At 71.1% G+C, this 56,506-nt stretch carries 51 protein-coding genes and 3 pseudogenes (1 of these 54 cut by a window edge); 32 read left to right on the top strand and 22 right to left on the bottom strand.

All coding sequences use genetic code 11. The annotated features are described in order from the left end of the window. Positions 1-2,263, bottom strand: partial view of a penicillin acylase family protein gene (locus ABTX18_RS22545; RefSeq protein WP_352124520.1) — the 5' portion only. It extends 149 nt beyond the left edge of the window; only the first 2,263 of its 2,412 coding nucleotides appear in the window; its start codon is at positions 2,261-2,263; its stop codon lies beyond the left edge, outside the window. Between the two features lie 150 nt (positions 2,264-2,413). Here ABTX18_RS22545 and ABTX18_RS22540 point away from each other — a divergent pair, with 150 nt between their 5' ends. Beyond that, a complete protein-coding gene (locus tag ABTX18_RS22540; protein WP_352124519.1) occupies positions 2,414-3,913 on the top strand; it encodes an acyl-CoA synthetase in 1,500 nt (499 codons plus the stop codon). Between the two features lie 39 nt (positions 3,914-3,952). On the opposite strand, the gene paaK is transcribed toward ABTX18_RS22540, so the two are convergent. Further along, positions 3,953-5,239 carry a phenylacetate--CoA ligase PaaK gene (gene paaK, locus ABTX18_RS22535; RefSeq protein ID WP_352124518.1) on the bottom strand — a complete coding sequence of 429 codons (1,287 nt, stop codon included), beginning with the start codon at positions 5,237-5,239 and terminating at the stop codon, positions 3,953-3,955. Between the two features lie 178 nt (positions 5,240-5,417). Here paaK and ABTX18_RS22530 point away from each other — a divergent pair, with 178 nt between their 5' ends. Continuing rightward, complete coding sequence (locus ABTX18_RS22530; protein ID WP_352124517.1) at positions 5,418-6,941, top strand: alpha/beta fold hydrolase; 1,524 nt, start codon at positions 5,418-5,420, stop codon at positions 6,939-6,941. 61 nt (positions 6,942-7,002) lie between these two features. On the opposite strand, the gene ABTX18_RS22525 is transcribed toward ABTX18_RS22530, so the two are convergent. Next, positions 7,003-8,637 carry an FAD-dependent oxidoreductase gene (locus ABTX18_RS22525; RefSeq protein WP_352124516.1) on the bottom strand — a complete coding sequence of 545 codons (1,635 nt, stop codon included), beginning with the start codon at positions 8,635-8,637 and terminating at the stop codon, positions 7,003-7,005. 252 nt (positions 8,638-8,889) lie between these two features. Between ABTX18_RS22525 and ABTX18_RS22520 the strand changes: the two genes are divergently transcribed. From ABTX18_RS22520 to ABTX18_RS22490, 7 genes are all read left to right on the top strand, one after another. Beyond that, on the top strand, positions 8,890-10,011 hold the full coding sequence (locus tag ABTX18_RS22520; protein WP_351391398.1) for a SchA/CurD-like domain-containing protein: 1,122 nt from the start codon (positions 8,890-8,892) through the stop codon (positions 10,009-10,011). Between the two features lie 75 nt (positions 10,012-10,086). Then, positions 10,087-10,521 carry a cupin domain-containing protein gene (locus ABTX18_RS22515; protein ID WP_352124515.1) on the top strand — a complete coding sequence of 145 codons (435 nt, stop codon included), beginning with the start codon at positions 10,087-10,089 and terminating at the stop codon, positions 10,519-10,521. After that, positions 10,518-11,786 (top strand): beta-ketoacyl-[acyl-carrier-protein] synthase family protein, encoded by a 1,269-nt coding sequence (locus ABTX18_RS22510; protein WP_352124514.1) that lies wholly within the window; start codon positions 10,518-10,520, stop codon positions 11,784-11,786. The genes ABTX18_RS22515 and ABTX18_RS22510 overlap by 4 nt, the downstream gene beginning before the upstream one ends. Next, the gene (locus ABTX18_RS22505; RefSeq protein WP_352124513.1) at positions 11,783-13,021 is read left to right on the top strand and encodes a beta-ketoacyl synthase N-terminal-like domain-containing protein; all 1,239 of its coding nucleotides are present in this window, start codon (positions 11,783-11,785) and stop codon (positions 13,019-13,021) included. The genes ABTX18_RS22510 and ABTX18_RS22505 overlap by 4 nt, the downstream gene beginning before the upstream one ends. Before the next feature lie 38 nt (positions 13,022-13,059). Next, complete coding sequence (locus ABTX18_RS22500) at positions 13,060-13,317, top strand: phosphopantetheine-binding protein (protein ID WP_352124512.1); 258 nt, start codon at positions 13,060-13,062, stop codon at positions 13,315-13,317. Between the two features lies 1 nt (position 13,318). Beyond that, the gene (locus ABTX18_RS22495) at positions 13,319-13,798 is read left to right on the top strand and encodes an SRPBCC family protein (RefSeq protein WP_352124511.1); all 480 of its coding nucleotides are present in this window, start codon (positions 13,319-13,321) and stop codon (positions 13,796-13,798) included. An 80-nt stretch (positions 13,799-13,878) separates the two neighbouring features. After that, the gene (locus ABTX18_RS22490; RefSeq protein ID WP_351391408.1) at positions 13,879-14,211 is read left to right on the top strand and encodes a TcmI family type II polyketide cyclase; all 333 of its coding nucleotides are present in this window, start codon (positions 13,879-13,881) and stop codon (positions 14,209-14,211) included. A 75-nt stretch (positions 14,212-14,286) separates the two neighbouring features. Here ABTX18_RS22490 and ABTX18_RS22485 read toward each other — a convergent pair whose 3' ends face one another. The 3 genes from ABTX18_RS22485 to ABTX18_RS22475 all read right to left on the bottom strand — a co-directional run bounded on the left by ABTX18_RS22485 (position 14,287) and on the right by ABTX18_RS22475 (position 18,187). After that, positions 14,287-15,348, bottom strand: coding sequence for a methyltransferase (locus tag ABTX18_RS22485; RefSeq protein ID WP_352124510.1), 1,062 nt, complete (start codon positions 15,346-15,348; stop codon positions 14,287-14,289). A 35-nt stretch (positions 15,349-15,383) separates the two neighbouring features. Further along, entirely contained in the window at positions 15,384-16,457 is a 1,074-nt protein-coding gene (locus ABTX18_RS22480) for a right-handed parallel beta-helix repeat-containing protein (RefSeq protein WP_352124509.1), read from the bottom strand. A gap of 104 nt (positions 16,458-16,561) precedes the next feature. Next, positions 16,562-18,187, bottom strand: a complete 1,626-nt coding sequence (locus ABTX18_RS22475; protein WP_352124508.1) for an acyl-CoA synthetase — start codon at positions 18,185-18,187, stop codon at positions 16,562-16,564. A gap of 165 nt (positions 18,188-18,352) precedes the next feature. Between ABTX18_RS22475 and ABTX18_RS22470 the strand changes: the two genes are divergently transcribed. The 7 genes from ABTX18_RS22470 (at position 18,353) to ABTX18_RS22440 (ending at position 23,770) form a co-directional block, all read left to right on the top strand. After that, positions 18,353-19,153 (top strand): crotonase/enoyl-CoA hydratase family protein, encoded by an 801-nt coding sequence (locus ABTX18_RS22470; protein ID WP_352124507.1) that lies wholly within the window; start codon positions 18,353-18,355, stop codon positions 19,151-19,153. Between the two features lie 14 nt (positions 19,154-19,167). Beyond that, the gene (locus tag ABTX18_RS22465; protein ID WP_352124506.1) at positions 19,168-20,115 is read left to right on the top strand and encodes a Zn-ribbon domain-containing OB-fold protein; all 948 of its coding nucleotides are present in this window, start codon (positions 19,168-19,170) and stop codon (positions 20,113-20,115) included. Next, complete coding sequence (locus ABTX18_RS22460; RefSeq protein ID WP_352124505.1) at positions 20,116-21,168, top strand: thiolase family protein; 1,053 nt, start codon at positions 20,116-20,118, stop codon at positions 21,166-21,168. Continuing rightward, entirely contained in the window at positions 21,161-22,327 is a 1,167-nt protein-coding gene (locus ABTX18_RS22455; RefSeq protein ID WP_352124504.1) for a thiolase family protein, read from the top strand. Before ABTX18_RS22460 ends, ABTX18_RS22455 begins: the two co-directional genes overlap by 8 nt. 111 nt (positions 22,328-22,438) lie before the next feature. Further along, the gene (locus ABTX18_RS22450; RefSeq protein WP_352124503.1) at positions 22,439-22,681 is read left to right on the top strand and encodes a DUF397 domain-containing protein; all 243 of its coding nucleotides are present in this window, start codon (positions 22,439-22,441) and stop codon (positions 22,679-22,681) included. Between the two features lie 60 nt (positions 22,682-22,741). Beyond that, the gene (locus ABTX18_RS22445; RefSeq protein WP_352124502.1) at positions 22,742-23,149 is read left to right on the top strand and encodes an ACT domain-containing protein; all 408 of its coding nucleotides are present in this window, start codon (positions 22,742-22,744) and stop codon (positions 23,147-23,149) included. Positions 23,150-23,269: 120 nt separating this feature from the next. Next, positions 23,270-23,770 carry a hypothetical protein gene (locus ABTX18_RS22440; protein ID WP_136326885.1) on the top strand — a complete coding sequence of 167 codons (501 nt, stop codon included), beginning with the start codon at positions 23,270-23,272 and terminating at the stop codon, positions 23,768-23,770. A gap of 52 nt (positions 23,771-23,822) precedes the next feature. Here ABTX18_RS22440 and ABTX18_RS22435 read toward each other — a convergent pair whose 3' ends face one another. Beyond that, positions 23,823-26,036, bottom strand: coding sequence for a terpene synthase family protein (locus tag ABTX18_RS22435; RefSeq protein ID WP_352124501.1), 2,214 nt, complete (start codon positions 26,034-26,036; stop codon positions 23,823-23,825). Between the two features lie 392 nt (positions 26,037-26,428). Here ABTX18_RS22435 and ABTX18_RS22430 point away from each other — a divergent pair, with 392 nt between their 5' ends. Continuing rightward, entirely contained in the window at positions 26,429-27,760 is a 1,332-nt protein-coding gene (locus tag ABTX18_RS22430; RefSeq protein ID WP_352124500.1) for an N-acetylmuramoyl-L-alanine amidase, read from the top strand. Positions 27,761-27,862: 102 nt separating this feature from the next. On the opposite strand, the gene ABTX18_RS22425 is transcribed toward ABTX18_RS22430, so the two are convergent. Next, positions 27,863-29,002: an aminoglycoside phosphotransferase family protein gene (locus ABTX18_RS22425; RefSeq protein ID WP_352124499.1), complete on the bottom strand. Its 1,140-nt coding sequence runs from the start codon at positions 29,000-29,002 to the stop codon at positions 27,863-27,865. A 231-nt stretch (positions 29,003-29,233) separates the two neighbouring features. On the opposite strand from ABTX18_RS22425, the gene ABTX18_RS22420 reads away from it, so the two are divergent. Then, on the top strand, positions 29,234-30,730 hold the full coding sequence (locus tag ABTX18_RS22420; RefSeq protein ID WP_352124498.1) for a DNA-binding protein NsdB: 1,497 nt from the start codon (positions 29,234-29,236) through the stop codon (positions 30,728-30,730). Positions 30,731-30,904: 174 nt separating this feature from the next. Here the strand turns inward: ABTX18_RS22420 and ABTX18_RS22415 are convergent, their stop codons facing one another. After that, positions 30,905-32,365: a PP2C family protein-serine/threonine phosphatase gene (locus tag ABTX18_RS22415; RefSeq protein ID WP_352124497.1), complete on the bottom strand. Its 1,461-nt coding sequence runs from the start codon at positions 32,363-32,365 to the stop codon at positions 30,905-30,907. A gap of 323 nt (positions 32,366-32,688) precedes the next feature. After that, on the bottom strand, positions 32,689-32,982 hold the full coding sequence (locus ABTX18_RS22410; RefSeq protein WP_352124496.1) for an alpha-amylase inhibitor: 294 nt from the start codon (positions 32,980-32,982) through the stop codon (positions 32,689-32,691). A gap of 218 nt (positions 32,983-33,200) precedes the next feature. On the opposite strand from ABTX18_RS22410, the gene rpmG reads away from it, so the two are divergent. Next, positions 33,201-33,365 carry a 50S ribosomal protein L33 gene (gene rpmG, locus ABTX18_RS22405; protein ID WP_311314148.1) on the top strand — a complete coding sequence of 55 codons (165 nt, stop codon included), beginning with the start codon at positions 33,201-33,203 and terminating at the stop codon, positions 33,363-33,365. A gap of 186 nt (positions 33,366-33,551) precedes the next feature. Here the strand turns inward: rpmG and ABTX18_RS22400 are convergent. Beyond that, a pseudogene (locus tag ABTX18_RS22400) lies at positions 33,552-33,767 on the bottom strand (FAD-binding domain-containing protein); the annotation flags it as partial. 192 nt (positions 33,768-33,959) lie between these two features. On the opposite strand from ABTX18_RS22400, the pseudogene ABTX18_RS35855 reads away from it, so the two are divergent. Further along, positions 33,960-34,358: pseudogene (locus ABTX18_RS35855) on the top strand (VanZ family protein); the annotation flags it as partial. Positions 34,359-34,438: 80 nt separating this feature from the next. Here ABTX18_RS35855 and ABTX18_RS35850 read toward each other — a convergent pair. Beyond that, the gene (locus ABTX18_RS35850) at positions 34,439-34,612 is read right to left on the bottom strand and encodes a hypothetical protein (protein ID WP_503061197.1); all 174 of its coding nucleotides are present in this window, start codon (positions 34,610-34,612) and stop codon (positions 34,439-34,441) included. 178 nt (positions 34,613-34,790) lie between these two features. Here ABTX18_RS35850 and ABTX18_RS22390 point away from each other — a divergent pair, with 178 nt between their 5' ends. From ABTX18_RS22390 to ABTX18_RS22375, 4 genes are all read left to right on the top strand, one after another. After that, on the top strand, positions 34,791-35,573 hold the full coding sequence (locus tag ABTX18_RS22390) for a DUF4389 domain-containing protein (RefSeq protein ID WP_352124494.1): 783 nt from the start codon (positions 34,791-34,793) through the stop codon (positions 35,571-35,573). Between the two features lie 41 nt (positions 35,574-35,614). Further along, a complete protein-coding gene (locus ABTX18_RS22385) occupies positions 35,615-36,130 on the top strand; it encodes a DinB family protein (protein ID WP_352124493.1) in 516 nt (171 codons plus the stop codon). 165 nt (positions 36,131-36,295) lie between these two features. After that, positions 36,296-36,742 (top strand): nitroreductase family deazaflavin-dependent oxidoreductase, encoded by a 447-nt coding sequence (locus tag ABTX18_RS22380; protein ID WP_352124492.1) that lies wholly within the window; start codon positions 36,296-36,298, stop codon positions 36,740-36,742. Positions 36,743-36,866: 124 nt separating this feature from the next. Beyond that, the gene (locus ABTX18_RS22375) at positions 36,867-37,265 is read left to right on the top strand and encodes a DUF6221 family protein (RefSeq protein ID WP_352124491.1); all 399 of its coding nucleotides are present in this window, start codon (positions 36,867-36,869) and stop codon (positions 37,263-37,265) included. Between the two features lie 117 nt (positions 37,266-37,382). On the opposite strand, the gene ABTX18_RS22370 is transcribed toward ABTX18_RS22375, so the two are convergent. Then, a complete protein-coding gene (locus ABTX18_RS22370) occupies positions 37,383-37,571 on the bottom strand; it encodes a DUF6381 family protein (RefSeq protein WP_352124490.1) in 189 nt (62 codons plus the stop codon). A 147-nt stretch (positions 37,572-37,718) separates the two neighbouring features. Here ABTX18_RS22370 and ABTX18_RS22365 point away from each other — a divergent pair, with 147 nt between their 5' ends. Next, entirely contained in the window at positions 37,719-38,060 is a 342-nt protein-coding gene (locus ABTX18_RS22365) for an NIPSNAP family protein (RefSeq protein WP_352124489.1), read from the top strand. 66 nt (positions 38,061-38,126) lie between these two features. Here ABTX18_RS22365 and ABTX18_RS22360 read toward each other — a convergent pair whose 3' ends face one another. Continuing rightward, positions 38,127-38,504: a MerR family transcriptional regulator gene (locus tag ABTX18_RS22360; RefSeq protein ID WP_352124488.1), complete on the bottom strand. Its 378-nt coding sequence runs from the start codon at positions 38,502-38,504 to the stop codon at positions 38,127-38,129. 52 nt (positions 38,505-38,556) lie between these two features. On the opposite strand from ABTX18_RS22360, the gene ABTX18_RS22355 reads away from it, so the two are divergent. Further along, on the top strand, positions 38,557-39,672 hold the full coding sequence (locus ABTX18_RS22355) for an alkene reductase (RefSeq protein ID WP_352124487.1): 1,116 nt from the start codon (positions 38,557-38,559) through the stop codon (positions 39,670-39,672). A 67-nt stretch (positions 39,673-39,739) separates the two neighbouring features. Here the strand turns inward: ABTX18_RS22355 and ABTX18_RS22350 are convergent, their stop codons facing one another. Further along, on the bottom strand, positions 39,740-40,642 hold the full coding sequence (locus ABTX18_RS22350; protein WP_352124486.1) for a LysR family transcriptional regulator: 903 nt from the start codon (positions 40,640-40,642) through the stop codon (positions 39,740-39,742). Between the two features lie 251 nt (positions 40,643-40,893). Here ABTX18_RS22350 and ABTX18_RS22345 point away from each other — a divergent pair, with 251 nt between their 5' ends. Beyond that, positions 40,894-41,994: a M20 family metallopeptidase gene (locus ABTX18_RS22345; protein ID WP_352124843.1), complete on the top strand. Its 1,101-nt coding sequence runs from the start codon at positions 40,894-40,896 to the stop codon at positions 41,992-41,994. Positions 41,995-42,066: 72 nt separating this feature from the next. Then, a complete protein-coding gene (locus ABTX18_RS22340) occupies positions 42,067-42,567 on the top strand; it encodes a hypothetical protein (RefSeq protein WP_352124485.1) in 501 nt (166 codons plus the stop codon). A 7-nt stretch (positions 42,568-42,574) separates the two neighbouring features. Here the strand turns inward: ABTX18_RS22340 and ABTX18_RS22335 are convergent, their stop codons facing one another. Next, positions 42,575-43,282, bottom strand: coding sequence for a DUF2470 domain-containing protein (locus tag ABTX18_RS22335; RefSeq protein ID WP_352124484.1), 708 nt, complete (start codon positions 43,280-43,282; stop codon positions 42,575-42,577). Between the two features lie 214 nt (positions 43,283-43,496). On the opposite strand from ABTX18_RS22335, the gene ABTX18_RS22330 reads away from it, so the two are divergent. Both ABTX18_RS22330 and ABTX18_RS22325 read left to right on the top strand, forming a co-directional pair. Beyond that, positions 43,497-43,907 carry an SRPBCC family protein gene (locus tag ABTX18_RS22330; protein WP_352124483.1) on the top strand — a complete coding sequence of 137 codons (411 nt, stop codon included), beginning with the start codon at positions 43,497-43,499 and terminating at the stop codon, positions 43,905-43,907. Positions 43,908-44,499: 592 nt separating this feature from the next. Continuing rightward, entirely contained in the window at positions 44,500-46,047 is a 1,548-nt protein-coding gene (locus tag ABTX18_RS22325; RefSeq protein ID WP_352124482.1) for a pectate lyase family protein, read from the top strand. A 136-nt stretch (positions 46,048-46,183) separates the two neighbouring features. Here the strand turns inward: ABTX18_RS22325 and ABTX18_RS22320 are convergent. From ABTX18_RS22320 to ligD, 5 genes and pseudogenes are all read right to left on the bottom strand, one after another. Then, positions 46,184-47,257 (bottom strand): annotated as a pseudogene (locus ABTX18_RS22320) (MFS transporter); the annotation flags it as partial. Between the two features lie 12 nt (positions 47,258-47,269). Beyond that, complete coding sequence (locus ABTX18_RS22315) at positions 47,270-47,434, bottom strand: hypothetical protein (RefSeq protein WP_352124481.1); 165 nt, start codon at positions 47,432-47,434, stop codon at positions 47,270-47,272. 228 nt (positions 47,435-47,662) lie between these two features. Further along, entirely contained in the window at positions 47,663-48,157 is a 495-nt protein-coding gene (locus ABTX18_RS22310) for a helix-turn-helix transcriptional regulator (RefSeq protein WP_352124480.1), read from the bottom strand. 111 nt (positions 48,158-48,268) lie between these two features. Next, positions 48,269-48,679: a VOC family protein gene (locus tag ABTX18_RS22305; protein ID WP_352124479.1), complete on the bottom strand. Its 411-nt coding sequence runs from the start codon at positions 48,677-48,679 to the stop codon at positions 48,269-48,271. Positions 48,680-48,805: 126 nt separating this feature from the next. Next, a complete protein-coding gene (gene ligD, locus ABTX18_RS22300; RefSeq protein WP_352124478.1) occupies positions 48,806-49,774 on the bottom strand; it encodes a non-homologous end-joining DNA ligase in 969 nt (322 codons plus the stop codon). A gap of 370 nt (positions 49,775-50,144) precedes the next feature. Here ligD and ABTX18_RS22295 point away from each other — a divergent pair, with 370 nt between their 5' ends. After that, complete coding sequence (locus ABTX18_RS22295) at positions 50,145-53,543, top strand: CARDB domain-containing protein (protein WP_352124477.1); 3,399 nt, start codon at positions 50,145-50,147, stop codon at positions 53,541-53,543. Between the two features lie 148 nt (positions 53,544-53,691). Continuing rightward, a complete protein-coding gene (locus tag ABTX18_RS22290) occupies positions 53,692-55,713 on the top strand; it encodes a prolyl oligopeptidase family serine peptidase (RefSeq protein WP_352124476.1) in 2,022 nt (673 codons plus the stop codon). Between the two features lie 30 nt (positions 55,714-55,743). On the opposite strand, the gene ABTX18_RS22285 is transcribed toward ABTX18_RS22290, so the two are convergent. After that, a complete protein-coding gene (locus ABTX18_RS22285; RefSeq protein ID WP_352124475.1) occupies positions 55,744-56,421 on the bottom strand; it encodes an ArsR/SmtB family transcription factor in 678 nt (225 codons plus the stop codon). Positions 56,422-56,506 lie beyond the last annotated feature (85 nt).

Raw genomic sequence — 56,506 nt, 5'->3', positions numbered from 1 at the left:
ACGTGAGCAGCGTGCGCGCCACCGGACAGGGACCGCCGTCCCAGCCGACCGCCTGGATGTAACTGGAGCCGGTCGAGACGTCCGTGTACCCGCCCGCGGCCGCGTCCCACACGCCCTCGGTCTTGTTCCAGATGCCCAGCGACTCGGTACCGCCGCCGACCGGGATGCGCCGCTCACCGCGCGGCACCGACTGGTGCTCGCCCAGCGGCGCGTCCAGGGCGATGCCCAGGCCCCTCAGCTCGGCCACCGCGTCGGCGAGAGCCGTGAGGACCCGCGGGGCCGAGGTGTTGAGCGTGTTCGGCGTGCCGACCGGGTCGGCGGGAGAGAACGGCACCTTCCACAGTTCGGCCGCAGGAACCGCCACGGCCCTGCGCCAGAACCGGTCGAAGAGCAGCGCGCCCCGGCTCCCCGTGTCGACCGTCCGGTCCCAGTCGCGCAGCACCGGGCAGGCCGCCGAGACATCGACCGGCGCGCCCGTGCTCCCGGAGGTCGTTCCGCCGGGCAGCGCCGCGCAGGCGCGGGCCAGTCCGGCCGCGGCCAGATCGCCGGCCGGCGCCCGGTTCGCGAACTGCTGGCTCTGGAGATCCGCGACGGTCAGCCGGCCCTCGGCCGCCATCGCGGACACGTCCTCGACGGCGCCCCGGGTCCGCAGGGAGCGCGGTGTGCCGACGGTCCCGAAGACGCGCTCGTAGCCCGACACCGGGGCGTCGGCGTTGGCCAGCCAGGCGCTGTCGTTGGAGTTCTCGACGTACGGCGCGTTCTCCACGGTCGGCATCCGGCCCGGGCCGAAGATCCCGGGCTGCACGGCGTCCGGGTCGGACCCCGGCGCGCAGTCGCTCCGTGAGCCGTCGAGCACCGCGAGCCCCGACGTCGGGTACGTGGCCCGGCCCAGCGGGGTCGAGCAGCGCTCGGCGAGCTCGTCCGTGATCCTCGGCAGCACCTGCGACTGCGAGAAGAGGGTGTGCCCCGAGGAGTCGGCCGCGATCGTGTTGACCCACGGCAGCCCCTGCGTACGGCTCAGCGCCTCCTTGATCCCGGCCGTGCTGCGGGCCTTGCTGAACCCGAGCGCGGTGTCTCCCGAGCGCAGGTTCACCGCGTTCGGGTCGCCCAGCGCGTACGCGGCCGTCCGCGTCCACGGCAGCGGCAGGCCCGCGCCGAGCGAGGTGACGACGGGCCCGTAGCGGGTCCACCACTGCGTACGTGTCACCTCCCGGCCGTCCTCGACCGCCACGGTGACCGTGCGCCGCGTCATCCGCTGCGGCGCCCCGTCCACCAGGTAGACGGTCGGATCGGCCGGATCGAGGGTCAGCTGGTGCAGATTGAGGGTGACCCCCGTGGCCACCGTGTGGCTCCAGGCGACGTACGCGTTGTGCCCGATCGACATGGTCGCCGAGCCCAGCAGCGAACCGCCCGCCACATTCAGCTCACCGGGGATCGTCTGCTGGGACTGCCAGAACCGCCGGCCGCCCTGCCACGGATAGTGCGGGTTGCCGAGCAGCAGCCCCCGCCCGTTCGCCGTCGTACTGCCGCGGAACGCCACGGCGTTGGACCCCATGTCCGCGTTCTGCGTCGACAACAGCCGCGCCGCCGCGTCCGCCGCGTCATCCGGGGACGGCGAAGCGGGCGCCGGCGTGGCGGCCGGCGGCTGTGCGGCCGTGATGCCGTCGATGCCGCGTCCCTGACCGCCGAGCACCGAGAGCGCGAAGGCGCGCTCCGCGACATCGAGCGCGGTCACCGGGCGTACCCAGCGGGCACCCCGGCAGGCCGGGTCGGTGATCCGGTTCTGCGCCAGCCAGGCGTTGTAGCCGGCCGCCCAGCCACGCTGGAGTTCCTTCGTCGTACGGCTCGGCCCGGCCGGAGCGGGCACCTTCAGCAGCTTCTCCACGGTGCGGGTGTCGCGCACCCCGCGGAAGTACAGGTCGCTGGACAGGTTCTTCGCCGCCGAGGACAGCGAGCCGTCCGGCGACGCGTCGGGGCCGAAGTACCGGGACCGCTCCCCGCGCAGCGTGACGAAGCCGTCGGCGAGCGTGCACACCTGGTCGGCGGCCTGCGCCCAGCCGTTGCCGAAACCCAGATTCGCGTAGTCCTTCGCCACGATGTGCGGTATGCCGTACTCGGTGTAGCGGATCACGGCCGAGAGTCCGCCGGCCGACGGGTGGTGGGCGGGGGCGGTGTGCGCCGAGACCGGCGGCAGTGACGCCGACACGGTGAACAGCGCGAGACCGGATACGGCGAGGATCCTCAGACGGTTCCGGAGAGGCAACGGTCCTCCCAACTCTGCGGGTACGAGAGACGGTTACTCGGGAGTTCGAGATGTCGTGGGCAACTCAGCCAGCACATCCGTACGTCTGTCAACATCCCGGCCGGTATCCGGGCCCTTGACCGCGGGACCCCGGCCGCACAGGATCACGCCATGACCGGTGTACGCAGCAGCACAGTCGACGGCGTCCTGACCCGCAGCGCACGGCGCACCCCCGGGCGCACCGCCCTCCGGTACGCCGACCGGACCTGGACCTACCGCGGTCTCGACGAGGCGGTCGGCACCGCGGCCGCCGTCCTCATGGACGGGCACGGACTGCGCCCGGGGGACAGGGTCGCCTCGTACGCCCACAACTCCGACGCGTACCTCATCGCGTACCTCGCCTGTGCCCGGGCCGGACTCGTCCATGTGCCGGTCAACCAGAACCTCACCGGCGAGGACCTCGCGTACATCCTGAACCAGTCCGGCAGCTCTCTCGTCCTCACCGACCCGGACCTCGCCGGCCGGGTCCCGCCGGAGCATTCCGTGCGGCCGCTCCGCGACGCGCCCGGCTCGCTCCTTGCGGAACTCGGCACTCCGCGCCCCTTCACGTCCGCGCACGAACCGTCGGCCGACGACCTGGTCCAGCTGCTGTACACCTCCGGCACCACCGCCATGCCCAAGGGCGCGATGATGACGCACGGCGCCCTCGTCCACGAGTACGTCAGCGCGGTGGCCGCGCTGGATCTGCGCGCCACCGACCGGCCCGTGCACGCGCTGCCGCTCTACCACTCCGCGCAGATGCACGTCTTTCTGCTGCCCTACCTCGCGGTCGGCGCGGAGAACACGATCATCGACGCCCCCGACGCGGCCCGGATCTTCGACCTCGTCGAGTCGGGCCGGGCGGACAGCCTCTTCGCCCCGCCCACCGTCTGGATCGGCCTCGCCAACCACCCGGACTTCACCGCCCGCGACCTCGGCGGCCTGCGCAAGGCCTACTACGGGGCGTCGATCATGCCCGTCCCGGTGCTGGAACGCCTCCGTGAACGCCTCCCGGACCTCGCGTTCTACAACTGCTTCGGCCAGAGCGAGATCGGCCCCCTCGCCACGGTCCTGGGACCGGACGAGCACGAGGGCCGGATGGACTCCTGCGGCCGGCCCGTCCTCTTCGTCGAGGCGAAGGTCGTCGACGAGAGCGGCAAGGACGTGCCCGACGGCACCGCGGGTGAGGTGGTCTACCGCTCACCCCAGCTGTGCGGCGGCTACTGGGACAAGCCGCAGGAGAGCACCGAGGCGTTCCGCGACGGCTGGTTCCACTCCGGCGACCTCGCCGTCCGTGACGCGGAGGGCTACTTCACGGTGGTCGACCGGGTGAAGGACGTCATCAACTCGGGCGGCGTCCTCGTCGCCTCCCGCCAGGTCGAGGACGCCCTCTACACCCACCCCGCCGTCGCCGAGGCGGCGGTCGTCGGACTGCCCGACGAGCGATGGATCGAGGCCGTCACCGCCGTCGTCGTGCTGCGGGGGGAGGCGACCGAGGCCGAACTCATCGCGCACACCCGCGAGAAGCTGGCCCACTTCAAGGCCCCGAAGAGGGTCGTGTTCGTGGACGGCCTCCCGCGCAACGCCAGCGGAAAAATCCTCAAGCGGGAGCTCCGCGACCGCTTCGCCTGACAGGCCGTTACAGCCTTCGCCGCAGTGGCCGGGCCGGGTCTACTTCTCCCGCTCGTCCACGATCCGCCGGAATTTGCCGACCGACCTCTCCAGCGTCTCCGGATCGAGGATGTCGACCCGGACCGAGACCCCGATCCCGTCCTTGACGGCCGCCGCGACCGATGCGGCCGCGGCCGCCCGCTGCTCCGCCGTAGCGCCGGCCCGCGCCTCCGCCCGCACCGTGAGCACGTCCAGCCGCCCCTGGCGGGTCAGCCGCAGCTGGAAATGCGGCGACACCCCGGGCGTACGGAGCACGATCTCCTCGATCTGCGTCGGGAAGAGGTTCACCCCGCGCAGGATCACCAGATCGTCGCTGCGCCCGGTGACCTTCTCCATGCGCCGGAAGACGCGGGCCGTGCCGGGCAGCAGCCTCGTCAGGTCCCGGGTCCGGTAGCGGATCACCGGCATGGCCTCCTTCGTGAGCGAGGTGAACACCAGCTCCCCCTCGGCCCCTTCGGGCAGCACCTCGCCGGTGAACGGGTCGACCACCTCGGGATAGAAGTGGTCCTCCCAGATGTGCAGCCCGTCCTTCGTCTCCACGCACTCCTGCGCCACGCCCGGGCCCATCACCTCGGACAGTCCGTAGATGTCGACCGCGTCGATCGCGAACCGCTCCTCGATCTCGCGCCGCATCTCCTGCGTCCACGGCTCGGCCCCGAAGATCCCCACCTTCAGCGACGTCGTGCGCGGGTCGACACCCTGGCGCTCGAACTCGTCCAGGAGGGTCAGCATGTAGGACGGCGTCACCATGATGATCTCGGGCCTGAAGTCCTGGATCAGCTGGACCTGCCGTGCCGTCATGCCCCCCGAGGCGGGAATGACCGTGCAGCCGAGCCGCTCCGCGCCGTAGTGCGCCCCGAGGCCGCCGGTGAACAGGCCGTACCCGTAGGCCACATGCACCTTCTGCCCGGGCCGGCCCCCGGCCGCCCTGATGGAACGGGCGACCACGTCCGCCCAGGTGTCCAGATCCCTCTCGGTATAGCCCACGACCGTCGGGCGGCCGGTCGTCCCGCTGGAGGCGTGGATCCGCCGCACCCGCTCCTCGGGAACGGCGAACATCCCGAACGGATAGTTGTCGCGCAGATCGGCCTTGGTGGTGAACGGGAACCTGGCCAGATCGGCCAGTGAACGGCAGTCGTCCGGATGCAGCCCCGCCCGGTCGAACGCCTGCCGGTAGTGGCCGACCCGCTCGTACGCGTGACGCAGGGTCGCCCGCAGCCGCTCCAGCTGCAAGGCCTCCAACTCCTCGCGGCCCATCCGTTCCGCCGCGTCCAGCAGAGCCGTCATGCGGACCTCCCTCATCCCGTGCCGTACAGACGACCGATCATTCGGTCGTTCCTTTCGGGAGCAGTAATTCAGGATCTTCCTCGCTGTGGCAAGAGGCGCGGCGTATCCGATGCCTGCCGCGAGTACGCCCGTACCGAACACGGCCGCATCACCCGGTCGGCCCTGTTTGGATGGGACCATGCCGACTTTCCAGACGTACGACGGAACCGAGCTCGCCTATCACGTCATGGGGGAGGGCGCGCCGCTGATCTGCCTGCCGGGCGGCCCGATGCGGGCCGGTGCCTACCTCGGGGACCTCGGCGGGCTCGGCGACGGCCGGCAGCTGATCGTGCTCGATCTGCGGGGGACAGGGGACTCCGCCGTGCCGGACGACCTCTCCACCTACCGCTGCGACCGGCTCGTCGACGACGTCGAGGCGCTGCGCCGGCACCTCGGGACCGACCGTGTCGACCTGCTCGCCCACTCGGCGGCCGGGGACCTCGCCTCGCTCTACGCGGCCCGGTACCCGCAGTCCCTGCGGAGCCTGATCCTCGTCGCGCCCACCACGAGGGCGGTCGGCTTCCCGTTCGTCGAGCGCGAGGCCCGTGAGGCCGCCGCGCTGCGCCGCTCGGAACCCTGGTACGCGCAGGCACTCCCAGCCCTGGAGGAGGTCTGGGCGGGACGACTGACCGACGAACTGCGCGCCGCCTCCAGGCCGTTCCTGTACGGACGCTGGGACGCCGCCGCGCAGGCCCACGCCGCACTGTCCCCGCGGCAGATCAACGCCGAAGCGGCCCAGGCCTATTACGGTCACGGGGCGTTCGATCCCGCGGAGACCGTCGCCGCGCTGCGCACGTTTGCCTGCCCCGTGCTCGTCCTCGCCGGTGAGTACGACGGCGTGACCACGCCCGACCGCGCCGCCGAACTGGCCGCGCTCTTCCCGAAATCGGAGTTCGCCGTGCAGCGCGGCGCCGGACACTTCCCCTGGCTGGACGACCCGGGGGCCTTCGTCCGCACCGTCACCGCCTTCCTCGACCCGGACGTGCACAGCGTCCAGGCCGGCGGGATCCGGCTCGCCCACCGAGTGTGGGGCGACCCGGCCGCACCGCCCGTCGTCCTCGTCCACGGACGGTGCGGTTCCAGCACCACCTGGGTGACCATCGCCGAACGGCTCGCCGCCCGGCACCGGGTGTACGCCTTCGACTTCCGCGGCCACGGACTCAGCGACTGGACCGGCCGCTACTCCTTCGAGCTGTTCCGCGACGACCTGCACGCCTTCCTGGAGGTCCGCAACCTCTCCGGAGCCACGGTCGTCGGCCACTCCATGGGCGGCGCCGCCGCGTATCTGCTCGCCGAACGGCAGCCCGGGCTCATCGGCCGCCTCGTCATCGAGGAGGCGCCGCCGCCCTTCCCGCTCGACCCCCCTCGGGCCCCCGTCGAGCGCCCCGAAGGCGCACTCGACTTCGACTGGCCCGTGGTCCCCTCCATCGACGCCCAGCTGAACGACCCCGATCCGGCCGGCCGCGAGCGCCTGGGCGAGATCGCCGCCCCCACCCTCGTCATCGGTGGCGGACCCGCGAGCCATATCGACCAGGAGGACCTCGCCTGGATGGCCCGGCAGATCCCCGGCGCACGACACGTCACCATCGACGCCGGCCATCTCGTGCACACCGAACGGCCGGAGGAGTTCCTCGCGGCCCTCCGGTCGTTCGGTGTGGGCTGACCCGGCTGGATCCGGCCGCTCGTTCGGCGTGCGCCGAACCCGCTGAATCCGCCCCACCCCGTCAGTCCCGGCGCAGCAGCGCCACCATGACCTCGTGCAGGGCCTTGTCGGCGTCCTCGACGCCCGACTCCGCACGCCAGGCGACGAACCCGTCGGGGCGCACGAGCACGGCTCCCTCGGAGCTCGTTCCGTGCGCCTCGGCCCAGTCGTCACCGGCCTCCGGCTCCAGATCGCCGCCCGGTCCCGTGCCGATCCCGAACGCGTCGAGCCGCACCCCCAGCCGCTCGCCGACCCGTGCGGCCGCCCGGCGCCATGCCACGTCCGCCGCGTCGGTCAGCAGCACGAACGACCGCTCGTACAGATCCAGCGTGGAGATCCGCTCACCCGCCCGGCGGACCCACAGGTGCGGCGCCCTGCTGCCCGGGTCACCCGTCAGCCGCACACCCTCCGGGACCACGGGCCGGTCCGGGCCGATGCCCAGCACCGCGCCGTCCACATAGCGGTAGCCCAGCGCCACGTTCAGCATCCCGCCCCGCTTCCCGCCGCCCACGGTCGGCGGCGCCGCATACCCCGGGTGGCTGTGCTCGCCGGAACGCGCCGACGCCCGCTCGCTCGTCGCCCGGGCCACCGGACGCCGCTCCGCCTCGTACGTGTCCAGCAGGCCCGGGCCCGCCTCTCCGCGCAGCACGGCCGCGAGCTTCCACGCCAGGTTGTGCGCGTCCTGGATACCGGTATTGGAACCGAACGCCCCCGTCGGCGACATCTCGTGCGCCGAGTCGCCGGCCAGGAACACCCGGCCCCGTGCGTAGCGGTCGGCCACCCGCTCCGCCGCGTGCCACGGCGCCTTGCCGGTGATCTCCACGTCGATGTCCGGCGCCCCGACCGCCTTGCGGATGTGGGCCACGCACCGCTCGTCCGTGAAGTCCTCCAGCGTCTCGCCGCGGCCGGGCTGCCACGGCGCGTGGAACACCCACTCCCGCTCGTTGTCCACCGGCAGCAGCGCGCCGTCCGCCTCCGGATTGGTCAGGTAGCACACGATGAAACGCCGGTCGCCCAGCACCTCCGCGAGCCCGCGGGACCGGAAGGTGATGCTCACGTTGTGGAAGAGGTCTCCCGCACCCGAACGGCCGATGCGCAGCTGCTCGCGGACCGGGCTGCGCGGACCGTCGGCGGCGATCAGGTAGTCCGCCCGCACGGTGGTGTGCTCGCCCGTCTCCCGGTTCTTCAGAACCGCGTCCACCCCCGACCCGTCCGGGTCGAACGAGAGCAGCTCGGTGGAGAACCGCAGATCGCCGCCCTGTTCCCGGGCCCGGTCCAGGAGGACCGGCTCCAGGTCGTTCTGGCTGCACAGGCACCAGCCGCTCGGGCTGAAGCGGGCGAGTGCGCCACCCGGGTCGATCTCCTTGAACAGCCACTCCTGGTCGTCACCGGTCAGTGAACCGGCCTGCAGAATGCCGTGGTTCTCCGCCAGCACGGAGGCCGCCGCCCGGATCTGCGGCTCCACCCCGGCCCTGCGGAAGATCTCCATGGTGCGGACGTTGTTGCCGCGGCCCCGTGGGTGTGTCGAGGTGGCGGCGTGCTTCTCGACCAGCAGGTGCTCGACGCCGAGCCGGCCGAGGAAGAGGGACGCGGACAGGCCCACCAGGGAGCCGCCCACGATGAGGACCGGTACATGGACGTCGACGTTCTCGTTCATCAGCTGCTCCCGCTCGGACGCCGTACAGATGCAGTGTCCATGCCCTTGTCGGAGCGGTTCGGACGCCCGCTCACCTGAACGGTTCATAAATCTCGCGTCAGCCGGACCAGCGTTTCACGATCGGTCACGGAGACGTCGCCCACGGTCCGGGCGGACCGTGCGCATCCGCCGGGAGACTCCCCGCTCCGACCCCCGCTCGACGGTTCCCACCGGCCCGGCCGGTTCTCCCCTCGTCTCGAAGGAGTTCGCAAGATGACCACCACGCTCTCGGAACGGACCTCCCAATCCGCCTTCGACGGATCAAGGCTGCGGGTCATCCTGCTGCTTGACCTGCACGACGGCGCCCAGAAGCAGTTCCTGGAGGCGTACGAGCACATGCGCAACCAGGTCGCCTCGATCCCCGGCCACATCAGCGACCAGCTGTGCCAGTCGATCGAGAACCCGTCGCAGTGGCTCATCACCAGCGAGTGGGAGAGCGCACCGCCCTTCCTCGCCTGGGTCAACAGCGAGGACCACGTCGCCACGGTCCAGCCCCTGCACAGCTGCGTGCGCGACACCCGCTCGCTGCGCTTCAGCGTCCTGCGCGAGACCGGCGCGGCCTTCGAGGAGAGCTTCGAGCCCGTCAAGGGCGGCCTTCAGGCCGCGCCCCGCCTCGGGGACGGGGTGGTGCGCCACGCGCTGACCTTCACCGTCAAGCCGGGCACCGAGGAGATCGTCGCGAAGATCCTCGCCGACTACGACTCCCCGCAGGCCCGGGTCGACGAGCACACCCGGCTGCGCCGCACCTCGCTGTTCATGCACGGCAACCGGGTGGTGCGCGCGGTCGAGGTCGAGGGCGACCTCCTCGCGGCCCTGCGCCACGTCTCCCGCCAGCCCGAGGTCCGGGCGGTCGAGGAAGCGATCAATCCGTACCTGGAACAGGACCGCGACCTGGCCGACCCCGACTCCGCCAGGATGTTCTTCACCCGGGCGGCCCTGCCCACCGTCCACCATGTGACGACGGGCCGGCACGCAGCCGGGGAGCGCAAGCGCCACGCGCTGTTCTACCAGGCCAAGGAGGGCTGCGGAATGGCGCTGGCCCGCCTCCTGGCCGAGCACGACGAGGAGGAGGCCGACAACACCGGCAGCCCCATCGAGAGCAGCACGATCTTCCAGCGCGACGACATCGTGGTCCGTCTGCTGGAGGTGGGCGGTCCGCTCGACGCGCAGCCCGCCAAGGCCCTCGGCATCCACGGCCCCGGGAAGGCCGCCCGGCTCGCCCGCCTCCTCGACGGCGAGGCGAACGCCGTGCCGGCGAGCGACGCGGACGCCGCACGCTTCCTGGCCCGGTCCGAGATGAAGCTGATCACCGACCGCCGGGCCGCGGAGTCCTGAGCCGCGCGGCAGCACCCCGGGGGTTCTCGCTCAACCCGTCGACTCAACGCGCCCAGCGCCAGGAGGAAAGCACTCATGACCATGCACCGGCCACGCATCGTGGACCTCAGTGAGACCCAGCCCAACACCAGGCGCGGAGGTGACCTGCGCGCCCTTCTCACCCCGACGGCCGTGGGCGCCACCAGCGGCTTCATGGGGCTGGCCATCATTCAGCCCGGCGACCGCATCGCGGAGCACTACCACCCGTACTCGGAGGAGTTCGTCTACGTCGTGGACGGGCTGCTCGAAGTGGACCTGGACGGTGAGCCGTACGCGATGCGACCGGACCAGGGGCTGCTGATTCCCCTGAACGTACGCCACCGCTTCCGTAACGTCGGTGACGTCGAGGCGCGCATGGTCTTCCACCTCGGCCCGCTCGCGCCCCGTCCGGAACTCGGTCACGTCGACACCGAAGCCACCGAGTCCGCCGAGCGGGGCGCGCCGCCAGAACGATCCGAGGCCGCCTCATGACCCGGCGCGTGGCCGTCACCGGCGTCGGCGTCGTCGCCCCGGGCGGCATCGGCACCCCGGCCTTCTGGGACCTCCTGTCCAACGGCCGCACCGCGACCCGGGGCATCACCCTCTTCGACCCGGCCGGCTTCCGGTCCCGGATCGCCGCCGAGTGCGACTTCGACCCGGCGGCGTACGGACTGGACGAGGAGGAGGTCGCCCGATCGGACCGCTATGTTCAGTTCGCGATGGTGGCCGCCCGCGAGGCGCTCGCCGACGCGGGCCTCGACCTGGAGCGGACCGACCCCTGGCGCATGGGCGTCTCGCTCGGCACCGCGGTCGGCGGCACCACCCGCCTCGAGCACGACTACGTCGCCGTCAGCGGCAGCGGAGCACGCTGGGACGTCGACCACCGCCCGGCCGGGCCCCACCTGGAACGCGCCTTCTCACCCAGCTCGCTTGCCTCGGCCGTAGCCGAACAGGTCGGCGCGCACGGGCCGGTGCAGACCGTCTCCACGGGCTGCACCTCCGGCCTCGACGCGATCGGCTACGCCTTCCACTCCATCGAGGACGGCCGCGTCGACGTGTGCATCGCCGGCGCGTCGGACTCGCCGATCACCCCGATCACCGTGGCGTGCTTCGACGCGATCAAGGCGACCTCGGCCAACAACGAGGACCCGGAACACGCCTCCCGGCCCTTCGACTCCCGCCGCGACGGCTTCGTGATGGGTGAGGGCGGAGCCGTCCTCGTCCTGGAGGAACTGGAGCACGCCCGCGCCCGCGGCGCGACGGTGTACTGCGAGATCGCGGGCTACGCGACGTTCGGCAACGCGTACCACATGACCGGGCTGACCCCCGAGGGTCTGGAGATGGCCGAGGCCATCAACCGGGCGCTCGGCCACGCCGGGATCGCCGCGGCCGACATCGACTACGTCAACGCTCACGGCTCGGGCACCAAGCAGAACGACCGGCACGAGACCGCCGCCGTCAAGCGGGCGCTCGGAGCGCACGCCCACGACGTCCCGATGAGCTCCATCAAGTCGATGGTGGGTCACTCGCTCGGAGCGATCGGCGCGATAGAGATCGCCGCCTGCGTGCTGGCACTGGTCCACCAGACGGTGCCGCCGACAGCGAACTACGAGTCCCCGGACCCGGAGTGCGACCTCGACTACGTGCCCCGCACCGCACGTCCGCTCAAACTGCGCAGCGTCCTGTCGGTCGGCAGCGGATTCGGCGGATTCCAGTCCGCGGTGGCCCTGACCAGAAGCGGTGGGAGGACACCATGAGCACCCGCAAGGCCCGGCGTACCGTCGTCACCGGCATCGGCGTCGTCGCCCCCAACGGCACGGACACCGAAGCATTCTGGAAGCGGACCCAGGAAGGCATGAGCGTTCTGGACCGGGTCACCCGCGAAGGGTGCGAGGAACTGCCGCTGCACGTGGCCGGCGAGGTCAGGGGCTTCGACCCCGTCTCGCTGATCGAGGAGCGCTACCTCGTGCAGACCGACCGGTTCACGCACTTCGCGATGGCCGCGGCCGACATGGCCCTGGACGACGCCCGGCTGGGCCGCGCCGACTACGAGGACGCGCCGTTCAGCGTGGGCGTGGTCACCGCGGCCGGTTCGGGCGGCGGCGAGTTCGGCCAGCGCGAGCTGCAGCGGCTGTGGGGCCAGGGCTCCAAGTACGTCGGCCCCTACCAGTCGATCGCCTGGTTCTACGCGGCCAGCACCGGCCAGATCTCCATCCGCGGCGGCTTCAAGGGGCCCTGCGCGGTGGTGGCCAGCGACGAGGCCGGCGGCCTCGACGCCCTGGCACACGCCGACCGGTCCGTCCGGCGCGGCACCGACGCGGTGGTGGTCGGCGCGGCCGAGGCCCCGCTCGCGCCCTACTCCGTCGTCTGCCAGCTCGGCTACCGGGACCTGAGCACCGTCGAGGACCCGGCGCGGGCCTACCGCCCGTTCACCTCGGACGCCTGCGGGTTCGTGCCCGCCGAGGGCGGCGCGATGTTCGTGGTCGAGGAGGAGACGGTGGCCAGGGAGCGCGGCGCCCGGGTCCGCGCCGAACTCGCCGGTCACGCGGCCACGTTCACCACCGCGATGCGCTGGGAGGAGTCCCGCGAAGGGCTCGCCCACGCCATCGAGGGTGCACTGCGGGAGGCCGGCTGCGCTCCCGAGGAGATCGACGTGGTCTTCGCCGACGCCCTCGGAGTCCCCGCCGCCGACCGGGCCGAGGCGCTGGCCCTGGCGGACGCGCTCGGCCCGCACGGCCGGCGCGTACCGGTGACCGCGCCCAAGACCGGCATCGGACGCGCCTACTGCGGAGCCCCCGTCCTGGACGCGGCCGCCGCCGTCCTGGCCATGGAGAACGGCCTGATCCCGCCCACGCCCAACGTCTTCGAGGTGTGCCACGACCTCGACCTCGTCATGGGCAGGGCCCGCCCCGCCGAACTGCGCACGGCCCTCGTGCTCAGCCGCGGCCTCATGGGCTCGAACGCGGCGATGGTGCTCCGGCGCCCCGCATGAGCCCCACCGACACCCCTCGTGAGAAGGAGAAGCCCCTCATGACCGACCGACTGACCTACGAAGAGCTGGCCGCCCTGATGAAGAAGGGCGCAGGACTGACCGTCGACCCCCGGGAGATGGAGAACCGGTCCGAGACGGCCTTCGACGAGTTCGGCCTCGACTCGCTGGGCCTCCTCGGCATCGTCGGCGTGCTGGAGAACCGGCACGGGCAGCCGCTGCCGGCCGACGCCGACCGCTGCAAGACCCCCCGCGAGTTCCTCGACCTCGTCAACAACAGCCTCATGACAGGAGCCTGAAGTGTCCGGACACACCGAGAACGAGATCGTCATCGCCGCACCCCTGGACCTCGTCTGGGACATGACGAACGACCTGGAGAACTGGCCGCGCCTGTTCAGCGAGTACGCCGCGGTCGAGGTCATCGAGCGTGACGGCGAGCGGACCGCCTTCCGTCTGACCATGCACCCCGACGAGAACGGCAAGGTGTGGAGCTGGGTCTCCGAGCGCACCACGGACCGGCCCTCACGCACCGTCCGGGCCCGCCGCGTCGAGCCCGGCCCCTTCCAGCACATGGACATCCACTGGGAGTACTCCGAGGCCCCCGGCGGCACCCGCATGCGGTGGACGCAGGACTTCGCGATGCGGCCCGACGCCCCGGTCGACGACGCGTGGATGACCGACAACATCAACCGCAACTCCCGGGTCCAGATGGAACTCATCCGCGACAAGATCGAGCAGCGCGACCGCGAGCGCCGCACGGCCGCGGTCCCGGCCAACTGACCCACCGCCAGCCGACGGACGGCCGCCCGCCCGGCCCTCGCGGCCGGGCCCCGGACCGCGTACCAGAAAGGCCCCACCCGATGCACCACGCTCTGATCGTCGCCCGGATGGCGCCGGAATCGGCGCCGGACATCGCCGAGCTGTTCGCCGCCTCCGACAGCAGTGAGCTGCCGCACCTGGTGGGCGTCACCCGGCGCAAGCTGTTCCAGTTCGGCGACGTCTATCTGCACCTGATCGAGTCCGAGCGCCCGCCGGGCCCGGAGATCGCCAAGGTGACGGACCATCCGGCGTTCAAGGACATCAGCGACCGGCTCACGGCCTTCGTCAGCCCCTACGACCCGCAGACCTGGCGCGGGCCGAAGGACGCGATGGCGCAGGAGTTCTACCGGTGGGAGCGCGACTCCACCGCCTGACCCCCCCGTGCCCCATGGAAGGGCCCCGGGACCGGCCGTGAGGCCGGTACCGGGGCCCTTGTCATGGGGGCTGTGTCAGTCGGGGACCACGCACTCGAACGCGTGGAGGTACGGGTTGACCGGCCGGATCTCGCCGATGCTCAGGCCGGCGTCGGACAGCCGGTCGACCATGCTCTGCCGGGTGTGCTTGGCCCCGCCGACGTTCAGGAGCAGCAGCAGGTCCATGGCGGTGGTGAACCGCATCGACGGGGTGTCGTCGACGAGGTTCTCGATGACGACGACCCGGGCCCCGGGACGGGCCGCCGCGATGACGGCGCGCAGCGCCCGGCGGGTGCTGCCGTCGTCCCACTCCAGGATGTTCTTGATGATGTAGAGATCGGCGGCCACGGGAATGCCCTCGCGGCAGTCACCGGCCACGATGCTCGCCCGTCCGGCGAGTGGACCGCCGTCCCGCAGCCGTTCGTCGGCCCGTGCCACCACACCCGGCAGGTCCATCAGGGTGCCGCTGACCGAGGGGTGCTTCTCCAGCAGGCTCGCCAGCACGTGCCCCTGACCGCCGCCGATGTCGGCGACGACCGAGACCCCGGTGAGGTCGAGCAGGGCGGCGACGTCCAGCGCGGACTGCATGCTGGACGTCGTCATGGCCCGGTTGAACACCTGGGCCGACTCGTGGGCGTCCTGGTGGAGGTAGTCGAAGAACTCCTTGCCGAACACGTCCTCGAAGACGTTGCCGCCGGAGCGCACCGCGTCCTCCAGGCGGGGCCAGACCTCCCACGTCCACGGCTCCGTGCACCACAGCGAGATGTCCCGCAGGCTGTGCGGGTCGTCCGCGCGCAGCAGCCGGGACATCTCGGTGTGGGCGAAGGTGCCGTCGGCGTTCTCGGTGAAGATGCCGTAGCAGGACAGGGCGCGCAGCAGCCGCCGCAGCGGCGCGGGCTGCGTCTTCACCGCCTCGGCGAGTTCGGCCGCCGTGGCCGGCGTCTCGCCCAGCGCGTCCGCGACGCGGAGCCGGGCAGCGGCGCGCACGGCCGCGGAGCGGGCCGCGCCGAACACGATCTCGCGCAGCCGCATGGCCGGCTGGGGTGTGGGAACGGGCTGGACGGGGGTGGTGGTGGGAGTGGTGCTCACGGTGGTCATACCGTCTCGCTTCTGCTTGTGCGGGGGGACACCGGTCAGCACATCCCGGCCGGTGCGGAGGTGGTGCAGACGTTGCCGGTGAAGCGGTTGCCCGTGCCGGTGTCCTGGTTGGCCAGATCCGCCGGCTGGTTGCCCATCACGAGGTTGTCGCTGATGGTGTTGTCGGTGTTCTTCGCACCCACGAAGCTCTTGAACAGCACGATGCCGCCCGAGAGCGGGGTGGCGCCCACGTTGGCGCGGATCACGTTGGACCGGATCTCGGTGGACTCGGTGCCGGTGAGGACGATCCCGGAACCCTGGATCGCGGGCAGCCGCTCGGTGGCGGCGCAGAACTTGTTGTTGCCCTCGATCGTGTTGGACCGGATGGTCATGGCGCCGGCGTGCGGCGTTCCCTCGTCGCCCACGACGAACACACCGCTGCAGTTGGCGGCGAAGGTGTTGTCGTTGACCACCAGGTTCCGCACGCGCCGTGCGGTGAACCCGATCCGGTTGTCGGTGAGGGTGTTGCCCCGGACCCGCGTCCCGCCGGTGTCGGTGGCGCCGCCCTCCTCGTCGACGCTGTTGGCGACGAAGATGCCCGCGTCCCCGTTGGACCGGGCGGTGTTGTGCCGGATGTCGGAGCGGGTGGAGCGCTGCTGCGCGATGCCCCAGACGCCGTTGGACGCGGACGTCACCGAGCGGACCTCCAGCCCGTCCGTCCAGGACGCCCAGACGCCGCTCTTCTTGAAGCCGGACACGGTCAGGGACCTGATGGACACGTTGTCCACGGTCCGCCGGTCCGTGCCCAGCACACAGATCCCGTTGCCGGCCTTCGCGCAGGCGCTGGCGGACTGCGCCCCGCTCGCGGCGGGTTCGATGACGGTACGTTTCCCGGAGCCGCGCAGGGTCAGCCCGGGCTTCGTGATCAGCACGCTCTCCCGGTAGGTGCCGGGCCGGACGACGATGGTGTCACCGGGCTGTGCGGCGTCCACCGCCGCCTGGATCGACTGGCCCGGACGTACCACATGGCCGCCCGCGGCGGCGGCCGGTACGGACGGAGCGACGACGCCCAGTCCGGCGGCCGAAGCGGCTGCGACGCTCAGGAGGCATTTGATGTGTCGTTTGCTCATGAGCCGAAGCTATGGGCGATCCCCCTCCGGTGCCACGCAGAGTACGCGGTTGGACACGGGCCGTGCCCGAATGGCTCACGCCGCCCCCCGGGTGCGGCCCGGTCTCAGCCGGCGTCCGGGCGGGGTGCAACGACGGAGCGGGCCCACCGGTAGTCGGCCTTGCCGCTGGGGGAGCGCTGGATCTGCGGGGCGATCACCAGGTGGCGCGGGATCTTGTAGCCGGCGAGCCGGGTGCGGCAGTGCGCCTGGACATCGTCGAGCGAGGGGGCGTCGGCGCCCTCGCGCACTTGTACTACCGCGGCGACCCGATTGCCCCAGCGCTCGTCGGGAGCGCCCGCCACCAGCGCGTCGTACACGTCCGGATGGGACTTGAGCGCCTGCTCGACCTCCTCCGGATACACCTTCTCGCCTCCGGTGTTGATGCACTGCGAACCCCGGCCGAGCACCGTCACGATGCCCTCTGCGTCCACCGTCGCCATGTCGCCGAGCAGCACCCACCGCTCGTCACCCCTGCGGAAGAACGTCTCGGCGGTCTTGCCCGGGTCGTTGTAGTAGCCGAGCGGAACGTGACCGCGCTGGGCGATCCGGCCCGGCTCGCCCGGCACGACCGGTTCGTACGTCGCCGGGTCGACGACCGCCGTACGGGCGTTGACCCGGACCCGGAACCCGTTCTCCGGGCCGGAGTCGGCGGTCGCGGTGCCGTTGAAGCCGGACTCGGACGAGCCGAAGTTGTTCAGCAGCATGACGTGGGGCACCAGCGCCTGGAACTCCGCCCGCACCGAGTCGGACATGATCGCGCCCGAGCTGGAGACGGAGAACATCGACGAGCAGTCGATGCCCTTGAGCGGCCCCTTCAACGCGTCGATCAGCGGCCGCAGCATCGCGTCGCCCACCAGCGACACGCTCGTCACCTTCTCCTTCTCGATGGTGCGGAGCACCTCGTGCGGCACGTACTTGCGGTGCACCACGACCCGCTGCCCGAAGTTGAAGCCGATGAACGCGGTGAGCGTCGAGGTGCCGTGCATCAGCGGGGGAGTGGGGAAGAAGGTGATGCCCCCGCCGCCCGCCGCCACCCGCTCGGCCAGCTCCTGCGGGGTCTTCACCGGGTCGCCGGTCGGCGCTCCGCCACCCAGGCCGGAGAAGAACAGGTCCTCCTGGCGCCACATCACGCCCTTCGGCATGCCCGTGGTGCCGCCCGTGTAGATGATGAACTGGTCGTCGGCGGAGCGGGGCGGGAAGCCGCGCCCCGGATCCCCGCCCGCTTCCGCCTCCGTGAACGCGACCGCGTCGGGCCGGGGGGTCTCGTCCGTGGCCGCGTCCACCCGTACGAGATGGCGCAGCTTCGGCGCCTGAGGGGCGGCGGCCGCGACGCGCTCGTCGAACTCGGAATCGAAGACCAGTGCCGCCAGATCCGCGTCACGGTAGAGGTAGACCAGCTCCTCCTCCACGTAGCGGTAGTTGACGTTGACCGGGACGATGCGCGCCTTCAGGCAGGCCAGCACCGTCTGGAGGTACTCGACGCCGTTGTAGAGGTGCAGGCCGAGATGCTCGCCCGGGCCGATGCCCGCCTCGATGAGGTGGTGGCCGATGCGGTTGGCCGCGGCGTCGAGCTGCGCGTACGTGAGCCTGCGCTCGGCGCCCGTTCCGGGATGGTCGAGGTAGACGAGCGCCTCGCGCTCCGGGACCGCGTCGACGACCGATTCGAACAGGTCGGCAAGGTTGTACTCCACCGTTCCTCCTGACCCCGGCTGCTGAGTGGCCCGGCGGTCATTAGAGCGCCCACCGGCACAAGTGGGAAGGGGGTCCGGGAAGAAAACTGACTGACTGTCAGAAAACTATTGAACTGCCTCCCCGCTTACTGCAACCTGTTCTAGCCTTGAGACGGGAGACAGACCATGGGCGGTACGGAACACCTCACCGTGCAGCGCGAAGGCGCCACACTGGTGCTCACCCTGAACCGGCCCGAGAGCAAGAACGCGCTCTCGCTGCCGATGCTGGTCGGCCTGTACGACGGCTGGCTCGCCGCGGACGAGGACGAGGAGGTCCGCTCGGTCGTCCTCACCGGCGCCGGCGGCTGCTTCTGCGCCGGCATGGACCTCAAAGCCCTCGCCGGCGGCGGCATGGAGGGCGAGCAGTACAGGGACCGGATGACGGCCGACCCCGATCTGCACTGGAAGGCCATGCTGCGCCACCACCGCCCCCGCAAGCCGGTCATCGCGGCCGTCGAGGGCCACTGCGTGGCCGGCGGCACGGAGATCCTGCAGGGCACCGACATCCGCATCGCCGGCGAGAGCGCCACCTTCGGCCTCTTCGAGGTCCGGCGCGGCCTCTTCCCCATCGGCGGGTCGACCGTACGGCTGCCGCGCCAGATCGCCCGCACCCACGCACTCGAGATGCTGCTCACCGGCCGCCCCTACAGCGCCGATGAAGCGGCCAGGATCGGGCTGATCGGACGGGTCGTCCCCGACGGCACCGCGCTGGAGGAGGCCCTCGCCGTCGCCGAACAGATCAACGCCTGCGGCCCGCTCGCCGTCGAGGAGGTCAAGGCCTCGGTGTACGAGACCGCGGAGATGACCGAGACCGACGGCCTCGCCGCCGAACTGAAGCGAGGCTGGCCCGTCTTCTCCACTGCCGATGCCAAGGAGGGCGCCCGCGCCTTCGCCGAGAAGCGCCCGCCCGTCTACCGGCGCGCCTGACCCAAGGAGCACTCGTGCCCGACATACTCAGCGCCCCGCTGGTGGTCGAATTCCCCTTCACCCGCTCCCTCGGCCCCGTCCAGAGCGCCTTCCTCACCGGGCTGCGCGAACGCACCGTGCTCGGGGTGCGGACCGGTGACGGCAAGGTCCTGGTCCCGCCCGTCGAGTACGACCCCGTCACCGCCGAGGAGATCCGCGATCTGGTCGAGGTCGCCGCCACCGGCACGGTCACCACCTGGGCCTGGAACCCGCACCCCCGACGCGACCAGCCCCTGGATACCCCCTTCGCCTGGGTCCTCGTCCGCCTCGACGGCGCCGACACCGCACTCCTGCACGTCCTGGACGCACCGGGGCCCGAGGCCGTCCGCACCGGCATGCGCGTCCGCGTCCGCTGGGCCGGGGCACGCACCGGTGCCATCACGGACATCGCCTGCTTCGAACCGTACGAGGGCGAAGCGGACGGGTCAGCGCCCGCACCGCACGCCGGCGAGTTCGCGGACCCGGTCACCGGCATCGTCACTCCCGCACGCCTCGACTACACCTACTCGCCGGGCCGCGCGCAGAGCGCCTACCTGGAAGCGCTCGCAGGCCGGCGCGTCGTCGGAGAACGCTGCCCCTCCTGCCGCAAGGTGTACGTCCCGCCCCGCGGCGCCTGCCCCACCTGCGGTGTCGCCACCGCCGAACAGGTGGAGGTCGGGCCGCGCGGCACGGTCACCACCTTTTGCGTCGTCAACATCAAGGCGAAGAACCTCGACATCGAGGTGCCGTACGTCTACGCGCACATCGCGCTGGACGGCGCCGACCTCGCCCTGCACGCCCGGATCGGCGGCATCCCGTACGACCAGGTGCGGATGGGACTGCGCGTCGAGCCCGTATGGGCCGAGGGCAGCAGGCACCCCGACCACTACCGGCCCAGCGGCGAACCGGACGCCGACTACGACGCGTACAAGGAGCTGGTCTAGATGCGGGACGTAGCGATCGTCGCCTTCGCGCAGACCGACCATCTGCGGCGCACCGACGAGCTCTCCGAAGTCGAGATGCTGATGCCCGTCCTGCACCAGGTCCTGGACGCGACGGGCCTGCGGACCAGCGACATCGGCTTCACCTGCTCCGGCTCCAGCGACTACCTCGCCGGCCGCGCCTTCTCCTTCACCATGGCGCTCGACGGCGTGGGCGCGCACCCGCCGATCTCCGAGTCCCATGTCGAGATGGACGGCGCCTGGGCCCTGTACGAGGCCTGGGTGAAGATCCGGACGGGCGAGGCGGACACCGCGCTCGTCTACGCGTACGGGAAGTCCTCGCCCGGCGAGGTGCGCGACGTCCTCACCCGGCAGCTCGACCCGTACTACACCGCCCCGCTGTGGCCCGACTCCGTCGCCCTCGCCGCACTCCAGGCCCAGGCCCTGATCGACGCGGGCGACACCGACGAGACCGCGCTCGCGGCCATCGCCGCCCGCAGCCGCGCCGACGCCTCGGACAACCCGCACGTCCAGCTCAGCGGGACGGCCCCGGCCGGCGACTACGTCGTCCAGCCGCTGCGCACCGGGGACTGCCCGCCCATCGGCGACGGCGCCGCCGCCGTGATCCTCGCCGCCGGCGACACCGCGCGCGCCCTGTGCCCCCGGCCCGCCTGGATCCGCGGCATCGACCACCGCATCGAGGCCCACGGCCTCGGGGTGCGCGAGCTGACGGAATCACCCTCGACCCGGCTCGCCGCCGAACGGGCCGGGGCCTTCGACAGCCCCGTCGACACGGCCGAGCTGCACGCCCCGTTCACCTCGCAGGAGGTGGTTCTGCGCAAGGCGCTCGGCCTCGGAGACGGCGTCCGGGTCAACCCGTCCGGCGGTGCACTGGCCGCCAATCCCGTGATGGCGGCGGGGCTGATCCGCCTCGGCGAGGCCGCCGCCCGCATCCACCGCGGCGAGTCCGACCGGGCGCTCGCCCACGCCACGTCCGGGCCCTGCCTCCAGCAGAACCTGGTCGCTGTTCTCGAAGGGGAGAGCGCTCATGCCTAAGGAGCCCGTGGCCATCGTCGGTATCGGCCAGACCAAGCACGTCTCCGCCCGCCGCGACGTCTCGCTCGCCGGCCTCGTCCGCGAAGCCGCCGTGGCCGCCCTGAAGGACGCCGGGCTGGGCTGGGCGGACATCGACGCCGTCGTCATCGGCAAGGCGCCCGACTTCTTCGAGGGCGTGATGATGCCCGAGCTCTACCTCGCCGACGCCCTCGGCGCGGTCGGCAAACCGATGCTCCGCGTCCACACCGCGGGCTCGGTCGGCGGCTCGACCGCGCTCGTCGCCGCGAACCTGGTCGCCGCCCGGGTGCACCGGACCGTCCTCACCCTCGCCTTCGAGAAGCAGTCGGAGTCCAACGCGATGTGGGGCCTGTCGCTCCCCATCCCGTTCCAGCAGCCGCTGCTGGCCGGCGCGGGCGGCTTCTTCGCCCCCCATGTGCGCGCCTACATGCGGCGCACCGGGGCGCCGGACACCGTCGGCTCCCTCGTCGCGTACAAGGACCGGCGCAACGCGCTGAAGAACCCGTACGCCCACATCCACGACCCGGACATCACCCTGGAGAAGGTCCAGGCCGCGCCCATGCTCTGGGACCCCATCCGCTACTCGGAGACCTGCCCTTCCTCCGACGGGGCCTGCGCGATGATCCTCACCGACCGCACGGGCGCGGACCGTTCACCGCATCCGCCCGCCTGGGTGCACGGCGGCGCGATGCGCAGCGAGCCGACCCTCTTCGCCGGCAAGGACTTCGTCTCGCCGCAGGCCGGCAAGGACTGCGCCGCCGATGTGTACCGGCAGGCCGGGATCAGCGACCCGCGCCGGGAGATCGACGCCGTCGAGATGTACGTGCCGTTCTCCTGGTACGAGCCGATGTGGCTGGAGAACCTCGGCTTCGCTGACGAGGGCGAGGGCTGGAAACTCACCGAGGCCGGAGTCACCGAACTCGACGGAGACCTGCCCGTGAACCCGTCGGGAGGCGTCCTGTCCACCAACCCCATCGGCGCCTCCGGAATGATCCGCTTCGCCGAGGCCGCACTCCAGGTCCGGGGACAGGCGGGGGAGCACCAGGTGGACGGCGCCCGGCGGGCGCTCGGCCACGCCTACGGCGGCGGGGCTCAGTTCTTCTCCATGTGGCTCGTCGGCGCCGAACCGCCCACCGGCTGACCCGCGGGCCCGCCCGGACAGGCCGCACCCACCGCCTTCCGCGGCCTGTTCGGGAGCGCCCGGGGTGGCTAGGCTCTGTTCCGGCCGCAAGGACGAGCGGGAGGAGCCCACGTGGCACCCAGGACGACGCCCCAGCAGCATGTCGCCCGCTGGGACGAGCCGGATCTCGACCTCGGCAACGCCCGGTGGAGTTCCGGCAGTCAGGGCATCGGCGACGTCCAGATCGCCTTCGTCGAGGGGTTCATCGCGATGCGCAACGCCGGGCGCCCCGGCAGCCGGCCGCTGGTCTTCAACCCGGCGCAATGGCGTGCCTTCGTGGTGAACGCCCGGCACGGCGAGTTCGACGCGGGCTGACGGCCGCGCATGCCCGTGCCGCACGAGCGGTGGCGCACAGGCGTAGGTAGCGTCGGGGGTGTGACAGGTGAGAGTGATCTTCGCGTCCTGCTGAGCGGCCTGCGTCCGGAGCTGAACCCGGGGCGCTACGTGTACGTGACCGCGCCCGACGGAGCGGTGCCCGACGGCGCCCGCCCCGTCGTCACGGTCCGTGAGGCGGAGGGTCTCACGCTGGTGCTCCCGCAGGCCGAGGCGGCGGCGGCCCGACTGCCGTACTCGTACGTGGCCGGGTGGATCACCCTGCGTGTGCACTCCGCGCTGGAGGCCGTCGGCCTGACCGCCGCCGTCTCGCTCGCCCTCACCGATGCGGGGATCAGCTGCAACGTGGTGGCCGGGTTCCACCACGACCACCTCTTCGTCCCGTACGACCGGGCCGCCGAGGCCGTCGCCGTGCTGGAGACGCTGGCCGCGGAGTCGGCGCAGGGATGACCGCGGGTCCGGGGCGGCGGAGGGCCGCCCGGACCCGCCGCCGGAGCCGGGGCAGGGCGGAGGCGGCGGAGCTGCCCGGCCCGGCTCGGCGGGGCGGCCCAGGACACGTAACATGTCTGCATGTCCTTCCTCCGCCGCCGTAGCGCCGCCACACCCGCGGGCCCCGACTTCGACGTCCTGGCCATGGACCCGGGCGACTGGCCCGGAAACCTCGGCGCCGGTCTGCTGCCCGCCCCCGACGGCAGCTGTCAGGGCGTCTTCCTGCGCTACGACCTCTTCGGCGGCCGCGGCCCCGCGATGATCATCGGCAACCTCCCGGAGGGGTCGCCCGCCCGCGAGACCGAGGAGGGCCAGGTCCCCTTCGAGGTGGCCCAGCTGCTGCTCGCGCTGGAGAACGACGAGCCGGTCGAGGTCACCGGCACCGAGGACATGCCCGTAATGCAGGGCGACAACCTGATGATCGTCCGGCGAGTGAAGCTCTCCGAGAGCCGCATCTCCTGCGTCCAGTTCGACCGCAGCGACGGTGTCCTCGTCACCATCGCCAGCTGGGACCGGCCCATCACCGACGACCTGTACACCCTCCTGAAGCCGCTGCCCGCCGAGCTCTTCCAGCAGGGCTGAGCCCGCGCACGGCTTCCCCGCCGACATCGAAGGGAAGCCGTGCGGGCCCGCCCTACGCGCTCGCCCCCGAGAGCTGAGCGAACAACGACGTCACCTGCGCCGCCGAGGTGCCGAGCCCCACGGGACCGCTCAGGTGCCATGGGGCCCCGGTGCCCCGCCGCAGGTCCTCCTCGCGGTAGCGCCTGCACCCACGGTGCCAGATCAGAATGCCCGCGATCCAGTTCTTCAGTTCGAGCACATAACCGGCAAGGACCTCCCGCGCTTCGGAGTCCAGAGCGAAGTCGTCGTACAGCACCGGGAGTTCCTGCTCGGCGACATGCAGGAACTGGCGCAGCCGGGACTTCATCAGGTCGTAGACGATCTCCATCGCGGTCGGATAGTCCACCCCGAAGAAGTTCTGCACGACCAGGACACCGTTGTGCACCTCACCCTCGTACTCGATCTCCTTCTGGTACGAGAACAGGTCGTTGAGCAGCGCGGCGTAGTCGGCGGCCGCGTTCTCCAGGGAGCGCAGCGGGCCGCTCTCGTAGATTTCCGGCGGCACCGTCCTGCCGTGCCCGAGCCGGCACAGACTCATCGTCAGGTCCGAGCCGAACGTCATGCGCCGCATCTCGACGTAGTCCACCGGGTCGGGAATCCGGTTCTGGGCCTGGTTCGCCAGCTCCCACAGCCAGCTGGCGGTCATGTCCTCGATGGCCTTACGGAACGCACGCCTCCCGCTGTCGTCCATCGGCGCGGACGTGCGCACCCAGAGGTCGGACAGGGCCCGCTCCAGCGCGTTGACCGGCTCCGGCGGCGCGCCCCCGTCCAAGGGCATGAAGAGCGACAGCCGTTCGTTGGCCAGCCGGGCACCCGCCAGATCACGGGACCGCCCGTGCACCACGGGGAACCAGTCGTCCCCGTAGGTCCCCCACGCCAGCCACTGCGAGGACAGGTCGAGTTCGTCGGGGGTGGCGTCCGGATGGATCCCCGCCGCGCACAGCGGGAGGTCGATCGCCAGCAGGCGCTGCTCGTCCCAGATGTGCGAACCCGGTACCCCTGGCTGTGCCTGAAGGAGGCCCATCCGGTTCGCCCAGTCGACGATGCGGACCCGTGCCCCGTCCAGATGCGGACTGAGCGACGTACCGAACGGCAGGTCGAAGCCGGGCAGCAGGGACGGGCCGACGTGCTGGTAGGGCAGATGGGTATGGCTGCGCAGCCTGGCGGATTCCGAACGGGGCGTGAAACGGATCGACGCGGCGGCCATCCCGAAGCCCGGCTCCGCCTTCTCGGCGCCGCCGTCGTTCATGTAGCGGCTGGAGCGCATGTGCCACTCATGGCCGCCGGACTGCCAGTCCTGCAGCCCCTTGACGTACGCGAGCACGGCCGCCGTCTGCGCCGGATCGAGGCCCTTCTCCGCGCAGAGCGGGCCCAGTTCGGTCAGCGCGGTGTTCTCGAACTGCTGGAGCCGTGACGTCAGCAGGTCGTTCACCGCCTCCGCGGCCTCCTGCGTCGAGCAGTCGAGGAAGCGCTCGAGGACCAGGACGCCATTGCTGTTCTCGCCCTCGTCCTCGACCTCCCGCTGGTACGAGAACAGGTCGTTGCGCAGATGGACGCCGTCGGAGAACGCGTCGCGCAGCACGCGCAGCGCCCGTTCCCCTGCCACCGCCTCGGGCACCTCCGCGCCCGCCGCGTACTCCACCAGCCCGGCCGACCAGGGCGCGCCGCCCACCTTGCGCCGCATCTCGATGTACTCGACGGGGTTGGCGATGCGGCCCTCGTTGATGTTGGCGAGCTCCCACAGCGACTCGTTCAGCAGGTTCTTCGTCGACTCGGCGAACCGCTCCCGCCAGGCGTCGGACATGCCGGGCACCGTCCGCGCCCACAGATCCGCCAGCCCCGCCTCGACCGGGTTCTCCGGCTCCGGCGTCGGCGCTCCCCGCTCCATCGGCATGAACGCGGGCAGCCGGTCCAGGTACGCCTTGCCGCCCTCGCGGTCCGGGGTGCGCTTGAACAGCTCCAGGAAGTGGTCGTCGAAGAAGAAGACCCACACATACCAGTCGGTGACCAGGGACAGCGCCTCGGCCGAGCAGTCGGGGTGGGTGTAGGCGCACAGCAGCGCGTAGTCGTGGGAGTCGAGGTCCTTCTCCTCCCAGATGCCGGAACCCTCCAGCATCCCTATGGCCCGCGCCCATGTCTTCGTGTGCTGCCGCGCCTCCTCGACGTGCGGGTTGAGGCGCGCCGGATACGGAACATAGAAGTCCGGCAGGGTGAAGGGCTGTGCCATGTGCGTCCGGCCTTTCGAAGAGCCTCCGCGTGCGTGTCACGCGGATCGGTCCTGTCGGCGCGAGCACTACCCTTCGGCCGTCCGGGGCACGCACAGCCGCCATTAGTCACACAAGAAGTGCGCTCGTTCGAGGGACGGCGACGGCCGGGCCGGCCTCGCGTAAAACTCAGGTAACGCGCCACCGTCAGAATCCGTTCGGCTCTTTCGGTCCGCAGGTCGGAGCACCTGCCAGTGGTCTGGTCCACTGGCTCAATCCGCCGCTGTCACAGCACCCTTGACGTGCCATCACCTCGGGTCGGAGAGTGTGCGCGCACCACGGAACACGAGATCGGAACGCGCACACCTCTCGATCAGTACGGCTCCGCCAACGCCCAGCTCCAAGAAGGGTTGTCATGACGTCCAAGCAGAGGACCGGACGCGCATTCGCGCTGACCGCCGCCGGCGCACTGAGTCTCGCGCTGCTCAGTCCCGCGGCACACGCCGGCGCGGACGGGGTGCGGCCGGAGTGCCCGCGCGGTCTCGACTGCGACTGGGTGCCGGCCGCCTACCAGCAGACCGGCGACCCGGCCGACAAGGAGACGTACGGCAACTTCGACACAGCGGACCGGCCGCACAGCAACAAGATCAAATTCATTGTCCTCCACGACACCGAGGAGGACTTCGACACCACCCTGAAGATCTTCCAGAACCCGCTGAAGCAGACCTCCGCCCACTACGTGGTGCGCTCCGGCGACGGCCATGTCACGCAGATGGTGAAGAACAAGGACGTCGCCTGGCAGGCCGGGAACTGGTACCTCAACACCCACTCGATCGGCATCGAGCAGGAGGGCGTCGCCACCGAGGGCGCGCAGTGGTACACCCCGGAGATGTACCGCTCGACGGCTGCGCTCGTGCGCTACCTCGCCGCCAAGTACGACATCCCCCTCGACCGCCAGCACATCATCGGGCACGACGGGGTGCCGCCCACCAGCGCCGCCGGCACGAGGAACATGCACTGGGACCCGGGCACCTATTGGGACTGGAACCGCTTCATGGCGCTCCTCGGCAAGCCCACCGTGCCGACCGCCCACAAGGACCGCGAACTCGTCACCGTCAGCCCGCGGTTCAAGGACAACCCACAGGCCTTCCGCGACTGCGAGAAGGGCGTGGACCTCCCCGTACAGGCGTCCAGCGCCGTCCCGCTCCACACGGAACCCTCCGCGGACTCGCCGCTGTTCTCCGATCCGGGCCTGCACACGGACGGCTCGCCCGGCACCAACTGCGCCGCCGACTGGGGCAGCAAGATCAGCGCCACCCAGCAGGCCGTCGTCGCCGACCACGCACCGGGCTGGACGGCGATCTGGTGGTACGGCAAGAAGGCCTGGTTCAGCACTCCGGACCGTACGCGCACCACCACCCCCACCGCCGGCTACGTCGTCAGGCCCAAGGCAGGCAAGGCGGAGGTGCCGGTGTACGGGGTGGCGTACCCGGAGAAGTCCGAGTACCCGGCCGGCTTCGCGGACCAGCGGGTCGGCACGCCCCTGCCCTACACCATCAAGGCCGGCCAGTCCTATCCCGGCGGCGGGCAGGCCCCCACCGGCTACTTCTACGCGCCGACGATCGACTCCTCGTACCCCTTGGACCACACCTACTTCATCGGTCAGCAGAAGTACGTGACGGTCCAGATCGGCCACCGCATCGCCTTCGTGAAGGCATCCGACGTGGACATCGTCCGCACACACTGAGTCCGGCCGGGCGATAAGCCCCGGAGGCCCACGGGCAGGACGGCAACGCGCTGCGGGCCCGGTGTGTCGGCACCGGACCCGCAGCATCCCCCGTCGGACAGGTCAGCGCGTGCCGACCGCGGCGCGCACGGCACTGCGCGCCATGGCGCAGTCGTCATGCAGGCGGCGCAGCAGCAGTCGCTGCTCCTCGCCCGACGACAGCGCACCCGGACGGTCCTGCCCCGTCCTGGCCGGAGCGCTGGTGTCCCGCATCGCCCGCTGGAGGGCCGTCTCGTACGTCCGGATCTCCCGCGTGAGCACCAGCATCAGGTTGACCAGGAACGCGTCCCGCGCCGCGGGACCCGCGACCTGGGCCAGCTGGCTGATCTGACGCCGCGCCACCGGCGCGTCGCCCAGCACCGTCCAGAGCGTCGCCAGGTCGTATCCCGGCAGATACCAGCCGGCGTGCTCCCAGTCCACCAGCACCGGTCCGGTGGGCGACAGAAGGATGTTGGAGAGCAGCGCGTCACCGTGGCAGAACTGCCCCATGCCCTGCCGGCCCCCGGCATGGGCCAGGCCGTGCAGCAGCTTCTGCAGGTCGCCCAGATCACGGTCGGTGAACAGACCCAGCTCGTGATAGCGCGCGATGCGTGCCGCGTAGTCCAGCGGGGCGTCGAACAGACCGGCCGGCGGACGCCAGGCGTTGACCCGGCTGACCGCGCCGAGCACGGCCCGCAGATCCGCCCGGGGCGGAGCCTCCGAGGGGTGCCTGGTCAACGCCGCCACCCGGCCGGGCATCCGCTCGATGACCAGGGTGCAGTTCTCCGGGTCCGCAGCGATGAGCCGGGGCACCCGGACCGGCGGGCGGTGCCGGACGAACGCCCGGTATGCCGCTATTTCGTGGCGGAAACGCTCCGACCACGCGGGGGAGTGGTCCAGTAAACACTTGGCGACCGCGGTCGCACGGCCGGTGGAACCGACGAGGAGGACCGAACGGCCGCTGCGCCGCAGTACCTGTACCGGATTGAACTCCGGGCAGATGCGGTGCACCGAGGCGATCGCCATCCTCAGCTGAGCGCCCTGCGGGCCGGACAGGTCCAGTCTCCCGCTGAGCGAAGGGGCGCCCGGCCCTGCCACGCGCCGGGTCCGGCCGATGCCGGGCGCGGGGACGACGGCGCGGGGATCGAGATACGGTCCGCCACCGCCCCCCAGGGGACGCAGCGGCCGGGGCGGGGCGGACACGGAGGACGATGCTGTGTACATGGGCGAGACAGATCCCTTCGTGCGCCGACAAGTTGCGTGCGCCGCCCCGGCCGGCGGCCGTCCGGCACCCTGGGGAGTACCGAGGGCTGCCGGGCGGGGTGGCGCTTTCCTACCTGACACCGGCGCGCGGGTGTCTCTCGACCTAGCGCACCCTGGCGAACCCTGGCGAATAGTCGCAAGGCATCTGACAGGGGGTTACTGTCAACACAGCCGAGAACCTGGGGGCTTGACGTGACCGGAGAACCCAACACCCGCCTGTCTGATCTGTTCGGCCTAGCCGGCTGGTCCAAGGGCGAACTCGCGAGAGCGGTGAACCGGAAGGCGGCGGCCATGGGCCACCCGCAGCTGGCGACCGACACCTCGCGCGTCAGGCGCTGGATCGACATGGGGGAATCCCCGCGCGATCCCGTACCCGAGGTGCTGGCAGCCCTGTTCACCGAGCGGCTCGGTCGTGTCGTGACCATCGAGGACCTCGGGTTCGGCCGACGCGGGCGTGTGGGGAAACGGCGAGAGACCGGGACGGAAGACAATCCCGATCAACTCCCGTGGGCGCCCGAGCGGACGGCAGCGGTCCTCACCGAATTCACGGGAATGGACCTCATGCTCAACCGACGCGGCTTGGTGAGCGCGGGCGCCGCGCTCACCGCCGGCTCCACGATCGCCGGCCCCATGCACGACTGGCTGCACACCGACCCCGTACTGGCGGCCGACGCCCCACGCATCGACGACCCCGTGCACGCGGACGCGGCCGGCTACGACCGGTACGAGGCCGCGCCCATCGGCTCCGAAGAAATCGAGGCGCTGGAACGCTCCGTGGAGGTGTTCCGCGCCTGGGACGCCGCCCGCGGCGGCGGCCTCCAGCGCAAGGCCGTGGTGGGCCAGTTGAACGAGGTGGGAGGCATGCTCGCCTACCGCCACCCCGACCACCTGCAGCGCCGTCTCTGGGGCGTCGCCGCCAACCTCGCCGTACTCGCGGGCTGGATGTCCCACGACGTCGGCCTCGAACCCACCGCCCAGAAGTACTTCGTCATCGCCGCCCACGCCGCGCGCGAGGGCGGTGACCGGCCGCGGGCGGGCGAGGCACTGTCCAGGGCGGCCCGTCAGATGGTCCACCTCGGCCGTCCCGACGATGCACTCGACCTCATGAAGCTCGCCAAGTCCGGCTCGGGCGACATGGTTCTGCCCCGCACCCAGGCGATGCTGCACACCATCGAGGCGTGGGCGCAGGCCTCGATGGGCCGGGGACAGGCCATGCGGCGCACACTCGGCCTGGCGGAGGAGCTGTTCGTCTCCGACAAGGGCGATGTGCCACCGCCCAGTTGGATGCAGATGTTCGACGAGGCCGATCTGCACGGCATGCAGGCCCTCGCGTTCCGCACGCTCGCCGAACACGACCCCTCGGCGGCCGTCACCGCCCAGCGCCATGCGAAGCAGGCACTGGAACTGCGGATCAACGGGCGCCAGCGGTCCAAGATCTTCGACTACATCTCGCTCGCCTCGGCCTGCTTCATCGCCGACGACCCCGAGCAGGCCGACCGTTACGCCCGGCTGGCCCTGGTGACGATGGGGGAGACCTCCTCGCACCGCACCTGGGACCGGCTGCGCGAAATGTACCGCCTGACGGGTCAGTTCGCGGGCTACGCGAAGATCAAGGACCTGCGCGAGGAGATCCAGCTCTCGCTGCCGCCGAGCTCCGTCATCAAGAAGCCCAGGAGTTCGGAGGTCTGATCCGGGCGCCATGACGGTGGCGTCATGCGGGCCATGAGCGTCACGCGCACCATGAGTGTCATGTGGGCCATGAGGAAGAGGGGTTGCGAAGAAGGCGCGGCGTGAGAAGACGCGCCGTGAAGAAGAGGCGCCGCGTGGAAGCGGCGCCGCCCCGAACCACCAGGCCCGTTCGCGCTATGCCCCGATGCGGGCGATCAGTACACACGCGTCGTCCAGTCGCTCGGCTCCGCCGAACTCCTCGACGACCGCCCGTACGCACTCCTGCGCCGTACGGGCCTCGGCGAAGCGTGGCGCGAGTCCGAGCAGCGTGTCCGTGCCCGGGCGGAGGCCATGGTGGCGGCTCCCGGTGCCCCGGGCCAGCCCGTCGGTGTGCAGGACCAGCACATCCCCGGGCAGCAGGTGCAGTTCGTCCTGCCCGTACGCGACCCCGGACGCCGCTCCGAGCAGTACCCCGTCCGGCGGGGGAATCGGCCGCCCGGCCCCGTTGCGGAAGAGCAGCGGCGCCGGGTGTCCGGCCTGCGCCCATTCCAGGCTGCGGGTGGCGGGGTCGAACCGGCAGCACACCGCGCTGCCGAGCGCGGGCTGGACCGAGGTCTCGAGTAACTGGTTCAGGTGACCCATCAGGGTTCCGGGCTCGATCCCGGCCACGGCCATGCCGCGCAGCGCACCCAGGATCATCGCCATGGCGGAGGTCGCCTGGATGCCGTGGCCGGTCAGATCGCCGACCGTGAGCAGCGTACGGCCGTCCGGCAGTTCCATCGCGTCGTACCAGCCGCCGCCGATCAGGGCGCTCGAATCCGACGGCAGGTAGTGGGAAGCGATGTCCAGCGATCCGGGGCCCTGGTCCGGGAGGGTCAGCGAACCCCGCCACGGGGGAAGGACGGCCTCCTGCAGCTCCACGGCCATCCGGCGTTCGGTCCTGGCGATGTGCTGCTGGCGGTGGAGCGAGTCCTGCGTCCGGTCCAGCACCTGCTGGCTGCGGCGCAGCGCGCTGACATCGCGCAGGACCGCCCACATGGAGGCGGTGCAGCCGTCCGCGTCGAGGACGGGTTCGCCCATCATGTGCAGAGTGCGCGTCTGTCCGTCCGTGCGCAGGATGCGGAACTCGCCGTCTATCGGCTTGCCGTCGACCAGGCAGGCCGTCACCAGTGCCGTCAGCAGAGGCTGGTCCTCGGGCAGGAGGACGGAGGGGAGGTCGTCCAGCGAGAGCGGCCCCGCCTCGGGCGTGCGGCCGAAGATCTGGAGCAGTTCCTGCGACCAGCTCACCTCGTCGGTCAGCAGGTTCCATTCGGCACTGCCGACCCGGCCGATCAGTGAACCGGGCTGCTCGTCGGCGGGTGCGTTCAGGGGCGCCGGCAGCGCCGCTCCGGTGGCGAACCGGTCCGCGGCCTGTGACGGCAGCCCCCGCCTGAGCTGTCCCAGGTGGGCGCCGAGGTCGTCGAGCTGATGGACGGCCAGATCGCACAGCGCGCGCTGCCAGCGGAGCTGGGGGTCGTCCTCGTCGACGAGGACGGTGTCGCGCCGCACCGCGTCCACGTCGCCGCGCAGCCGGTGCGTCCGGTTGATCAACGCGTCGACGGCATCGCGCTCGGGCGGCTGGGGGGCGGGGCGCTCCGCGGGCGGGTGGGGCTGCATGTCGTACTCCGATACAGGCGCGGTACAACCAGGTCTGAGGGTGGACCGGATACGACTGTCGCACAGCCGCCACGAGCCCGTAAGTGCTTTGGCGACACTCGATGCGTTCTTGCACCTGGCATATGTCAGCGGCTGATCGGAACCGGGTTTCGTCGAACACCCTTGCTGTCTGCGGCTGTTGATGCAAGTCATCCGGGGCCGGATCCCTGCGCGCACGCCCGTGCACGCTGCTTTCGCGCGGGTGCGCGCCGGCCCGTTCGGGCATATGCGGGCCGGAGCCCCCGCGCGGGCGGGGGCTCCGGAGGTGGGGTCTGTCCGCGGCGTCAGCAGAGGGCGATGCGACCGTAGGAGCCCATCTTCCACTTCCATTCGAGGGTTTCGCCGGGGGAGGTGGTCCAGCAGCTCCGGTCGGGACCGTGGTCGATCACCAGCTGGATGTGCATGTTCCGGCCGCAGTTGTTGGTCGTCCAGGCGGTCTTGTTCTGCTTGATGACCTCGCGCGCCACGCATGCGGGCGCGGTCGGTCCGGCGGCGGCCGCCGGACCGGCCGTGGTCAGGGAGCAGGCGGTGATCATCGCGGTGACCGCGAGGGTGGTCAGGGTGTTCTTCAGGCGCATGGCTCACGTTCCTCGGGAAGTCGGCTGGAATGCCGGGCGCACGGATCAACGAGCGTCGTGGCCCCGCGTGACGGTCGTCGCGCGGTGCTCGGGTGGCGCCGAGAGGACCGGCCGGGGGTGGGAATGCTCCGGCGCACGCCCGCGTTGCATGGCCAGAACGAAAACGAATCCCGTTCCCGTCAAGGGGCCGGGATCGGTACAGCAGCCAGGAGGTGCCCATGGCCCGCAGTGAGGCCCGTCCCGTCGTCACCCTCCGCTCGACCGCAGGAACCGGTCAGAGCTACGTGACGCGCAAGAGCCGTCGGAACGACCCCGACCGTCTGGTCCTGCGCAAGTACGACCCCGCGGCCGGCCGGCATGTGCTGTTCCGCGAGGAACGCTGACCGTCGCCCGGCCCTTGTCGCGCGCTGCGGCCCGGCCGTCCGTGCTGTGGATCACAGTCCGCGGTGCGGATTCCCGGGAACGGGGCGCGGTGGTTTATCGTTCACCTATATGTGGATGACGCGCTGAGCGCCCACCCCGAAACCGCCCCGGCTGGATTCCCCCGATCCGGCCGGGGCTTCCCCTTGTCATGCCAGCCCTCGCGCCCGCCTGAAACGCGCCAGCCCGTCGGCCGGCTCCACCACCGGCTCCGGGTAGTCCGGACCCGCACGCCCGGGTCCGCGCAGTTTCCAGGGCTCGTGCACCGCGGGTCCGGGCGCCCCGGCCGGCTCCGGTACCCGGCGGCGGACGTAGCGGCCGTCCGGGTCGTACCGCTTGCCCTGGATCACGGGGTTGAGTAGGCGAAGGCCGATGCCCGTGGTCGCTCGTCCTGGGATCTCCGCATCGATTCGTCCTGCCGTGCCCGCCGGGGCCGATAGTCCACCCGGCCGCTTCGACCAGTCCGGCCCGCACCCGGCCCCATCGCGCCGCGCCGGTGCGCGCGTCGGCGTTCCGGCGTCAGGTGTGGCCGGGCCGGGCGGGGGCATCCGTCGCCCATGGACACAGAAGCGGAAAGACACGCGCGGCAAGGAGGACGTCACCGGGCATGGGGCCGTCTGCTCCTTCAGGCAGCCATCCTGGCGGCGGCCTTTCTGGCCATGACCGGATTCTCCGTCGTCCTGGCGAAGGTCACGCTCACACCGTCGCCCGCTTCACAGGATCTCGTCACGGCGAACCTCCACCCGGGCCGGTCGCTGCGGCAGTACGCCGAGGACTACACCTTCCTTGCCGCCTGCAAGCAGGCCGGCGGCAACCTCGTGCTGGGCATGCCGTTCGGTGTCCTGCTGCCGATCCTCGTGCCCCGGCGGCTGCGCATGATCCGCATGGTCCTGCTGACCGTCCTGGTCATAGTGGTCGTCGAACTGGTGCAGGGGGCGCTGGTCGCGGGGCGCGCCTTCGACGTCGACGACGTCATCCTCAACACGGCCGGCGCCCTGCTGGGATACCTGCTGCTGGGGCGGCGCCTGAGCCACCGCTACCACGTGCTCGCGGCAGGACCGGACCGCACGGCCCCGCCGGTCGAGACTCCGCAGCCGAAGCAGCCGAAGCAGCCGAAGCAGCCGAAGCAGCCGAAGCAGCCGAAGCCCGACCGCGCCCCGGTCGCCCAGCCGTGGACGCGGAGGCTCCACGCGATACGGGCGAGCCTCACCCGCGGACGCGTCCGCAAGGGCTGAACCGGGCCCGGTCACGCGACAGAAGGTGCACCCGGCCGCGGGCCGGGCACCCGATCGGCCCGCCGCCGATTGCGGGGTGCTCCGGGCGGTCCCAGCGTGAGGGGACGCCGCATGTCCGCCCGGCGTGAGGATCACCCGCCGAAGGGGAGCGACATGGCCGACGCGCAGTGGAGTCCGGGACGCAGGGCAGCGGACGCCGATGAATTCCTGCCGGTGCTGGACATCACCGAGCCGGTCCGCCAACGCCGTCTCACCGTCTTCTTCCGCCTTCTGCTGCTGATCCCGCACTTCATCGTGCTGGTCTTCCTGGGGATCGCGGCGTTCTTCACCGTGGTGTTCGGCTGGTTCGCCGCCCTGATCCTCGGGCGGCTGCCCGAACCCGTCTTCCGCTTCCTCGCGGCGACCCTCGCCTACCGCACGAGGGTCGCCGCGAGCGGCATGCTCCTCGTCGACAGCTACCCGCCGTTCACTCTGACGCAGCCGCCGGACCATCCGGTCCGGATCGACGTCCGCCCGACGCGCCTCAACCGGCTCGCCGTCTTCTTCCGGCTGATCCTGGTGATTCCGGCCGCCGTCGTACAGAGCCTCGTCACATCGGGCTGGTACGCCCTGGCGATCGTGTGGTGGCTCATCACGCTGATCCTCGGGCGCATGCCCCGCCCCCTCTTCGAAGCCACGGCGGCCACCCTCCGCTACGAGATGCGCGTGTCCGCCTACGTGTCGATGCTCAGCCCCGCCTACCCCAAGGGCTTCTTCGGCGAGGACGCCCTGTCCGTACAGGCCCGGCGCGGCCGGTCCGCGACCAGCCCCCTGGTCATGAGCACCGCGGGCAAGGCCCTGCTGGTCCTCTTCCTGGTCCTCGGGCTCGTCGGGAGCATCACGACGTCCGTGACCCGTTCGTCGTCCGATGGCACGGATTACCGCACGCAGGGGTAAAGGGCTCGTGCGACCGGCCTGCCGACCGGCATGATCAACCGATGACATGGACAGCACCCGAAGTCACCCGGACCGATGGTTCCCTCGTCGCGGCAGAGCGGGAGATGCTCACCGACTACCTGCGATGGTTCCGCGCCACACTTCTCCGGAAATGCGCCGGGCTGACCGGGGAGCAACTCGCCGAACGGACCACACCTCCCTCCAACCTCTCGCTGCTCGGACTCCTGCGCCACATGGCCAAGGTCGAACGCGCCTGGTTCCGGCAGCGGTTCGACGGTCAGGCCCTCCCGCCGATGTACGACCCCGAAAAGGGCAAGGACGCCGACTTCGAGGACCTAGATCCGGCCCGGGCCGCCGAGGATTACGCGCGGCTGGTCGAGGAGTGCCGCCTGGCGGACGAGATCATCGCCGGCGCCTCGTTCGACGACACGTTCGTCCACAACGGCGAGGTCTTCTCCCTGCGCCTGGTGCACGTCCACATGATCGGCGAGTACGCACGCCACATCGGCCACGCCGACATGGTGCGCGAGCGGCTGGACGGGGTCACGGGGGACTGAGCAAGGCCGCAGGCCGCGCCCGGCACCGGATGACGAGAGCCGCGCCGTCCGCGGAGTCCGACACGTCGGCGGAGGCGGGGTGCCCCGGCGGCCGGTGGTGCGGAAGCCATGATGAGAGGACGCGGCCGACAAGGGCCGCGACCGGACGACGACGGGACAACTGCCATGCCGCTTCAGGGTGAGTACGAGCCGAGCCCCACACCTCACGTTCGTAACCAGGTCCAGCAGTACGAGAGTTCGGGCGGGACGGAGGGGACGACCATGCGGGGCATGCCGGTCATCATCCTGACCACGATCGGTGCCAGGAGCGGGAAGATCCGCAAGACGCCCCTGATGCGGGTCGAGCACAACGGCTCGTACGCCGTGGTCGCCTCACTGGGCGGGGCTCCGCAGCACCCCGTCTGGTACCACAACCTCACCGCCGACCCCCGCGCCGAACTGCAGGACGGCCCGGTGCGCCGGGACATGAGGGCCCGTGAGGTGACCGGGGACGAGAAGGCGCTCTGGTGGGAGCGCGCCGTCGAGGCGTACCCCGACTACGCCGACTACCAGGAGAAGACCGACCGGCAGATCCCCGTCCTCGTACTGGAACCCGTGGACGCCGGTCACTGAGCGGCGCGGACGCGTGCGGACCGTCCCCGGCCGGCCGTCAGGCGCCGGCGGGGACAGCGCCACGGGATACTCTCCAGCACGGCTCCTGAGGCGTGGGGCCGAGCGGAAGGATGCACACAACCAGATGACAGACAACTCCGAGCTGGTCGCGTTCGTGCGGGCGCGCCTCGACGAGGAAGAAGAGGTCGCACGTGCGGCCGGCGGCGAGGGATGGCGGTGCCCGGCCGAGGTGCCGGGCGAGATCCACGACCGTACGGGCGCCATCGCGTTCACCCTGAGGACGCACGGCTACGACCACCACATCGCCCTGCAGGATCCCGCGCGCACGCTCCGGCGCATCGAGACCAGCAGGGTGCTCCTCGACGAGTACGCGGAGGTCGCCGCCCTGGACGTCGACCGCCCGGAGCGGGACTTCGCCTCCGGCCGGGCCTTCGGCCTGGGTTTCGTCGTCCGGCAGCTGGCCGCGGAACACGCGGGGCACCCCGGCTACCAGGTGAAGTGGCTGCCCCGCTTCACGCAGTAGGAGCACCCTGCCGGGCAGCCCGGTCTCGCCGGCGCGGAGCAGCGCCCGGACCCGCGTGCCCCGGCCACCGGTACGCACGGGCCTGCTGCCCGTCGGCCGCGGTCGGGCCACCGGCGGTCAGAGCGGGTTCGTGCCGCCGTCGCCCTTGGCGGACACCTGATCGCTCCGCTCCTGGAGCCGGCGGGCCTTGTCCTCCAGACGCCGGCGTTCCTGCGGGTCGGAGACGCGGGCGGCCGCCTCCCTCAGCTCCTCCGCCTTGGCGCGAATACGTTCGGCGCGGCCGCCGGTTTCGTCCGCAACACTCATGATCACTCCTGGGTCTCGGGGGGAGAGCCGACCCCACCAGCGAATCAGCGCCCCCGCACCCGTGCATCTCGAACGGTCACGCGCCGCTACGGAATGCGGTGCGTGAGCCGGTCCTGACCGTGCGGCCCCTGAGGCATCATGGGGCCAGTGATCACCATTCATCTGAAGTACGAGATCGACCCCGACCGCATCGAGGACTTCGAGGAGTACGGCCGCAGATGGGTCGTCCTCGTCAACCGGTTCGGCGGCACCCACCACGGCTACTTCCTGCCCAGCGAGGGCGACAGCGACATCGCCTACGCGCTCTTCTCGTTCCCGGGCTTCGCCGCGTACGAGCAGTACCGCAAGGACAGTGTCACCGACCCCGATTGCCGGGCCGCGTTCGAGCTGGCGCGCCGCACGGGCTGCATCCGACGGTACGAACGCCGCTTTCTGCGCCCCCTCGACAACGGGACGACGGATGCCCCGCAGGCTCCTGGAGCCCCGTGACGGATGCCGTGACTCCGGCGGTCCTCGCAGACCTGCCGAACGATGCGCGGGTCCGGCGGGCCGCTCCTACGCCGGCTCCGCCGAGGCGCGGCCCGCCGCCGTGTCGATGACCTCTTCCAGGACCTCGCGCGAGCGGAGCAGGTCGTTGATCATGCGGTCGATCCGGTTCCGCTCGGTGGTGAGCTCGGCCACCAGTTCGGGCGTGGCGCGCAGGGACGGCCCGCCGTCCTCGTCGCGCATGCAGGGGAGGATCCGGGCGATCTTCGAACTGTGCAGGCCGGCGGCATAGAGCTCCTGGATGCGGATCACCCGGTCGACTGCCCTCTCGGGGTAGTCGCGGTGACCGCCCGGTGTCCGGTCGGCCTCCAGCAGCCCCTGCTCCTCGTAGTAGCGCAGCGAACGTTCCCCGACACCGGTGCGAGCCGCCAGTTCTCCAATGCGCATGATCACCCCAGGACTTGAATCTGACATCAATGTCAGGTTTTACGTTACCGGCATGACGCACACACAGCAGGCATCCGTCACAACCGGTCTCTTCGCACCCGCCCGCCTCGGCCGTCTCGGACTGGCCAACCGGCTGGTCATGGCTCCGCTGACACGCAACCGCGCCTCGGTCGGCGGCGTACCCGGCGAGCTGATGGCCACTCACTACGCCCAACGTGCCTCGGCAGGTCTGATCATCGCCGAGGGCACCACGCCGAACGCCGTCGGCCAGACCTACCCCCGTATCCCGGGCATCCACAGCCGGGCGCAGATCGACGGATGGCGCCGGGTCACCGATGCGGTGCGGGCGGCTTCCGGCCGGAGTCACATGTTCCTCCAGTTGCAGCACGGCGGCAGGGTCGGCCACCCCGACACCAGCGGCCACATCCCGCTCGCACCGTCCGTCGTGCGCTTCCCTGAGGAGCTCCAGACACCGAGGGGGCTCCAGGGCGCCGTCGCGCCACGCGAGATGTCGGAGCGGGACATCCGGTCCACCGTCGCCGATTTCGCCGCTGCCGCCCGCAACGCCGTCGAAGCAGGCTTCGCCGGCGTCGAGGTGCACTCCGCCAACGGCCATCTGCTGCACCAGTTCCTGGCCCGGAACACCAACCGCCGCACCGACGGATGGGGCGGCCCGGCAGCGAACCGTATCCGCTTCACCGTCGAGGTGGTGCGCGCCGTCGCGGAGGCCATCGGCCCGGAACGGGTCGGCGTACGCATCTCTCCCGGAGAGAGCGTCAACGGCATCGAAGAGGGCGACACCGAGGAGATCTACGCGGCGCTCGTGCCCACCCTCGCGGACATCGCCCCCGTCTACCTGCACCTGGTCCACGCCGACCCGGATCAGCCCCTGTTCTCACAGATCCGCGAGGCATGGACGGGCACACTGATCGCCAACCCGGTCCTGTCGCGCGAGGAGGCGGCGGCGGACGGCGGCATGAGGCGCGGGGAGCGCCTTCTGGCCGAGGGCGCCGAGCTGATCGCGCTGGGCCGCGGGTTCCTCGCCAACCCCGACCTCGTGGAGAGACTGCGCAGCGGCGCACCGCTCAACGAGCTCCGCCCGGAGTTCCTGATGTACGTACACGGGGAGGAGGGGTACAACGACTACCCCCTGCTGGCGCTGGGCTGAACCCGGCCACGGAGACCCTCGGCGGCCGGGCAGACGACGCCCCCCCCGGCCGCCCGGCCACCACACGTCAGGCGGGCGGCCGCGGACCGGCGGCCGCCCCACGCAGCAGGCCGGCCAGTTCGAGAGCGGCCGGGAGCGGTGTGGCGGGCAGCGCCACGTGTACGGTCCGGCGCAGAGCCGGGTCGGTGAGGGAGCGCAGGACGAGGGTGCCGGGGACCGCCCGGGCGGCGAGCGAGGGGACGAGCGCCACACCCAGCCCCGCGGCGACGTAGCCGAACTTGCCCGTCCATTCCGCGATGCGCACGACCTTCCTCGGGCTGAAGCCCGCCCTGGCGCAGGCGTCCGCGAGCATCGTCGGACGGTCGCCGTACGCACTCTGAAGCCACGCCTCGTCCCGTAGGTCCCGCAGGTCGAGCGCACCGGCTCCGGCCAGCCGGTGCTCCCGGGGGAGCACGACGCGCAACTCGTCCTCGCACAGGACCGTCGTGGTGACACCGTCGGCCGGTGGCAGACCGGACGGATAGTCGCTGACGACGGCGAGGTCGAGCGCACCGTTCGTGAGCTGCTGCATGAGCGTGCCGGTCGGACCTTCGGATGCCACGACCTCGACCCCCGGCCTGGTGTCGCGCAGCGCCCGCAGAGCGCCGGGTACCAGGGAGATGTTGGCGGTGGCGAATGCCCCGACGTGCAACAGCCCGCCCTGCCCGGCATGGAGCACGGCCAGCTCCCGCTCCGCCCTCGCCAGCCGGTCCAGCACCTCGATCGCGTGCCGGTGCAGGGAGCGGCCGGCGGGACTGAGCCGTACTCCCCTGGGCAGCCTGTCGAACAGGGGGCCGCCCGCCTGCTGTTCCAGCGAGGCGATCCGCCGGGACAGCGCGGACTGCGTGTAGTTGAGCCGGACCGCCGCCTGCGTGAACGAACCGGACTCCGCCACCGCCACGAGCAGCCGAAGCGCATCGTTCTCGAACACCCGCTCAACACCTCCCGGTTACGGGGGCCGCCCCCGCTCGTCATTCCTACTCCTCCCATTCCTCTCATGCATGGCTTCCATGCAATTCAGTCGCTGGTGGAATGCCGGGCCCCGCCCTAACGTCGGTCCCATGGCGGGGCGGTCGACCGAGACGCGCCCCAAGTGGCCCTGGGAGGGCGCGTGTTCACACATAGGCAAGCGATGACGAGGCGCGTCCGGTGACGCGGGAGGGGATCCTCTCCCTGCCGGCGATGCTGAGCGATCTGGAGGAACTCGTGCGGTGCGAGTCCTTCTCGGCCGATCTGGGCGCGGTGGCCCGCAGCGCCGAGGTGGTCGGCGCCCTGGGGGAGAGGCTGCTGGGCGTCGCGCCCCAACGGATCGTGATCGGTGGAGTGAGCCATCTGCGGTGGTCCTTCGGCATCCCGAAGGTCCTGCTGATCGGGCACCACGACACGGTGTGGCCCATGGGCTCGATCCGCAGCCGTCCCTGGTCGGTGGCGGACGGCAGAGCGCGCGGACCCGGGGTCCTGGACATGAAGGCCGGTCTGGTGCAGATGTTCCACGCGCTGGCGTCGTTGCCCTCACCCGACGGGGTGTGCGTGATCGTCAACGGGGACGAGGAGGTCGGCTCCACGACGTCCCGGCAACTGATCGAGCAGTCGGCGGGCGGCTGCGCGGCCGCCTTCGTGCTGGAGGCTTCGGCCGACGAGGGCGGCGCGCTGAAGACCGCTCGCAAGGGTACGTCACGCTACGAGATCGTGGTGCACGGCAGGGCCGCGCACGCGGGTCAGGAACCCGAGAAGGGGGTCAACGCCGCCATCGAGGCAGCGCACCAGGTGCTGTCCGCCGCCGGCCTCGGCGTATCGGCCGCCTCGGCCGAGGACGGCAGCCCCCTGGGCGCGGCGACCATCACGCCGACCCTCCTGTCGGCGGGAACCGCCCGTAACACCGTCCCCGCGCTGGCGCGGCTGACGCTCGACGTACGCGTGCCCAGCGCGGCCGCGCAGGAGACGATCGACGTGCTCGTACGGGGTATGACGCCCCGGACACCCGGCGCGCGGCTGGAAGTGACGGGCGGCGGACAGCGGCCGCCGATGGGGCCGGAGTCCTCCGCCGCCCTGTACGCCCTGGCGTCACGGATCGCCGCCGAACAGGGCCAGGAACCGCTGAGAGGGGCGCCCGTCGGAGGCGCCTCCGACGCCAACTACACGGCGGCGATGGGCTGTCCGACGCTGGACGGTCTAGGGGCCGTGGGAGGCGGGGCACACGCGGACTCCGAATACGTGGCCGTCGACCGGATGGTTCCCCGGGCCCGGCTGCTCGCCGGGCTCGTCGCCCGGACCAGGCGATGACGTGCTCGTCCTCACCGGCCGTACAGAGCGTGACCCCCCTCAAGCGCGTGCATCCTCAAGGAGACGATTCGCATGAGACCAGGCATCAACGGGTTCGGTCTGGGCGCGGCGTGCGGTGATTACGCCGTCGCGGGCGTGGCGGGCGGGCTCGCCCAGATGGCACGGCGGGTGCTGGCCCTGTTGGGCCTGGTGCTGCTTGTCCTCCTGGTCGTCAAGCAGCCTCCGTCGGCGTTGACCAAGGGTGCCCTCATCGTGGGGGTCGCGGTCGCCCTATGGGGACTCACCCGTGCCTGGCGGTTCGTTTCCGCCAGGTTCGGGCTCCGCAGGTGCTATCTGTTCGTGGGCGGCGTGGTGGTCACCAACCTGTTCGGCCGGCCGCGGGGAGTGGTGCCCTGGAGCGAAGTGACGTCGCTGGATGTCCTGGTCACGCGCTCGCTCCTGCTGGCCTTCCACCGCTTCGAGGTCCGGCGGCGAGGGGTGCGGCGGCCCCTGGCCTTCCTGGCCCTGGGCATGCAGCCGGCCCTGGCGGAGCCGCTGCTGACACGGGCGGCAGCCAACGGCATCGGAGGCTGATTCCCTGTCAGGCGGACATCCGGCTGGGGTGGGAAGCCCGACGGGCGGCCGCCAGCAGGGCGTGAATCCGGGGTGCGGCCTGGCTCATCTCCGTCAACGGCGTCGCGAACGGCAGCCGCACGTCGCGCCGCGTACGGGCGTACTCGAGCCGCAGGGTGACGCCGTACCGGTCGAGCGCCACGGGGAGCGCCCGCAGCAGGGTCCTGTCCGGAACGGGGCGGACGAGGCGCAGCAGCAGTGGCACGAGTTCCGCGTGACTGTCCATGAGGTGGGTCAGCATGTCCGCCTCGTGCGGGGCGACCGGATCGGGAACGGCCGTCTGGAGCGCGGACAGCGGAACGAAGGTGCGGGCGCCGCTCTCGTCGAGGACCGCCTGGCCGAATTCCATGCAGAGGCTGCCCGTGGCCTGCGCGTCGTAGGGGGCGGCCAACAGGCCGGTCATCGTGACACGGGCGCGCAGCCGGTCGCGTACGGGCGTGGGCGCGACGTCCGTGAACTCCAGCCGGACCGGGACGGGGGAGGCCGGGTGGACGGGGCAGGTCCCGGAGGGTTCGTGGAGGTGGACGTGGCCCATGGCGCCCGTGCCGTCGAGGCGGTGGACCTCGACGGGGGCGAGGCCGTCACTGACCACCGTCATCGAATGAGCCGCGGTGAGGATCGACCGCATGCGTTCGGCGGGAGTCGGCTGCGAACTGCGGGCGCGGAAAGGAGGCATGCGAGGTCTCCTGAGGGGAGGGCGACGAGATTCCGCCGACGGTAACTTAGGTATGCCTAACCTAACGCACTGTGGCGGGCGGTGGAACCGGGGGCGCGGGATGCGGCCGATACGCAACGGGCAGACGCCCGGTCGAGCGCGGCGGCCCGACGTCCCGTCCGGTTGTCGGCCGCGCTCAGGAGCACTACGCCGACCAGCCGTTATCCTCGCCGCCATGAACAGCACCGGAAGCGAAACACGTCATATCGGCATCCGCATCGCCGCCTCGGCCCCGGCTGTCTACGCCTATGCCTCCGATCCCGCACATCTGCCGGCATGGGCCCGGGGGCTGGGCGGCTCCATCGAGGAGATCGACGGCCAATGGGTCGCGGATTCCTCTCCCATGGGCCGGGTCGTCGTCGCCTTCGCGCCGCGGAACGAGCTGGGCGTGCTCGACCACGACGTCACGCTGCCCTCCGGGGAGACCGTCTACAACCCGGTACGGGTCATCGCCGACGGCTCGGCGTGCGACGTGGTGTTCACCCTGCGACGGCGGCCCGGTGTCAGCGACGCGGACTTCCAGCGCGACGCCGACATGGTCGCCGCGGACCTGACGCGGCTCAGGGAGCTCACGGAGGCCGTCTGAGCCTGTCCGCTGATGCGGGACGCACGGCGCGCGAAGGGTCCGGGGCGCCTGGGGGCAGGCGCCCCGCCGTCATGAGCCGGTGGCGGCTCCCGGCGCCCGGCTCCGGTCGGATCGGAACGCGGTCGCGGCAGACGAAAGAACGCGCTTGCCGCGCAATTCCGCCCTGTGCGGGGCGTCGGCAACGTCCTCGGCGGGTCTCCGCCGGCCGCCCGCCTCACGCCCGAACTCCGCCGAATATAGGGCAGTTGAGGCACCGGGTGGGGCGTTGCCCACTCCCTGTACGTCCAGAGTCTTGCCAGCCTCGCGGGCGCCGCCCTATCCTCACGAACCAGAAAGCGCTTTCCATGAGAACGAGTCCCGTCCGGTCCGGTGAAAGCGCATTCACGGCAACCGCCGCGACTTCGTGAGCGAGCCGCCACCGATCCGTTCCAGGCCGCAATGGCGCGGCCCGTCCGATCGCACCGAAGAAGCGCACCCGCAACCACGCTGATCAGGGCCTGCCCGGGGAGGAACGGCAGCCGACAGGCTGCTGGGATGACATGGGCATGCCATTTCACGTCCGGCCTACGAAGACGTACAGGGAGAAACCAGCATGAAAAGACCAGTTGCCATGCGACTCTACGCGGCGCTGACCACGGCCGCGCTCGCCGCCGCGACCGGTGTCGTCGTGTCGATGCCGTCCGCGTCGGCCGCGACCGGCGGCGCCACCGGCTACGCGACCCAGAACGGCGGAACCACCGGCGGCGCGGGCGGACAGACGGTCCGGGCCACTACGGGCACCGCGATCCACCAGGCCCTGTGCAGCCGGGCCAGCAGCAGCACCCCGATCACCATCGAGGTCGAGGGGACGATCAACCACGCCAACACCGCGAAGGTGTCCGGCGACAGCTGCAGCACCGCAGCTGGTGTGATCGAGCTCAAGCAGATCAGCAACGTCACCCTCGTGGGTGTGGGCAGCGGCGCCGTCTTCGACCAACTCGGCATCCACATACGCCAGTCCAGCAACATCATCATCCAGAACGTGACCGTCCGGAACGTCAAGAAGTCGGGATCGCCCACGTCCAACGGCGGTGACGCCATCGGCATGGAGAGCGACGTCCGCAACATCTGGGTCGACCACACCAGCCTGGAAGCGTCGGGAGGGGAGTCGGAAGGGTTCGACGGCCTCTTCGACATGAAGGACAACACGCAGTACGTCACGCTGTCCTACAGCACCCTGCGCAACTCCGGCCGCGGCGGCCTCATCGGTTCCAGCGAGACCGAACTCTCCAACGGCTTCGTCACGTTCCACCACAACCTGTACGAGAACCTCGACTCCCGCACCCCGCTGCTGCGCGGTGGCACCGCCCACATCTACAACAACTACTACGTGAAGCTCAACGAGTCCGGGATCAACTCCCGGGCCGGCGCCCACGCGAAGGTGGACAACAACTACTTCAAGGACTCCAAGGACGTCCTGGGCACGTTCTACACCGACGCCGCTGGATACTGGCAGGTCAGCGGCAACACGTTCGACAACGTGACGTGGTCCGCCCGCGGCAGTGAGTACAACCCGGCGGGGCCCGACCCGAAGTCCAACACCACGGTCAGCATCCCCTACGCCTACAGCCTCGACGCGGCATCGTGCGTGCCCGGCATCGTGGCCCAGACAGCAGGTGCCAACAAGGGGCTGAAGGTGTCGGACGGCAACTGCTCGACGCAGACGCCGACCCCGGACCCGACCGACCCGACGCCCGACCCGACCGACCCGACCCCGGACCCGACCGACCCCACCGGCACCAACCTCAGCATCGGCGCCGGCTCCGACGGGACGAGCAAGGCCGACGGAACGAGCTACGGCAACGTGCGTGACGGTGACCTGAGCACCTACTGGTCGCCCGCCGGAGCCACCGGCTCCATCTCGGTCAAGTGGGGTTCCGCGACCTCCGTTTCCTCACTCAACATCCGGGAGGCGTCCGGCTCCGCGGGCAGCATCGGAGCCTGGAAGGTGCTCAACGGCGACACCGGCGCCGTGCTGACCTCCGGCAGTGGAGCGGGTGTCATCAGGATCCCGCAGACCTCGTTGCGCAAGATCACCTTCCAGATCACCGGCTCGACCGGCACCCCGAAGATCGCCGAGTTCGAGACCTACGCGAAGTAGCGGGACAGAGGCCCGCCCGGCGGATCACGAACGCCGGCGGGACTCGCGAAGCGCCACAGCGGACGACCCACTCGCCGTGCCGCCGGCATGACCGCTGCCATGGCGGTCATGCCGGCTCGCGTCAGTGGCGAGTCGGTCATCCCGTGGCTTCCGCGGCAACTCCCGGCTGCGGCCGGGTCCGCACGCCCCAGCGGGCAAGAGAAGGGCCGGCAGCACCCAGCGCGGCGAAGAACACGGCCAGCAGCAGCCAGCCCCCCGCGCCGAGGCCGAGCACCACCGTGGTGAGGATCGCGGGGGCAAGAGCCTGGCCCGCGCTGAAGCCGAGGCCGAGGACGCCTTGGTACTGGCCCTGTGCATGGTCGGGGGCAAGGCCGAAGCCCAGGGCGAAGCCCGCCGAGGATTCCCAGACCTCTGCCAGGCTATGGACGAAGATCGCTGCCAGGACGAGTCCCGCTGCCGCCCAGACAGGGGTGTATGCCGCCAGTGCCATCATGGGGCAGCTGACGAGGAAGAGCAGTCCCGCGGTGCGAAACGCCCTGCCGCCATCGTGCGGGGTTTCGATGCGAGAGCCGATCCTGGTCTGCATCAGTACGCAGAAGGCGGCATTGACGGCGAACAGTGCGGCCACCGTCCAGCGCGGCGCTTCGGTGTGTTCGGAGATCCAGATCGGCAGGAGCAGGGAGACCACCGGGTAGTGCAGTCCCATGGCCCCGTAGAGGGCGGTGAACGTCAGGAACGGGCGGTCGGCGAAAGCGAGCCAGTGGCGCTGCTGCGGTGGTGCGGCCAGCACGGGATAACGGGGCAGCAGGAGCAGAAGCACCGAGCACAGGACGAAGCTCGCTGCGTTGCCGAGAATCAGCGTGACATAGGCGCCACGGGTGTCCGCTGCGAGCGCCAGCCCGGCACCCACCGTTCCGAGGATCACGCCAAGGTTGACGAAGGTGCGCAGCTTCGCCCGGAACAGGGCCGGGCGATCGCCCCCGACCCGGACGACCAGAGCGCCCCAGGCCGCACCGCCCACCGCTGCGGCGATCTGGTCGACCGTCGCGACGATCGCGAGCGCGACCCAGCTTTCGACGAGGACGAGGGCTGCCATCGACAGCGCCTGGACCACGAGGGCCGCCATCATGATCGTGCGGGCTCCACGCCGGTCGGCCAGATGCCCTCCGGGTATCCCTGCGCCCAGGCCGATCACTCCGGCGATGGTGAGCGCGGCGCCGACCTACACAGCGGGCAGGCCCACGGCCAACGTGAAATAGAGCGCCGACGCCGCGTTGAACAGTCCGTTGCCGACCCGGTTGACGAAACTGGCGGCGATCAGCACGCGCTCCGGCCCGCTGTCCCCCGCCATGCGGCCTATTCGGCCTGCCAGGCTGCCCTTGATCATGGTCGGCAGGCTAACAGCGGTCGCAGCAGTCGCAGCGAGATCGCGTGCCTGATGGCGACAAGGGCGATCAGCGAAAATCGCGACAAGGACGCTCAGCGAGAATCACGCGCGCTGTGACGGGCTCCCTCAGCACGGTGTGGCTGGCCATGGACGATCAGGACGGCTACTTCGGCGAGCACGTTGCGACGGCCGCGACCAGTCGTCGGGCGGAGAGCGTGTTGCGACGACCTACGACCGGTCGTCGGCGGAGATGTTCAAGCCGGGCGTAGTCGACCGGACGGCCGACTTTCTGGCGGGTCTGGCCGACGGTGGCGCCTGCTCCGGCACCCACGGCGTCATCCCCGCCGGGCCGCCTGTCGCACGGTGCCGATAGAGGTGAGGCGGTACGCCGATCAACTCGGTGAAGTGGGTACGGAAGATGCCCGGCGAGGAGCAGCCGACCGCACGACGGATCCCGGCGACGCCGAGGCCCCCGTGGAGCAGCAGGACAGCCGCGCGTTCGACGCGACGGGCCATCAGGTACGCGTACGGAGACTTTCCGTAAGCCAGCCGGAACTGCCGGCTGAGCAGTCCGGCCGGCACGTTCGCGCCGCGGGCGAGCGTTTCGACGTTCAATGGCTGCGCGTACTCCCGGTCGATCCGGTCGCGTACGCGACGAAGTCGTGCGAGGTCGGTCAGGCGCTGCGCCGCGATGCGGGCGCGCCCCCACGCGGGGCGGCACATGTGAGCTCCATTCCGTCGACGTCCGTGTACACCGGGATTGCGGCGGTACGGGCTTCCGGCCGCCGGACTCCTTACAGGTGGTCGCCGTGCCGGCCTGATGACCGGGACGGTTCAGCGAAGTTCCTGGATGCGGACCAGGTTGCCCGCCGGATCGCGGAAGGCGCAGTCGCGGATGCCGTACGGCTGCTCGGTCGGCTCCTGCACGACCTCGGCGTCGCTCGACTGCACCTTCTCGAACGTCGCGTCGAGGTCCGGCGTGGCCAGCAGGATCCACCCGTAGGTGCCCTTGGCCATCATCTCGGTGATGGTGCGGCGCTCGTCCTCGGTGATCCCCGGGTCGACGGCCGGCGGCGCCAGCAGGAGGGACGTGCTGGGCTGCCCGACGGGGCCGACCGTGATCCAGCGCATCTTGCCCTGCCCGACGTCGCTGCGGACCTCGAAGCCGAGAACGTCGCGGTAGAAGGCCACGGACGCGTCCGGGTCGTCGTGCGGAAGGAAGCTGGTGTGAATGGTGATGTCCATGACGATCATGCTAGAGCCGCCGCTGGGACCGTGCTTCTCGATTCCTGATCGATCCGGCTGATTCTTCCGCCGTTGCTTCGGCCACCGCGGCTACTGCTCACCGTCGCGCGCAGCAACAGGGGCCCGTCAGTCCAGCCGGGTCAGATCCGGGCGCAGGCGTTGCCAGACCGGATGGCGCAGGCGGCCGGTCCTGGTCCATTCCGACGCCGTGACCTCGGCGACCAGCCGCGGCTCCACCCAGTGGGCGCCGGCCACGTCGACCGGGTCGGTGAACGGGGACGTCGGCCGTGCGATGACCGTGAAGTACGCCGTCAGCTCGCGCTGTTCGCGCTCGGACAGGCCCGATCCGACCGATCCCGCGTACCGCAGACCCGTGGGTCCGGTGACGCCGACGAGTACCGCCCCCGGCACACCCGCGGCGGCGCCTCGTCGCTGGGTCCAGCCGCCGATGACCACGTCCAGGGTCTCCACCCGCTTGGTCTTGCGCCAGTGAGCCGATCGGGTGCCCGGTGTGTACGGGGAGGAGAGCCGCTTCGCGACCACGCCCTCCAGTTCTTCACGGATCACCGCCTCCCACACCTGCGTACCGTGCCCGTATACGGAGGAGGGGGTCGACCAGTGCGCCCCGGTCACCCCCAGGGCGGACAGGGCCTCGCGTCGCTCCGCGTACGTGGCGTCGAGCAGCAGGCGGCCGTCGACGTACATGACGTCGAAGACCATCAGGTGAACAGGGCAGTCCAGCGCCAGGCGGCCGGCGCGTCGCGCGTTGACCACGCCCATCCGGCTCTGGAGCCGGCCGAAGTCGGACCGCCCGGAAGCGTCGAGGACCACGAGTTCGCCGTCCAGGACCACCCCACGCCCGCGCAACCGGCTGCCCAGTGCCCGCAGCTCCGGATAGGTCACCGTGATGTCGTTGCCGTTCCGCGAGGTCAGCCGCACCGACCCGTCGCCCGTCGTGCTCAGGACGCAGCGGACACCGTCCCACTTGGTCTCGAACGCCCAGTCCGAGTCGGGCACGGGGAGCGGGCCGGGCACGGCCGCCATCGGTGCGATCGGCGGCGGCGACCAGAGGGTGCCGGCAGGGGTCGGAGCCATACCGTCGATGATCGAACGTCCCGCACGACGGCGCAGATCCAGCAGTCCGTTGGGACGCGCCGCTGAGCAGCGCAGATGGCGGCCGGCCGGGGATGCCGGTGTGAAGACCGTTGACAAAAGTGTGACCTGCTAGAAACCTGTCACCGCGACACCGCAAAAAACGCATGAGATCGCTCAAAAAACGATGCGATGAGCGCGAGTTTCCGGCAGGCGGTCTGCTTTCCCTCCTGTCGGCGTCCCCGATCACCCCCTCGGTGTACCGGCAGCCGTACCCGGCCCTCTCCGACCGCACGACGCCGCACGCGGCGTGCGGCCGGCGGCGCCCGGGCGAGCGCTTCCGGTCCCGCGGCCCCACGGAACAGAGGACAGCATGAGAGGAAAGCAACTCGGACGGCGGCTGGCCGTCGGCCTGGTGACCGCCGCGTTGATGGTCGTCGGGCTTCTGCCGGTCGCCGCCTCGGCGGCCGGACCAGGCCCCGACCTCGCCCTGGGCAAGCCGGTGACGACGAGCGGGGCGCACAGCGCGTACCCGGCGTCCAACGTCGCCGACGGCAGCCAGCAGACGTACTGGGAGAGCCCCGGCACCTTCCCGCAGTGGATCAGGGTCGACCTCGGCAACCGGTTCGACGTCGACCAGGTGGTGCTGAAACTGCCGGCCACCTGGGAGGCCCGGACCCAGACCCTCGCCATCCAGGGCAGCACGGACGGGACCACCTACAGCACCCTGTCCGCTTCCGCCGCCCGGGAGTTCAGCCCGGCGGCGGGCAACACGGTCACCCTCGGATTCGCCGCGAAGGAGACGCGGTACATCCGGGTGCAAGTGACCGCAAACAGCGGCTGGAACGCCGCGCAGCTCTCCCAGGTCGAGGTTCGCGGCGAGGCCACCGGGAGCGATCCCGGTCCGTCACCCGCCACCGGGTCCAACCTGGCAATGAACAAGCCGGTCGAGGCGTCGTCGTCCGTACAGAGCTATGTGGCGTCCAACGCCAACGACGACAGGACCGGCACCTACTGGGAGTCCGACGGCCAGGCCGCCACGCTGACGGTGAAGCTCGGAGCCGACGCCGAGCTGGAAGCCGTCGTCGTCAAGCTCTCCCCGGAGCAGGCCTGGGCGACCCGTACGCAGAGCCTCGAGGTGCTCGGCCGCGCCCAGTCCGCCACCGGCTTCACCTCCCTGAAGAGCCGCGCCGACTACGTCTTCGACCCCTCCGGGAACGAGAACACGGTCACCATCCCGGTCAGCGGACGGTACGCCGACGTACAGCTGAAGTTCTCCTCCAACACCGGCGCCCCCGGTGCCCAGGTCGCCGAGGTCCGGGTCGTCGGCACCGCCGCCCCCAACCCGGACCTGACGGTCTCCGAACTGACCTGGTCACCCGCATCACCGTCCGAGACGGACGACGTCACGGTGAACGCCACCGTGCGCAACACCGGTACGGCGGCCGCCGCGGCGACGACCGTCGACGTCAGCCTGGAGGGCGTGGTCGCCGGCAGCGCCCCGGTGGGAGCCCTCGCCGCCGGTGCCTCGGCCACCGTGCACATCGACGCCGGCAGGCGGGCGATGGGCACGTACAGCGTCTCGGCGGTGGTCGACCCGACCGACACGATCGCCGAGCAGGACAACAGCAACAACAGCCGCACCGCCGCCACGAAGCTCGAGATCGGGCAGAGCCCCGGCCCCGACCTGGAGGTGCTCGGCATCGCGTCCAGCCCGTCGAACCCCGCGGCGGGCGCCCAAGTCACCTTCTCCGTATCCGTGCACAACCGCGGTACGAGCGCGGTCGGTTCGTCGACCGTCACGCGGCTCCTCGCGGAGAGCACCACCCTCGACGGCACCACGGGTGCGATCCCCGCCGGAGGCACGGTCACGGTGGCCATGAGCGGCACGTGGACCGCGAAGAGCGGGGGCGCCAACCTGACCGCCACCGCCGACGCCACCGGTGTCGTCACCGAGACCAATGAGAACAACAACGTCTTCTCGCGCGCCCTCGTGATCGGCCGCGGGGCCGCGGTCCCGTACACCGAGTACGAGGCGGAGTCGGGCGACTACCGGGGCACGCTGCTGACGTCCGACCGGGAACGCACCTTCGGGCACACCAACTTCGCCACCGAGTCCTCCGGCCGGCAGTCCGTGCGGCTGGACTCCGGCGGCCAGTACGTCGAGGTCACCTCGACCGTGCCGTCGAACTCCCTCGTGGTCCGCAACTCCATACCGGACGCCCCGGGCGGCGGCGGGGCGGAGGCCACGATCAGCCTGTACGTCAACGGCACGTTCGCCCGGAAGCTGACCCTCTCCTCCAAACACAGCTGGCTCTACGGTGACACGGACAGTCCGGAGGGGCTGACCAACACCCCGCAGACGGACGCCCGCAGGCTGTTCGACGAGTCCCACGCACTGCTCGGCCAGACCTACCCGGCCGGGACGAAGTTCCGGCTCCAGCGCGACGCGGGTGACTCGGCCTCCTTCTACATCATCGACCTCGTCGACCTGGAACAGGTGGCACCGGCGGCCGAGAAGCCGGCCGGATGCACCTCGATCACCGCCTACGGAGCCGTCCCGAACGACGGGATCGACGACACGGACGCCCTCCAGCGGGCGGTGACGGCCGATCAGAACGGTGACATCGGCTGCGTGTGGATTCCGCCGGGGCAGTGGCGGCAGGAGCAGAAGATCCTGACCGACGACCCGCTGAACCGGGGCCAGTTCAACCAGGTCGGCATCAGGGACGTCACGATCCGCGGCGCGGGCATGTGGCACTCCCAGCTGTACACCCTGACCCCGCCCCAGGACGCGGGCGGCATCAACCACCCGCACGAGGGGAACTTCGGCTTCGACATCGACGACAACACCAGGATCTCGGACCTGGCGATCTTCGGCTCCGGCACCATCAGGGGCGGAGACGGCAACGCGGAGGGCGGCGTGGGCCTGAACGGGCGCTTCGGCCACGACACGGAGATCACCAACGTATGGCTGGAACACGCCAACGTGGGCGTGTGGGCCGGCCGGGACTACAGCAACATCCCGGAGCTCTGGGGACCCGGTGACGGCCTTCGGTTCAGCGGCATGCGGATCCGCAACACCTACGCGGACGGCATCAACTTCGCCAACGGCACCCGCAATTCGACGGTGTTCAACTCCTCCTTCAGGAACACCGGGGACGACGCGCTGGCCGTGTGGTCGAGCAAGTACGTGAAGGACCCGGCGGTGGACATCGGCCACGACAACCACTTCCGCAACAACACGATCCAGCTGCCCTGGAGGGCCAACGGCATCGCCGTCTACGGCGGTTACGGCAACACCATCGAGAACAACATCATCTCCGACACGATGAACTACCCCGGCATCATGCTGGCCACGGACCACGACCCGCTGCCCTTCTCCGGCCAGACGCTGATCGCCAACAACGCGCTGTACCGCACCGGTGGAGCGTTCTGGGGCGAGGCCCAGGAGTTCGGCGCCATCACGCTGTTCGCGGCCTCGCAGAACATTCCGGGCGTCATCATCCGAGACACCGACATCCACGACTCGACCTACGACGGAATCCAGTTCAAGTCGGGCGGCGGCTCCGTGCCCGGAGCGCAGATCACGGACGTCCGCATCGACAATTCCGTCAACGGTTCCGGAATCCTGGCGCACGGGGGCGCGCGCGGCAGCGCGACGCTGACGCACGTGACCATCACCGGTTCCGCCGACGGTGACGTGGTGGTCGAACCCGGATCCCAGTTCGTCATCGACGGCAGTGCCGGGAACGCGGCGACCAGGAACTAGCCGTCCGCCACCGGTCCCACGACTTCGTACGGACCGGACTTCGCCCGGCCCCGGCCGGCACGCCATCCGGGCGTGCCGGCCGGGCGACCGCCGGCCACGAGGGGCCGATACGGACCCACCGCGCCCGGCGATCCCGCACAATGCGGTGATGATCGACGAAGACCCGTACCTGTGGCTGGAAGACATCGAGAGCGAGGCCGCCCTCGCCTGGGTGGCCGAGCGGAATGCCGAGACGGACGCCGCTCTGGCGTCCGGCGCCGGGTTCGCGGCGCTGAAGGAGCGCCTGCGGGAGGTGCTGGACGCGCCGGACCGGATTCCCTATGTCTCGCGCCACGGAGCGTTCCTCTACAACTTCTGGCGGGACGCCGGGCATGCGCGCGGTGTGTGGCGGCGCACGACACTGGAGCAGTACCGCACGGACGCTCCCCGGTGGGAGATTCTCCTCGACATCGACGCGCTCGCCGCCACGGAGGGTACGAAGTGGGTGTGGGCCGGTGCGCGGATGCGCCACCCGGACTGCGACCGGGCCCTGGTCCGCCTCTCGCGCGACGGCGGTGATGCCGTGGTGGTCCGCGAGTTCGACCTCTCCACGAGGGCCTTCGTCGAGGGCGGCTTCCAGGTGGCGGAGGCCAAGACGGACATCGAGTGGATCGACGCCGACACCGTCTTCGTGGGCACGGACTTCGGCCCGGGCACCCTCACCGCATCCGGCTATCCGCGTACGGTACGCAGGTGGCGCCGCGGTACGCCCCTGGCCGAGGCCGACGTGGTCTTCGAGGGCGAGAGCGCGGACGTGGCAGCAGGAGCCCGGCACGACTCCACGCCCGGCTTCGAACGGGACTTCGTCGACCGGTTGGTGGACTTCCACCGCAGCGAGCTGTACCTCCTCACCCGCGAGGATGCGCTCGTCAGGATCGAGGTGCCGGACGACTCCACCGCGTACGCCCATCGCGAGCACCTGATCGTCCTCCTGAAGTCCGACTGGCTCGGACACCGGGCGGGCTCCCTGCTGGCTTTCGGCTTCGACTCCTTCCTGGCCGGCGACCGGACCGCCAACGCGCTGTTCACGCCGGACGCCCGGACCGCCCTGGCCGGCCACGCATGGACCCGCCACCATCTGATCCTGGAGACGATGCACGACGTCAGCACGCGCATCGAGGTGCTCACCCCCACCCCCGGCTCCGGGTGGGCGCACGAGCCACTCGCGGACGTCCCGGCGCTGTCCGCCGTCACCGTCATGGGCACGGATCCGGACGTCTCCGACGAGTTCTTCCTGGACGTGTCGGGGTTCCTGCAGCCCTCCACGCTCTCTCACGGGACGATCGGGGGCGGCACGCAGATCCTCAAGCAGGCCCCGGCCCGCTTCGACGCGGCCGGTCTGACCGTGGAGCAGTTCTTCGCGCTCTCCCCGGACGGCACGCGCGTGCCGTATTTCGTGATCGGCCCCGACCATGCCGCCACGGGCCCCGGTCCCGCCCTCCTCTACGGCTACGGGGGCTTCGAGGTCTCGCTCACCCCCTCCTACGGAGCGGTGGCGGGCCGGGCCTGGCTGGAGCGCGGCGGGACCTACGTGGTCGCGAACATCCGGGGCGGCGGCGAGTACGGGCCCGGCTGGCACCGGGCGGCACTCGGCGCGGACAGGGTGCGGGCCTTCGAGGACTTCGCGGCCGTCGCCGGCGACCTCGTCGCACGCAACATCACCACCCCGGCGATGCTGGGCGCGACGGGAGGCAGCAACGGCGGACTCCTCATGGGCGCGATGGCCACCCGCCACCCGGAACTGTTCGGCGCGATCGTCGCGCAGGTCCCGCTCCTCGACATGCTGCGCTTCCACGAACTCCTCGCCGGCGCGTCCTGGATCGCCGAGTACGGGAACCCGGACGACCCGGACGACCGCGTGCACCTGCGGGCGCTGTCCCCGTACCACCGGATCGCCGCGGACCAGGTCTGTCCGCCGCTGCTCCTGATGACCTCCACCCGTGACGACCGCGTCCACCCCGGCCACGCCCGCAAGGCGGCCGCACGGCTGCGCGAACTCGGCCACCGGGTCCTGTTCCACGAGAACACCGGAGGAGGCCATGCGGGCGGGGACAACGAGCAGCACGCCCACACCAACGCACTGAAGCACGCCTTCCTGTGGCGCCACCTCTCACCAACGGCGCTCGACTGACGGTCCGGACCGGCGGCGGACCGGACCCGCTCAGCCGACCTCCGCGCCCAGCAGTTTCCGGAAGGCCCCGGCCCCCGCCGCTGTCACCTTCACCGCCCGTCCGGAGCCGATCCGCCGCACCCACTGGCGCTCCAGCGACGCGGTGCACAGGGCCGCGCCCATGGCTCCGGCCAGATGGGACCGGCGCTCCGTCCAGTCCAGGCAGCTCCGCACGAGAGGCCGCCGCGCACCCGCCGCGTGCCGGTAGCCCAGGGCGTCGGCCAGCCACTCCCGGCCGGCCGGGGTGACGGCGAGCCCGGCATCGTCGGAGACCAGGCCCCGGGAGACCATGGCGTCGGCCAGGGCCACACCCAGCTCACCGGCCAGGTGGTCGTAGCAGGTCCGGGCTCGCGCCTCGGCGCCCGCCTGCACGGACTGGCGCAGATTGCGTGGGCGCGGGGAGCCGGGGGCGTACGAGGCGACGGCCTCGATCAGCGCCGCCGCTTCCGGGCCCGCCAGCCGCACATAGCGGTGCCGGCCCTGCCGCTCCTCGGCCAGCAGTCCGCCCTCGACGAGACGGGAGAGCTGCTCGCTCGCCGTGGAAGCGCCGACCCCGGCGCCCCGGGCGAGCTCGCCCGCGGTCCAGGCCCGGCCGTCGAGCAGGGCCAGGCAGAAGGCGGCCCGGGTGCGGTCGGCGAGCAGGGAGGCGGTGTCGGAGATCGAGGACATGCAGTCAATGATGCCGCCGGGGCGGGTGGGGGGGGGCCGCACCCTCCCGGCCGGAGCGGGGGGGCCCAGGCGCGCACGCCGCACC

This window comes from Streptomyces sp. NPDC096323 (assembly GCF_040302845.1).
GTDB lineage: Bacteria > Actinomycetota > Actinomycetes > Streptomycetales > Streptomycetaceae > Streptomyces.
Note: the sequence above shows the minus strand (reverse complement) of the source record. Positions and strands in the feature narration are given on the sequence as shown.

Coding starts and splice junctions, on each gene's coding strand:
- ABTX18_RS22505 (WP_352124513.1), top strand. CDS start 11,783: ATGAGCACCCGCAAGGCCCGGCGTACCGTCGTCACCGGCATCGGCGTC.
- ABTX18_RS22370 (WP_352124490.1), bottom strand. CDS start 37,571: ATGAGTGTTGCGGACGAAACCGGCGGCCGCGCCGAACGTATTCGCGCC.
- ABTX18_RS22415 (WP_352124497.1), bottom strand. CDS start 32,365: ATGCAGCCCCACCCGCCCGCGGAGCGCCCCGCCCCCCAGCCGCCCGAG.
- ABTX18_RS22285 (WP_352124475.1), bottom strand. CDS start 56,421: ATGTCCTCGATCTCCGACACCGCCTCCCTGCTCGCCGACCGCACCCGG.
- ABTX18_RS22345 (WP_352124843.1), top strand. CDS start 40,894: ATGCTGAGCGATCTGGAGGAACTCGTGCGGTGCGAGTCCTTCTCGGCC.
- ABTX18_RS22510 (WP_352124514.1), top strand. CDS start 10,518: ATGACCCGGCGCGTGGCCGTCACCGGCGTCGGCGTCGTCGCCCCGGGC.
- ABTX18_RS22335 (WP_352124484.1), bottom strand. CDS start 43,282: ATGCCTCCTTTCCGCGCCCGCAGTTCGCAGCCGACTCCCGCCGAACGC.
- ABTX18_RS22340 (WP_352124485.1), top strand. CDS start 42,067: ATGAGACCAGGCATCAACGGGTTCGGTCTGGGCGCGGCGTGCGGTGAT.
- ABTX18_RS22440 (WP_136326885.1), top strand. CDS start 23,270: ATGTCCTTCCTCCGCCGCCGTAGCGCCGCCACACCCGCGGGCCCCGAC.
- ABTX18_RS22460 (WP_352124505.1), top strand. CDS start 20,116: ATGCGGGACGTAGCGATCGTCGCCTTCGCGCAGACCGACCATCTGCGG.
- ABTX18_RS22315 (WP_352124481.1), bottom strand. CDS start 47,434: ATGATCAAGGGCAGCCTGGCAGGCCGAATAGGCCGCATGGCGGGGGAC.
- ABTX18_RS22455 (WP_352124504.1), top strand. CDS start 21,161: ATGCCTAAGGAGCCCGTGGCCATCGTCGGTATCGGCCAGACCAAGCAC.
- ABTX18_RS22325 (WP_352124482.1), top strand. CDS start 44,500: ATGAAAAGACCAGTTGCCATGCGACTCTACGCGGCGCTGACCACGGCC.
- ABTX18_RS22485 (WP_352124510.1), bottom strand. CDS start 15,348: ATGACCACCGTGAGCACCACTCCCACCACCACCCCCGTCCAGCCCGTT.
- ABTX18_RS22290 (WP_352124476.1), top strand. CDS start 53,692: ATGATCGACGAAGACCCGTACCTGTGGCTGGAAGACATCGAGAGCGAG.
- ABTX18_RS22390 (WP_352124494.1), top strand. CDS start 34,791: ATGGCCGACGCGCAGTGGAGTCCGGGACGCAGGGCAGCGGACGCCGAT.
- ABTX18_RS22305 (WP_352124479.1), bottom strand. CDS start 48,679: ATGGACATCACCATTCACACCAGCTTCCTTCCGCACGACGACCCGGAC.
- ABTX18_RS22310 (WP_352124480.1), bottom strand. CDS start 48,157: ATGTGCCGCCCCGCGTGGGGGCGCGCCCGCATCGCGGCGCAGCGCCTG.
- ABTX18_RS22490 (WP_351391408.1), top strand. CDS start 13,879: ATGCACCACGCTCTGATCGTCGCCCGGATGGCGCCGGAATCGGCGCCG.
- ABTX18_RS22385 (WP_352124493.1), top strand. CDS start 35,615: ATGACATGGACAGCACCCGAAGTCACCCGGACCGATGGTTCCCTCGTC.
- ABTX18_RS22360 (WP_352124488.1), bottom strand. CDS start 38,504: ATGCGCATTGGAGAACTGGCGGCTCGCACCGGTGTCGGGGAACGTTCG.
- ABTX18_RS22525 (WP_352124516.1), bottom strand. CDS start 8,637: ATGAACGAGAACGTCGACGTCCATGTACCGGTCCTCATCGTGGGCGGC.
- ABTX18_RS22295 (WP_352124477.1), top strand. CDS start 50,145: ATGAGAGGAAAGCAACTCGGACGGCGGCTGGCCGTCGGCCTGGTGACC.
- ABTX18_RS22520 (WP_351391398.1), top strand. CDS start 8,890: ATGACCACCACGCTCTCGGAACGGACCTCCCAATCCGCCTTCGACGGA.
- paaK (WP_352124518.1), bottom strand. CDS start 5,239: ATGACGGCTCTGCTGGACGCGGCGGAACGGATGGGCCGCGAGGAGTTG.
- ABTX18_RS22435 (WP_352124501.1), bottom strand. CDS start 26,036: ATGGCACAGCCCTTCACCCTGCCGGACTTCTATGTTCCGTATCCGGCG.
- rpmG (WP_311314148.1), top strand. CDS start 33,201: ATGGCCCGCAGTGAGGCCCGTCCCGTCGTCACCCTCCGCTCGACCGCA.
- ABTX18_RS22470 (WP_352124507.1), top strand. CDS start 18,353: ATGGGCGGTACGGAACACCTCACCGTGCAGCGCGAAGGCGCCACACTG.
- ligD (WP_352124478.1), bottom strand. CDS start 49,774: ATGGCTCCGACCCCTGCCGGCACCCTCTGGTCGCCGCCGCCGATCGCA.
- ABTX18_RS22480 (WP_352124509.1), bottom strand. CDS start 16,457: ATGAGCAAACGACACATCAAATGCCTCCTGAGCGTCGCAGCCGCTTCG.
- ABTX18_RS22425 (WP_352124499.1), bottom strand. CDS start 29,002: ATGTACACAGCATCGTCCTCCGTGTCCGCCCCGCCCCGGCCGCTGCGT.
- ABTX18_RS22355 (WP_352124487.1), top strand. CDS start 38,557: ATGACGCACACACAGCAGGCATCCGTCACAACCGGTCTCTTCGCACCC.
- ABTX18_RS22410 (WP_352124496.1), bottom strand. CDS start 32,982: ATGCGCCTGAAGAACACCCTGACCACCCTCGCGGTCACCGCGATGATC.
- ABTX18_RS22330 (WP_352124483.1), top strand. CDS start 43,497: ATGAACAGCACCGGAAGCGAAACACGTCATATCGGCATCCGCATCGCC.
- ABTX18_RS22380 (WP_352124492.1), top strand. CDS start 36,296: ATGCCGCTTCAGGGTGAGTACGAGCCGAGCCCCACACCTCACGTTCGT.
- ABTX18_RS22500 (WP_352124512.1), top strand. CDS start 13,060: ATGACCGACCGACTGACCTACGAAGAGCTGGCCGCCCTGATGAAGAAG.
- ABTX18_RS22540 (WP_352124519.1), top strand. CDS start 2,414: ATGACCGGTGTACGCAGCAGCACAGTCGACGGCGTCCTGACCCGCAGC.
- ABTX18_RS22530 (WP_352124517.1), top strand. CDS start 5,418: ATGCCGACTTTCCAGACGTACGACGGAACCGAGCTCGCCTATCACGTC.
- ABTX18_RS22375 (WP_352124491.1), top strand. CDS start 36,867: ATGACAGACAACTCCGAGCTGGTCGCGTTCGTGCGGGCGCGCCTCGAC.
- ABTX18_RS22515 (WP_352124515.1), top strand. CDS start 10,087: ATGACCATGCACCGGCCACGCATCGTGGACCTCAGTGAGACCCAGCCC.
- ABTX18_RS22430 (WP_352124500.1), top strand. CDS start 26,429: ATGACGTCCAAGCAGAGGACCGGACGCGCATTCGCGCTGACCGCCGCC.